53 protein-coding genes (2 of these 53 cut by a window edge) are annotated in these 57,671 nt (G+C 40.1%); 25 read left to right on the top strand and 28 right to left on the bottom strand.

Features of this window, described 5'->3' with window-relative positions; genetic code table 11:
- The 5 genes from ACSLUH_RS03495 to ACSLUH_RS03475 all read left to right on the top strand — a co-directional run.
- Positions 1 to 379, top strand: the 3' portion of a protein-coding gene (locus ACSLUH_RS03495) for a hypothetical protein (protein WP_448564629.1). It extends 8 nt beyond the left edge of the window; 379 of the gene's 387 nt are visible here — the last part of the coding sequence; its start codon lies beyond the left edge, outside the window; it ends in the stop codon at positions 377 to 379.
- Positions 380 to 637: 258 nt separating this feature from the next.
- A complete protein-coding gene (locus ACSLUH_RS03490) occupies positions 638 to 1,180 on the top strand; it encodes a hypothetical protein (protein WP_448564628.1) in 543 nt (180 codons plus the stop codon).
- Complete coding sequence (locus ACSLUH_RS03485) at positions 1,164 to 1,958, top strand: MipA/OmpV family protein (protein ID WP_448564626.1); 795 nt, start codon at positions 1,164 to 1,166, stop codon at positions 1,956 to 1,958. Before ACSLUH_RS03490 ends, ACSLUH_RS03485 begins: the two co-directional genes overlap by 17 nt.
- A gap of 140 nt (positions 1,959 to 2,098) precedes the next feature.
- Entirely contained in the window at positions 2,099 to 3,268 is a 1,170-nt protein-coding gene (gene dapE / locus ACSLUH_RS03480) for a succinyl-diaminopimelate desuccinylase (protein ID WP_448564624.1), read from the top strand.
- 110 nt (positions 3,269 to 3,378) lie between these two features.
- Positions 3,379 to 3,522, top strand: a complete 144-nt coding sequence (locus ACSLUH_RS03475; protein ID WP_448564622.1) for a hypothetical protein — start codon at positions 3,379 to 3,381, stop codon at positions 3,520 to 3,522.
- Positions 3,523 to 3,582: 60 nt separating this feature from the next.
- Here ACSLUH_RS03475 and ACSLUH_RS03470 read toward each other — a convergent pair whose 3' ends face one another.
- Complete coding sequence (locus ACSLUH_RS03470; RefSeq protein WP_448564620.1) at positions 3,583 to 5,136, bottom strand: AbgT family transporter; 1,554 nt, start codon at positions 5,134 to 5,136, stop codon at positions 3,583 to 3,585.
- A 146-nt stretch (positions 5,137 to 5,282) separates the two neighbouring features.
- Complete coding sequence (gene pepN / locus ACSLUH_RS03465; RefSeq protein ID WP_448564618.1) at positions 5,283 to 7,964, bottom strand: aminopeptidase N; 2,682 nt, start codon at positions 7,962 to 7,964, stop codon at positions 5,283 to 5,285.
- Between the two features lie 367 nt (positions 7,965 to 8,331).
- Here pepN and ACSLUH_RS03460 point away from each other — a divergent pair, with 367 nt between their 5' ends.
- Complete coding sequence (locus ACSLUH_RS03460; RefSeq protein WP_448564616.1) at positions 8,332 to 9,237, top strand: DMT family transporter; 906 nt, start codon at positions 8,332 to 8,334, stop codon at positions 9,235 to 9,237.
- A 133-nt stretch (positions 9,238 to 9,370) separates the two neighbouring features.
- Complete coding sequence (locus ACSLUH_RS03455; RefSeq protein ID WP_448564614.1) at positions 9,371 to 10,810, top strand: zinc-binding metallopeptidase family protein; 1,440 nt, start codon at positions 9,371 to 9,373, stop codon at positions 10,808 to 10,810.
- A 45-nt stretch (positions 10,811 to 10,855) separates the two neighbouring features.
- Here the strand turns inward: ACSLUH_RS03455 and ACSLUH_RS03450 are convergent, their stop codons facing one another.
- Together ACSLUH_RS03450 and ACSLUH_RS03445 are read right to left on the bottom strand one after the other, a co-directional pair.
- Complete coding sequence (locus ACSLUH_RS03450) at positions 10,856 to 11,962, bottom strand: 1-acyl-sn-glycerol-3-phosphate acyltransferase (RefSeq protein ID WP_448564612.1); 1,107 nt, start codon at positions 11,960 to 11,962, stop codon at positions 10,856 to 10,858.
- A 151-nt stretch (positions 11,963 to 12,113) separates the two neighbouring features.
- Entirely contained in the window at positions 12,114 to 12,443 is a 330-nt protein-coding gene (locus ACSLUH_RS03445) for a DUF3718 domain-containing protein (RefSeq protein ID WP_448564610.1), read from the bottom strand.
- 461 nt (positions 12,444 to 12,904) lie between these two features.
- Between ACSLUH_RS03445 and hpf the strand changes: the two genes are divergently transcribed.
- Both hpf and arfB read left to right on the top strand, forming a co-directional pair.
- Entirely contained in the window at positions 12,905 to 13,261 is a 357-nt protein-coding gene (gene hpf / locus ACSLUH_RS03440) for a ribosome hibernation-promoting factor, HPF/YfiA family (protein ID WP_448564608.1), read from the top strand.
- A 103-nt stretch (positions 13,262 to 13,364) separates the two neighbouring features.
- Positions 13,365 to 13,781, top strand: a complete 417-nt coding sequence (gene arfB / locus ACSLUH_RS03435) for an alternative ribosome rescue aminoacyl-tRNA hydrolase ArfB (RefSeq protein ID WP_448564606.1) — start codon at positions 13,365 to 13,367, stop codon at positions 13,779 to 13,781.
- Positions 13,782 to 13,833: 52 nt separating this feature from the next.
- On the opposite strand, the gene ACSLUH_RS03430 is transcribed toward arfB, so the two are convergent.
- The 3 genes from ACSLUH_RS03430 to ACSLUH_RS03420 all read right to left on the bottom strand — a co-directional run bounded on the left by ACSLUH_RS03430 (position 13,834) and on the right by ACSLUH_RS03420 (position 17,533).
- Positions 13,834 to 14,625, bottom strand: coding sequence for a LytR/AlgR family response regulator transcription factor (locus ACSLUH_RS03430; protein WP_448564604.1), 792 nt, complete (start codon positions 14,623 to 14,625; stop codon positions 13,834 to 13,836).
- Entirely contained in the window at positions 14,622 to 15,608 is a 987-nt protein-coding gene (locus ACSLUH_RS03425) for a sensor histidine kinase (protein WP_448564602.1), read from the bottom strand. The genes ACSLUH_RS03430 and ACSLUH_RS03425 overlap by 4 nt, the downstream gene beginning before the upstream one ends.
- A 71-nt stretch (positions 15,609 to 15,679) precedes the next feature.
- Positions 15,680 to 17,533: a CIA30 family protein gene (locus ACSLUH_RS03420; protein WP_448564600.1), complete on the bottom strand. Its 1,854-nt coding sequence runs from the start codon at positions 17,531 to 17,533 to the stop codon at positions 15,680 to 15,682.
- Positions 17,534 to 18,023: 490 nt separating this feature from the next.
- Here ACSLUH_RS03420 and ACSLUH_RS03415 point away from each other — a divergent pair, with 490 nt between their 5' ends.
- The gene (locus ACSLUH_RS03415) at positions 18,024 to 18,218 is read left to right on the top strand and encodes a hypothetical protein (RefSeq protein ID WP_448564598.1); all 195 of its coding nucleotides are present in this window, start codon (positions 18,024 to 18,026) and stop codon (positions 18,216 to 18,218) included.
- 189 nt (positions 18,219 to 18,407) lie between these two features.
- Here ACSLUH_RS03415 and ACSLUH_RS03410 read toward each other — a convergent pair whose 3' ends face one another.
- A complete protein-coding gene (locus tag ACSLUH_RS03410; protein ID WP_448564596.1) occupies positions 18,408 to 18,953 on the bottom strand; it encodes a hypothetical protein in 546 nt (181 codons plus the stop codon).
- A gap of 656 nt (positions 18,954 to 19,609) precedes the next feature.
- Between ACSLUH_RS03410 and ACSLUH_RS03405 the strand changes: the two genes are divergently transcribed.
- The 3 genes from ACSLUH_RS03405 (at position 19,610) to ACSLUH_RS03395 (ending at position 21,711) form a co-directional block, all read left to right on the top strand.
- A complete protein-coding gene (locus tag ACSLUH_RS03405) occupies positions 19,610 to 19,981 on the top strand; it encodes a winged helix-turn-helix transcriptional regulator (protein WP_448564594.1) in 372 nt (123 codons plus the stop codon).
- Positions 19,974 to 20,912: an NAD(+) diphosphatase gene (gene nudC, locus ACSLUH_RS03400; protein WP_448564592.1), complete on the top strand. Its 939-nt coding sequence runs from the start codon at positions 19,974 to 19,976 to the stop codon at positions 20,910 to 20,912. The genes ACSLUH_RS03405 and nudC overlap by 8 nt, the downstream gene beginning before the upstream one ends.
- 94 nt (positions 20,913 to 21,006) lie before the next feature.
- Entirely contained in the window at positions 21,007 to 21,711 is a 705-nt protein-coding gene (locus ACSLUH_RS03395) for a transporter substrate-binding domain-containing protein (protein WP_448564590.1), read from the top strand.
- 41 nt (positions 21,712 to 21,752) lie between these two features.
- Here ACSLUH_RS03395 and purL read toward each other — a convergent pair whose 3' ends face one another.
- A complete protein-coding gene (gene purL, locus ACSLUH_RS03390) occupies positions 21,753 to 25,676 on the bottom strand; it encodes a phosphoribosylformylglycinamidine synthase (RefSeq protein WP_527252153.1) in 3,924 nt (1,307 codons plus the stop codon).
- Positions 25,677 to 25,832: 156 nt separating this feature from the next.
- On the opposite strand from purL, the gene mltF reads away from it, so the two are divergent.
- Complete coding sequence (gene mltF / locus ACSLUH_RS03385; RefSeq protein WP_448564586.1) at positions 25,833 to 27,308, top strand: membrane-bound lytic murein transglycosylase MltF; 1,476 nt, start codon at positions 25,833 to 25,835, stop codon at positions 27,306 to 27,308.
- A 233-nt stretch (positions 27,309 to 27,541) separates the two neighbouring features.
- Here the strand turns inward: mltF and tadA are convergent, their stop codons facing one another.
- The 3 genes from tadA to ACSLUH_RS03370 are packed head-to-tail and all read right to left on the bottom strand — an operon-like array spanning position 27,542 to position 29,809.
- Entirely contained in the window at positions 27,542 to 28,054 is a 513-nt protein-coding gene (gene tadA, locus ACSLUH_RS03380; protein WP_448564584.1) for a tRNA adenosine(34) deaminase TadA, read from the bottom strand.
- Complete coding sequence (hemW, locus tag ACSLUH_RS03375) at positions 28,047 to 29,219, bottom strand: radical SAM family heme chaperone HemW (RefSeq protein WP_448564582.1); 1,173 nt, start codon at positions 29,217 to 29,219, stop codon at positions 28,047 to 28,049. Before hemW ends, tadA begins: the two co-directional genes overlap by 8 nt.
- A complete protein-coding gene (locus ACSLUH_RS03370; RefSeq protein ID WP_448564580.1) occupies positions 29,219 to 29,809 on the bottom strand; it encodes an XTP/dITP diphosphatase in 591 nt (196 codons plus the stop codon). Before ACSLUH_RS03370 ends, hemW begins: the two co-directional genes overlap by 1 nt.
- A 100-nt stretch (positions 29,810 to 29,909) precedes the next feature.
- Between ACSLUH_RS03370 and ACSLUH_RS03365 the strand changes: the two genes are divergently transcribed.
- Positions 29,910 to 30,827, top strand: coding sequence for an EamA family transporter (locus tag ACSLUH_RS03365; RefSeq protein ID WP_448564578.1), 918 nt, complete (start codon positions 29,910 to 29,912; stop codon positions 30,825 to 30,827).
- Positions 30,828 to 30,856: 29 nt separating this feature from the next.
- Here ACSLUH_RS03365 and ACSLUH_RS03360 read toward each other — a convergent pair whose 3' ends face one another.
- From ACSLUH_RS03360 to ACSLUH_RS03345, 4 genes are all read right to left on the bottom strand, one after another.
- Complete coding sequence (locus tag ACSLUH_RS03360; RefSeq protein WP_448564576.1) at positions 30,857 to 31,297, bottom strand: DUF4426 domain-containing protein; 441 nt, start codon at positions 31,295 to 31,297, stop codon at positions 30,857 to 30,859.
- A 26-nt stretch (positions 31,298 to 31,323) separates the two neighbouring features.
- Positions 31,324 to 31,872, bottom strand: a complete 549-nt coding sequence (locus ACSLUH_RS03355) for a YggT family protein (protein WP_448564574.1) — start codon at positions 31,870 to 31,872, stop codon at positions 31,324 to 31,326.
- A gap of 186 nt (positions 31,873 to 32,058) precedes the next feature.
- Positions 32,059 to 32,865, bottom strand: a complete 807-nt coding sequence (proC, locus tag ACSLUH_RS03350; RefSeq protein ID WP_448564572.1) for a pyrroline-5-carboxylate reductase — start codon at positions 32,863 to 32,865, stop codon at positions 32,059 to 32,061.
- A 343-nt stretch (positions 32,866 to 33,208) separates the two neighbouring features.
- Positions 33,209 to 33,883: a YggS family pyridoxal phosphate-dependent enzyme gene (locus ACSLUH_RS03345; protein ID WP_448564570.1), complete on the bottom strand. Its 675-nt coding sequence runs from the start codon at positions 33,881 to 33,883 to the stop codon at positions 33,209 to 33,211.
- A gap of 58 nt (positions 33,884 to 33,941) precedes the next feature.
- Here ACSLUH_RS03345 and ACSLUH_RS03340 point away from each other — a divergent pair, with 58 nt between their 5' ends.
- Both ACSLUH_RS03340 and ACSLUH_RS03335 read left to right on the top strand, forming a co-directional pair.
- Positions 33,942 to 34,985, top strand: a complete 1,044-nt coding sequence (locus ACSLUH_RS03340) for a type IV pilus twitching motility protein PilT (protein ID WP_448564568.1) — start codon at positions 33,942 to 33,944, stop codon at positions 34,983 to 34,985.
- Positions 34,986 to 35,009: 24 nt separating this feature from the next.
- On the top strand, positions 35,010 to 36,134 hold the full coding sequence (locus ACSLUH_RS03335) for a PilT/PilU family type 4a pilus ATPase (protein ID WP_448564566.1): 1,125 nt from the start codon (positions 35,010 to 35,012) through the stop codon (positions 36,132 to 36,134).
- 299 nt (positions 36,135 to 36,433) lie between these two features.
- Here the strand turns inward: ACSLUH_RS03335 and ACSLUH_RS03330 are convergent, their stop codons facing one another.
- The 6 genes from ACSLUH_RS03330 to rsmE are packed head-to-tail and all read right to left on the bottom strand — an operon-like array spanning position 36,434 to position 41,939.
- On the bottom strand, positions 36,434 to 38,146 hold the full coding sequence (locus tag ACSLUH_RS03330; RefSeq protein ID WP_448564684.1) for an RluA family pseudouridine synthase: 1,713 nt from the start codon (positions 38,144 to 38,146) through the stop codon (positions 36,434 to 36,436).
- A gap of 2 nt (positions 38,147 to 38,148) precedes the next feature.
- On the bottom strand, positions 38,149 to 39,093 hold the full coding sequence (locus ACSLUH_RS03325) for an AEC family transporter (protein WP_448564564.1): 945 nt from the start codon (positions 39,091 to 39,093) through the stop codon (positions 38,149 to 38,151).
- 25 nt (positions 39,094 to 39,118) lie between these two features.
- Positions 39,119 to 39,562, bottom strand: a complete 444-nt coding sequence (gene ruvX / locus ACSLUH_RS03320) for a Holliday junction resolvase RuvX (protein WP_448564562.1) — start codon at positions 39,560 to 39,562, stop codon at positions 39,119 to 39,121.
- A complete protein-coding gene (locus tag ACSLUH_RS03315) occupies positions 39,562 to 40,116 on the bottom strand; it encodes a YqgE/AlgH family protein (protein ID WP_448564560.1) in 555 nt (184 codons plus the stop codon). The genes ruvX and ACSLUH_RS03315 overlap by 1 nt, the downstream gene beginning before the upstream one ends.
- A 50-nt stretch (positions 40,117 to 40,166) precedes the next feature.
- On the bottom strand, positions 40,167 to 41,117 hold the full coding sequence (gene gshB / locus ACSLUH_RS03310; protein WP_448564558.1) for a glutathione synthase: 951 nt from the start codon (positions 41,115 to 41,117) through the stop codon (positions 40,167 to 40,169).
- Between the two features lie 45 nt (positions 41,118 to 41,162).
- Complete coding sequence (gene rsmE / locus ACSLUH_RS03305) at positions 41,163 to 41,939, bottom strand: 16S rRNA (uracil(1498)-N(3))-methyltransferase (protein WP_448564556.1); 777 nt, start codon at positions 41,937 to 41,939, stop codon at positions 41,163 to 41,165.
- A 214-nt stretch (positions 41,940 to 42,153) separates the two neighbouring features.
- Between rsmE and truA the strand changes: the two genes are divergently transcribed.
- The 6 genes from truA (at position 42,154) to purF (ending at position 48,167) form a co-directional block, all read left to right on the top strand.
- The gene (gene truA / locus ACSLUH_RS03300) at positions 42,154 to 42,936 is read left to right on the top strand and encodes a tRNA pseudouridine(38-40) synthase TruA (protein ID WP_448564554.1); all 783 of its coding nucleotides are present in this window, start codon (positions 42,154 to 42,156) and stop codon (positions 42,934 to 42,936) included.
- 293 nt (positions 42,937 to 43,229) lie between these two features.
- Positions 43,230 to 44,090, top strand: coding sequence for an acetyl-CoA carboxylase, carboxyltransferase subunit beta (gene accD / locus ACSLUH_RS03295; RefSeq protein ID WP_448564552.1), 861 nt, complete (start codon positions 43,230 to 43,232; stop codon positions 44,088 to 44,090).
- A gap of 11 nt (positions 44,091 to 44,101) precedes the next feature.
- Positions 44,102 to 45,364 (top strand): bifunctional tetrahydrofolate synthase/dihydrofolate synthase, encoded by a 1,263-nt coding sequence (gene folC / locus ACSLUH_RS03290; RefSeq protein WP_448564550.1) that lies wholly within the window; start codon positions 44,102 to 44,104, stop codon positions 45,362 to 45,364.
- A gap of 8 nt (positions 45,365 to 45,372) precedes the next feature.
- On the top strand, positions 45,373 to 46,050 hold the full coding sequence (locus ACSLUH_RS03285; protein WP_448564548.1) for an SPOR domain-containing protein: 678 nt from the start codon (positions 45,373 to 45,375) through the stop codon (positions 46,048 to 46,050).
- A gap of 94 nt (positions 46,051 to 46,144) precedes the next feature.
- Positions 46,145 to 46,633: a CvpA family protein gene (locus ACSLUH_RS03280; protein ID WP_448564546.1), complete on the top strand. Its 489-nt coding sequence runs from the start codon at positions 46,145 to 46,147 to the stop codon at positions 46,631 to 46,633.
- A 19-nt stretch (positions 46,634 to 46,652) separates the two neighbouring features.
- Positions 46,653 to 48,167 carry an amidophosphoribosyltransferase gene (gene purF, locus ACSLUH_RS03275; RefSeq protein ID WP_448564544.1) on the top strand — a complete coding sequence of 505 codons (1,515 nt, stop codon included), beginning with the start codon at positions 46,653 to 46,655 and terminating at the stop codon, positions 48,165 to 48,167.
- 80 nt (positions 48,168 to 48,247) lie between these two features.
- Here the strand turns inward: purF and ppc are convergent, their stop codons facing one another.
- Positions 48,248 to 50,809: a phosphoenolpyruvate carboxylase gene (gene ppc / locus ACSLUH_RS03270; protein WP_448564542.1), complete on the bottom strand. Its 2,562-nt coding sequence runs from the start codon at positions 50,807 to 50,809 to the stop codon at positions 48,248 to 48,250.
- A 112-nt stretch (positions 50,810 to 50,921) separates the two neighbouring features.
- On the opposite strand from ppc, the gene ACSLUH_RS03265 reads away from it, so the two are divergent.
- A complete protein-coding gene (locus ACSLUH_RS03265) occupies positions 50,922 to 51,842 on the top strand; it encodes a LysR family transcriptional regulator (protein WP_448564540.1) in 921 nt (306 codons plus the stop codon).
- Positions 51,843 to 52,176: 334 nt separating this feature from the next.
- Entirely contained in the window at positions 52,177 to 52,443 is a 267-nt protein-coding gene (locus tag ACSLUH_RS03260; RefSeq protein WP_448564538.1) for a DUF2999 family protein, read from the top strand.
- Between the two features lie 338 nt (positions 52,444 to 52,781).
- On the opposite strand, the gene ACSLUH_RS03255 is transcribed toward ACSLUH_RS03260, so the two are convergent.
- The 5 genes from ACSLUH_RS03255 to trpD all read right to left on the bottom strand — a co-directional run.
- Positions 52,782 to 53,402, bottom strand: coding sequence for a methyltransferase family protein (locus ACSLUH_RS03255; protein WP_448564536.1), 621 nt, complete (start codon positions 53,400 to 53,402; stop codon positions 52,782 to 52,784).
- 289 nt (positions 53,403 to 53,691) lie between these two features.
- Positions 53,692 to 54,525 carry a tryptophan synthase subunit alpha gene (trpA, locus tag ACSLUH_RS03250; RefSeq protein WP_448564534.1) on the bottom strand — a complete coding sequence of 278 codons (834 nt, stop codon included), beginning with the start codon at positions 54,523 to 54,525 and terminating at the stop codon, positions 53,692 to 53,694.
- Entirely contained in the window at positions 54,525 to 55,757 is a 1,233-nt protein-coding gene (gene trpB / locus ACSLUH_RS03245) for a tryptophan synthase subunit beta (protein ID WP_448564532.1), read from the bottom strand. The genes trpA and trpB overlap by 1 nt, the downstream gene beginning before the upstream one ends.
- 1 nt (position 55,758) lies before the next feature.
- Complete coding sequence (gene trpCF / locus ACSLUH_RS03240; protein WP_448564530.1) at positions 55,759 to 57,147, bottom strand: bifunctional indole-3-glycerol-phosphate synthase TrpC/phosphoribosylanthranilate isomerase TrpF; 1,389 nt, start codon at positions 57,145 to 57,147, stop codon at positions 55,759 to 55,761.
- A 1-nt stretch (position 57,148) separates the two neighbouring features.
- Positions 57,149 to 57,671 carry the 3' portion of an anthranilate phosphoribosyltransferase gene (trpD, locus tag ACSLUH_RS03235; protein WP_448564528.1) on the bottom strand. It continues 491 nt past the right edge of the window, so 523 of the gene's 1,014 nt are visible here — the last part of the coding sequence; the start codon falls outside the window, past its right edge; it ends in the stop codon at positions 57,149 to 57,151.

The raw sequence follows: 57,671 nt of genomic DNA, 5'->3' as shown, positions 1-57,671 counted from the left end.
CCATGGGCACATAGAAATACAATGGCATAATAATATTGTGAGTGTAACTACGCATGGCCCCTTTAATGTCGAAGGCATTTCGCTCGCCTATCAGCAACTGATCGAAAACATTGAAATGAAAAACTTAAGCCATTGGTATCGAATCGATTATTTGGATGCTGAGACACTAGGATCACCTAAAGTGATGCGAATAATTGCACGTTCATATAAGTGGTCTTTTACTGATCAGGCATGTCAAGCAATGGCGCTTTCTTGTGCAACCCCAATGCAACTTCAAATGATCAACCAGTATATCCAGCAAACGAATTACCCTATGGAAGCGTTTCAAGATAAAGAGGCCGCTACGGCATATATCGAAGCGTTAGCCAAGGGATGTTAATACTGATTTAAAACTCTGGCCTCACCCCTTACTTAAACCTCAACCCCAGTCTTAACGAAAAGAGCAATGGCTTATTTTGTTGCTTAAGGTAATAACATTCGCTCATTTATACTTAACGCCTTTGCAAATAAATCCAATTAATCAAATTAGGTAGTTTACCAATTTGATTTAATCGGTAACTCTACAGAAAATAAAATGACAAAGCGTTAATCTTTTTATCGATAATGTCCGTAGTAAACAACAAAAAAGGAGGTCGTTGTGGTTAGATTTTATACTGTCGCTGTTTTCGTCATTGTATTTTTTATTTCAGGTTGTTCGACAACCTACCCAAATCGCACGCCATTTGGTGAAGTTTTTCCTACCGTGTCAGGGCAAAACTTAGAAAAAGAGCGTGTTGAACTGCCAAGAGATATAAAAACAGATGCCACATTATTACTGATTGGTTATGTGCAAGATGCTCAATTTGATATTGATCGTTGGTTGATTGCACTTGATATGACCGAAACCAATGTACCTACTTATGAAATTCCAACAATAGGTGGCATGTTTCCTCGAATGTTTAAAACTTATATTGATAATGGAATGCGTAAAGGGATTCCAAAGCCTCTGTGGAAAGGTGTAATTACGGTTTATGAGGGTGCTGAAAAAATCCTCCAATTAACAGGTAATGAAAACCCCAATAATGCTCGCGTATTGCTGCTAGGAGAGCAGGGAAAGGTGATTTATTTTTATGATCAAGGCTTTGCGGTTGAAGCATTAAAAAAACTTAGAAAGGTGATTGCTGATGTTAAGTCGTCCTAAATTTTTCTTCTTAGATTTACTCGGAAAAACCTTACTATTGCTATCGAGCGTTATGCTATTTTCAGTTAATGCAGAGCAGCGTTCATCGTCTGCGTCAAATGCAAAAAATACTGGTTTTTTATATGGGATAGGTGTAAGTGTTGAACGCGAAATCTATTACGGTTATGGTAATCGCGTCATACCTATTCCAGTGCTTGGTTACCAGGGGGAAAACTTATCTGTTTTAGGACCATTTATAAATTATAAACTCTCTCAACGTGATAACCTGTCATTTTCAGTCAGCCTTTCACCCCGTTTTCAAGGGTTTGATGAAGATGATAGTTGGATTTTTGATGGTATGGCATCGCGCAAGTTTTCATTTGATGGTGGTGTCGCTGTCGATTTTGATAGCGAGAATTTCAAGGCTAGGTTGAGTGCGAAAACCGACATTTTAGGACGCCACAACGGTAACGAATTTGAATTACGATTAGCAAAAACGTTTAGCGTCGGCCCCATTTTTATTGAACCTTCCGCTTTGATAAATTATTTAGATGATAAGCTCATCGATTACTATTACGGTGTTCGTGATGCTGAAGAAACTAATAGCCGGTCAAGATATCAAGGAAGTGCAACGACTAATTATTCGCTGGGTTTATCTATTTCTACCCCCATTTTTTTCAATGGCTTTACACGATTTAATATTGAACATCAGTGGTACGGCACAGGAATATCAAACAGCCCCTTAGTTGAACGTGATCGCTCATGGGGTGTCAGGTTAATATATAGTCGCTACTTTTAAAGCCCATTGTTAAAAAGCCGACAAATAAAGTTAACCAAGCGGCAGGGCGTCACTGTCGCAATTTATTCTTAAAATTGCCATGTAATTGTCATACTGATTATTTTTAATAACAAGGTTTATAACAGAAATTGGAGCTAGCAATGCGCTATATTCCTAAAGCCTTGTTCAATCGCCAACCATTGTCGATTCACTACTCAGCCGATCTCATCGCCAAAGCGTCGGTGACGCCTAATGATAATGGCTGCCAAATCTATTTGATGAACAAACTCAGTCAGCTTGGCTTTGACTGTCAGCAGTTTTCGATTAATGGTGTTTCCAACACCATTGCAAGTATTGGTAAAGGCCCACGCACAATTGCTTTTGCTGGTCATACAGATGTTGTCACACCTGGCAATGAAGCGCTTTGGCAGACACCGCCTTTTAAGCCAACGATTATCAATGATGAGTTGATCGGCAGAGGCGCGGCTGATATGAAAACTGGGATAGCGGCAATGTTAGCGGCGATCGAGACTCACATTGCTGATGGCAAGGCAATTAATCAACGCTTCATGTGGTTGATTACCAGCGATGAAGAAGGTGAAGCTGAATTTGGTAGTAAATGGATTGCAAATTATTTACAAGAGCAAGGTATTGACTTGGATATGTGTATTGTTGGTGAACCAAGTTCAGTTTATACAACAGGTGATGCCATTAAAGTTGGAAGACGAGGCTCATTAACCTGTTATGTTGATGTCAAGGGGAAACAAGGTCATGTTGCTTATCCAGATTATGCGTTGAATGCAATTCATAAAACACAAGCGTTATTAACAGCTTTGTTGTCAATTAAATGGGATCAAGGTAGTCGAGATTTTCCAGGTACCTCATTGCAAGTCACTCATATTAATTCGGGCACGTTTACCGATAATTTAGTGCCTAGTGAATGTAAGCTCTGTTTTAATATTCGCTATAGTGCGAAGTGGACGCAAAAATCGTTAATTGCTCATTTAAAACGAGTGATCCAAGCGGTTGACCAACAATTTGAATTAACGTGGGATCGTCCGTGTGAGCCTTATTTAACCCAAAATATTGAGCATAGCCAATTAATAAAGGCTGCTGAGCAAGCGATTGTTAAAGAAATAGGTAAATTCCCCGTACTGTCTACTTCTGGCGGAACATCTGATGGCCGTTTTTTCTGCACTGAAACAACCGAGGTGGTAGAGTTGGGAGTGCCTAATACAACGATTCATCAAGTTAATGAGCGGGTTGCTTGCGAAGATATCGCGCGTTTAGAGCGCATTTATACCGATATGCTAACAGACCTTCTTAGTTAGCTGTAGGTTTCCAGTAAAATGCACGATAAAAAGCCCTAATACCTCCTCATGTTTAATCGCTTTTGATTTTTAAGCGAAGTCTGAAGGATAAAAAGCATAAGTAGCAATGAGTGATCACTGCCGGGGTTTTTGGCACAGAGGCTATTTTGCTGATTCGCTGGGGTATTAATGAAAGCGAGTTACTCTCTTCGGCATCAGGACAAACAATTAAAAATGAAATATCGGAGGCTGCTCAACTGGTTAGGCTAACCTAGCCCCCCTCTTGTTTATAAGGCTATTGTAAAGCCACCTTCGTCTGAAGGTGGCCTTTTTACTTATCCTGCTGGATAAATGTAATTTGCTTGTAAGCCTAATGGAATGCCAAGCATCCAGTAAATCAATAGAAATGCACTCCAGCCAATCAAGAATGCGATAGAGTAGGGAAGCATCATTGCGATCAGTGTTCCAATACCGGTCGATTTGACATACTTTTGGCAGTAAACCACAACCAGCGGGAAATAAGGCATCAATGGCGTAATAATATTTGAACCTGAATCACCTACACGATAAGCCGCTTGAGTAAGGTCTGGCGAGATCCCTAGCTGCATTAACATCGGCACAAAAATAGGTCCAAGCAATGCCCATTTCGCCGAACTTGAACCAACAAATAAGTTAACAAACGCGGTTAAAAAGATAATACCGACTATCGTAACTGAACTAGGCAACGCCATTGCTTTTAGTAGCTCAGCACCCTCTATAGCAAGTAAGGCTCCCAAATTCGAGTGGCTAAAAGCGCTGATAAACAATGCACAGAAAAACGCCATAACAATGTAGTAAGACATACTGTTCATTGCTTTGGTCATCGCATCAATCATATCTTTTGATGTTTTAAAGGTGCCGACAACAAAACCGTAGACAGCACCTGGTATCCAAAACAATAGAAAAATTAATGGTACTATCGATTGCATTAAAGGGGCGCTAAAATCAGTTAATTTGCCATCAGCGCTACGCAGGGCAGAATCTTCGCCACTAGAGGCATAAACTAGCAAAGCTATACCTGCTAGCATTACCATCGAAGCAATGACAAAACCTTTCTTTTCCTTTGAAGTTATCTCACCAAAGGAAGGCAAGTCATCAGTTTCGCCATCAACTTTAGTAGCTTGTAGGCGAGGCTCTATAATTTTATCAGTGATATACCAACCCAATAAAATGATAAAAACACTTGATGCTGACGTGAAAAACCAATTGTTTAACGGGTTTATTGCCATTTGAGGATCAATGATATGGGCAGCACTTTGGGTGAAACTTTGCAGTAGCGGGTCAATACCTGATGGGATGAAGTTGGCACTAAAACCACCACTAACACCGGCAAATGCGGCAGCAATACCAGCTAAAGGATGGCGGCCCATCGCATAAAATATAACGCCGGCTAAAGGTATCACTAGGACATATCCTGCGTCTGTTGCGGTATGACTAACGATTGCGATTAAAATAATTGATGGTGTTAATAACGCTTGTGGAGTGCGTTTTAGCATGATTTTTAAGCCGGTATTGATATAACCTGAATGTTCAGCAACACCGACACCTAACATCGCAACTAAAACAACACCCAGTGGTGCAAATCCGGTAAAGGTTTTCACCATGGTCGCCATAAATTGTGCTAACGCATTAGGATCAAGTAAATTATTTACTACCAGAGCCTCTCCGGTTCGAGGGTCTATAGCGTCGAAGGAGCTAGATGAGAAAACCCACGATAATAACCAAATGAGGATCATTGAAAATAAGAAAATAATCGCTGGGTCGGGTAGCTTATTACCGATGTTTTCAATGGTATTTAAAAAGCGGGTAATCGCCGTATTTGGTGCATTTGTTGTTTTTGTTTCTTGCATGCTTTTTATCTCAAACGTTAGATAAGTTTACCTTAACGTAAAATAGATAAATTGCGCAATAGTTATCATGAAAGGCCGTTAGTGTAATTGTTAGCTCACATTTACACTAACGGCGTTGAGAGGGCACACTCAAAAGGAAGTAAAAATTATTTAAGGAGTGCTAATGCTTTTACACACCTAGCAACGTCTTCATGTGTTTCTTTTAAATTTTTAACCACTTGAGGCTTCATATCACCAAACTGATCGACCAAGGCTGCAAGCTCAACTTCACTAATTTTAGTGCACTCTGCGGGCACCATTAGGCTGGTATAGGTTGAGAGTAAACCTAAATCACTGCCTTCGTTCAATGTTGGTATTCTATCAACAATTTTATGTTTATAGGGAGCCTCCAATGCTTTTTGCTCTGCAGGAAATAATCCCCACATGATATAGCGCAACGTTGATAGCTTTAGTTGCTCTGGGTTATTCATCACAACATTAAACCACTTCGCCTTTACTTCTGCTTCAGGCCTAATAACTTCAGCGTAGATGGCGCTTTTGACACCACTATCAGTATTGTCAGTGAATTTCTCGGCCTCTAGCAGTGCCTTATAGTTGCCATGCTGATAACGATTAAGTTTAGCGATAATTCCCCAGCGTTTATCTTGGTCGATTAATAAGCCATCAAATGCCTTTTCACCATTTAAAATATTAGTTAATTTTTCCAAATGCTCAGTTGACTTAGCAATAGATACATAACGCGAATACCACAGTTTTTGTTCGTCAGAGCCTGCAGCAGATTTCTCTAGTAAACGTAAATATAAATCCTCTATTTCTTGATACAAACTCGAGTAATCATTTACGTTATGTCGTGTTGCGGTTTCAAGGTAACCCGCAGCAGAAGATAAACTCATGGCAATTTTTCTAACAACGTTATAGTTTTGCTCCCCCTCAATATTAGCTAAAGCAAAATTAACGAACTGGTCGGCAGGCAACTTTGCATCATTAACACTATCTGCCAAGCTTTGCCACAACATCAACCGCATCGTTGCACTTTCAACTGAATTGATATGAGCTCTAACTGAATCTAATGATTTTTGATCTAGATCGACTTTAACATAACCCCAATCCCCTTCATTTGGATAGACTAAATCAGGGCATTTTTGACCTTTCATTTCATTCACATTGGTCGTTTCGCCACGATAAATAATTGGCGTCGCTTTTGTTAACTTCATGACATCGCCAACGAGGTTATAGCTTCCGATTTGAACGCGTTGCTCCCGTAATGTAGGGTAACCTTCAGGAGCAGACTGTTCGATAGCGAATGCTGAAATTAAGCCTTGGTCACATTGATAATTAACTTTTATCGTATTTAAACCCGCTTGATACAACCAATCTTGCGTCCATTGACTTAGATCTTTACCAGCGGCTTTGCCGAGTTCACCGATAAAGTCATCTAAATCGGTGTTCTGATAAGAAAACTTTTTCAGGTAATTGCTCACGCCTTGACGGAAATTTTCTTCACCCAAATAATAAGGAAGTTGCTTTAATACCGATGCGCCCTTACCGTAGGTGATACCATCAAAGTTAGTTAAAGCATCAGCTGTAGAAGGAACAGGCAATTCTATTGCATGCGTGTTAACTGAGTCGTCACTTCGATACGCCCATTGCTTGGTACCTGAGTAAAAAACATCCCAGGCATTGTCATAATCACTAGCTTTATCAATGGCTAAGTTTGCCATATAAGTGGCGAAACTCTCATTGAGCCATAAACCATTCCACCAGCGCATTGTCACTAAATCGCCAAACCACATGTGGGCGAGTTCGTGTGCAATGGTGTTAGCTAAACGCATTTTTGAACGTGTTGGTTTTTCACCTCGGCTAATATAATTTTCATTAAATGTAACTGCCGCAACATTTTCCATTGCACCTGCGTTATAGTCTGGAACAATCACTTGGTCGTATTTTATAAACGGATATTTAATGCCAAAATAGTCATTGAAAAAAGCAAAGGCTTGTTTTGTCGGCGGGAACCATTCTTCGGTTTTGACATATTTCGCCATGCTTTGTCGAGCAAATAGTCTTAAAGGGATGTCTTGGTAGCTATCTTCCCACACGGTGAAATTACCAGCATGCATAGCAAATACATAGGAAGAAAACTTAGCAGATTCTGGGAAATACCATGTGGCTAATTCGCCCTTGTCTTCTATTTTTTCTTCACGCGTAGATGAAATGATTTTCCATTGTTTTGGTGCATCAACCGTAAGGGTATAAGTAGCTTTCAAGTCAGGTTGATCAAAGTGTGGAAACAACTTGTTGGCATTATAAGGTTGAAAGTCGGTATAAAGATAAACTTCCCCACTTTCTGGATCGACAAAGCGATGTAAACCAGAGCCATCGGTAGAGTAGGGACGTTGATAATCAATTGAAATCGTATTCTTACCTGGTCTTAAAAAAGAGGCTTTTATCGTAATAAACCATTTCTCGTAACCGACATCAACGGATTTACCATTTACCGTCACGTTATTAACCTTACCAGAATCAAAATCAATGGTTAGGTCATTATTATTGTTTTCAGCAAGGTCAAAATTTAGGGTTGTGACGCCAGAAAACTCAGTGGATTCATTGTCCAAATTTAGCATTAACTCGTAAGTGACATTGCTTACCTGTTTTGCCCGCATTTCAGCATAGTCAGCATAAAGAGATTCGCTGGCGACTCTGACAATACTTGGCGTTTGAACTTGTTCGCTTTGAACTGTTTTGGGAGCATTATCACATGCGGTTAAACTCAAAACACTTGCCAAGGCAATTGGTAGTGCTTTTAACGAGAATGAAAAGTTTTTATTCATTATGTTTTCCTATCAAGGTAACGGCGAATTCGCTGGTGCAAAATACAATATTTATCATTGTTGTTAGTAACGTTACTCGTTTTATTATTTTGGCTTGTTACTGCGTAATTCGATTGTTTAACGTGCTAAATTCCTCGGTGGTATTGGCTAGTTTTCGTTAGTTTACTGATTTGATTCACGACGAATTGAACTGCCACTGCTGCGAGGAAAGATTTCAACGGCGTTTTATAGCATAAAAAACCACCAGTTTCTTAACATTTTGTCTTGAAAAAACGTTGTTCGTCGCGAATGAGTTAAAACGCTTGTTTAGTAACATGGTAAACTTTTGCGATTATTAGCGGTTTCTTATTGTTCGTAACGAGTTTTTATGGATTTTTCATCAGCATTAGGCATGTTGTCTGCGTTGTTGGCTGCATTTTTTTGGGCAATTGCTACGCGATGGTTTAAAGGGTTAACTGAGCAGTTTAGTTTTTTAGGGCTCAACTTCGCTAAAGGGGGGATAACGATTATCGCCTTGGTGGCCATTAGTTTTTTGGTAGAGATTAACTATGTTGAAATGACATCCCAACAACTTGGCATTATCCTCATCAGTGGCATTATCGGTATAGGTATCGGTGATACTTTGCTATTCGCCGCGTTAAAAAAGCTATCAGAAAAACATACCTTGGTTATTGCAGAGAGTATAGCGCCGATATTTGTTGTTATTGGGGGGATCTGGTTGCTTGATGAGTGGCTATCTTGGCAACAACTTATCGCGATTGTGATGATCATTATTTCGGTCGACTGGGTTTTGCAATTACGAAGAAGCACTAAGCAGGCTAAAGATTCACTGGTTAAAGGCGCCTTACTCGCTATCGGAGCCGCATTTTGCCAGGCCGTTGGCATACTTATGGTGAGGGATGTCTATGTAGATATTTCGGTGGATCCATTTGTCGCTACTTTTTTACGTATTCTCGGTGGTTTAGCCTTTATTATTTGCTGGAGTCGAGGAAACGTTAAATCATTGATGCCTCACTCGGCTTTGGGGCTTAATGGCGCAATTAAACTGGTTGTTGGCAGTTTAATCGGCACATTGGGGGCGTTAGTTTTGGTGCAAATTGCGCTAATCAATACACCGGCTGCCATTGTGCAAACCTTGATCGCGACCAGCGCTATATTTGCTAGTATCATCGCTTTGATAAAAGGTGAGCGAACCAATACTAAGGTTTGGGTGGGAATAGTCGTTGCGTGGATAGGGGTAATGTTAATGGTTACTTCGGCAGCTTCAGGGTAAGTTTTGGCTGAATTTATCACCTCATCATTGGTGTTTCATCGATACTAATTTGTAAACTATCGAATTGCACTTGTTATTCACGTACTAAGGACTTTATTATAGCGGCCGTGGTTTCCTCAATAAAAAGTATCTTATGAAAATAAAAACAATTTTGATGACACTAACGGCAGTTAGTGCCCTGAGTTTTCCTTTGCAAGCGTTAGCATTTGAAGAAGAGGTTAAAGCAAAAGATAAAGATCATGCATCTTCTTGGTTAAATTTGTCTGACAGCGAACTTCAAGCCGTAGAATCTTATGCCAGTGATTATAAAAAATTTATCTTTAATGGCCCTACAGAATTAACTTTTGTTAAAGAAGCCATTAAACGCGCTGAAAAAAATGGCTTCAAACCATTAACCGAAAAAAGCCCATTAACTCCTGGTGCTCGATATTATGATGTAAATCGGGATAGAACGATTTCGTTAATTGTTATCGGGAAGAAACCTCTCGAGCAAGGTACACATATTGTCGGTTCACATATCGATTCACCAAGACTAGAATTGAAAGGGCGTCCACTTTATGAAAAGCAAAAGTTTGCCTTATTCCAAACTTATGTTCACGGAGGTATCAAAACCTATCAATGGGTTAATATTCCATTAGCGTTGGTTGGGCGTATCGATAAAAAAGACGGTTCTGTTGTTAATGTATCGATGGGATTTAATGAAGACGAACCGATTTTAATGGTTCCAGATCTTGCTCCTCATGTCGACCATCCTAATCGCGAAAGAAAAAGTCGCGACGTAATCAAAAAAGAAGAGCTCGATGTTATTATTGCAGCAAGGCCTGACTTTGATAAATCGATAAAAGAGCAGGTAGAGGCATATTTAAAAGAAAACTACGATGTAACTCTTGATGATTTAGTGTCTGCTGAACTTGCGTTAGTACCAGCAACTAAACCTCGCGATGTTGGCTTTGATCGCAGCATGATAGCGGCTTATGGGCATGATGACAAAGCAGCAGCGATTGCTTCGGTAAAAGCGATTATCGAACAAAAGGTACCAGAGTATACGTCAATTGCATTTTTAGTTGATAACGAGGAAGTCGGCAATATCAACAACACTGGTGCAAGTTCTAGTTATCTAGTCGATTTACTCAGCGGCATGTTATACAACAAACTCGGTCGAGATTATAACGATTATATCTTACGTAAGTTGTTGCGAAATACTAAAGTGATCTCTACCGATGTTAATCCAGGTGTCAACCCAACTTGGCCTGGTGTCTGGGAATTGGGTAATGCACCAAGATTAGGGAATGGTGTAAACTTGAAACTTTATGGTGGTGGTTTTAATGCCAATTCTGAATATTTGGCTTGGACGCGTAATTACTTAGATGAGCATAACATTAAGTGGCAAACGTCTACATATAAGGGTAAAGCTTCTGGTGGGACGATTGGTACATCTTTATCTGATGATAATATGGAAGTGATTGATTTTGGCGTACCAATTTTGTCTATTCATTCGCCATACGCTATTGGTTCTAAGGTAGATTTATATTCGCTCTACAAGGCGATGTCAGCGTTTTTTGCGCACGAATAATGGCGAAGAGTCGTTTGTTAAGAAAGGGAGCATTTGCTCCCTTTTTTAATCGATGGTTAATGTCTTCTTTGCTAAGACAGGGTTTGCGTACATCATCAATAACCAGTGTTTTTGTTGTTCAGTTAATGAAGACATTCGAGACAATAAATCAGGGAGCAATTCTTGCTCTTTTTTACCTTCTTTCAATACCTGATAACATGAGGTATTACTGTCATAAATACGATAGTTAGTGATAATTTGTTGATCAATTGCAGCTGCAATTTCTTTAGCGTTAGTGTATTCACCTTTGATAGGTTCGCCAAAAGCGATGTGAACACGTCCTTTCTGACCCACGATACCTTGAGTGATACTTTTTAAATCTTCATCGTCAGACTTTTTATAATCACCATTTGCTTCTCGCTGCGCTAATTCAATTGCTTTGTCAGTGTCACAAGGGTCATATTCATAAGATATCGACACGGGGACGATATTTAATATCGTTAAGTATTCCTCAATACTGATTTCTTTCTCTTTATTCAGTAATAACATTGAAATTAATGCCGCATTGGTTTTATCAAGCCCATCTTTGGCACGGCCTTCTTTTTGAGCGATCCAAATATTTTGTTGGTTGTCGGTTAAACTATGATGGATGTACGCAGAAAGCTGTTTAGAGGCGTTTAACATATCTCTTTTGGTTTTTTCGTTACGTTTTACAATAAAGCTTTTGTTAATACGCATAAGATCGGCAACCCACTTTTTATGCAGTAGGTTGTCACCGACAGCAGCTTCGACGGTTTGGGCGTTGTTCTTAAAAAGCGCCCAATTAATTAATGCAACATCAAGTACTATATCTCGGTGGTTACTGATAAATAGTGTCGGTTTTGAAAGGTTGAGTTTCTCTATGCCACTAAAGGTAACTCCTTGAGTAGAGTTTTCAATAAGTTTATGCAAGTAATCCGCTACATGAAGCTGAATATCATCAACAGTTTGCCAATGCTTCACTCTTTTTCGTAACGAACGTTGTACGAAAAAATCTACAAGGTTTGGGGCAATTTTACGTAGCTTAGGGCTTAAAAACGTTGAGATCGCGCTGATTAATTCAGGCTCATTTAATAACTGTTGTAAGACGCCGACAACTTCATGGTCTCGGTAAGGGCGAATATCATCAAACATTTGAAAAAGTCTCTCGCGCGAAAAAACTAGGGAATTTAAAACGCCGCATTGTAACGTAAAACTTATAAAAATATAACGTTAACGTAAAAAAAGCACTCCGTAGGAGTGCTCAAAGGTCGAGAGAGATTAAAACTAATGAATTATTAATAGGTTACAGTTTGGCGATGTCGTTAATGCTAACACTGCCTTTGCGTTGTCCTTGCATTAATAATGCCGCGACTTTATCAGGCGTTGGATTATTATCTAAGGCAAAATCGGTAATATGCTGATTGTTACAATTGACGTTTTCATAAATATAACTTTTGCTAAAACCCGATTCTTTAATTGCTTTGTTCATTTCAATACGGGTTCCTTGTGCAGCTACCATACAAAGGTTGGTAATGTTACTTTCATTGCTGGCTTTGAAATTTGCAGCATTTGCGCTTGCAACGGTTGCAATAGAAATAACGGCAGTGGCTAAAACTTTTGTTAATGTTTTCATGGCAATTCTCCTGTTGGTGTCCGAATAAGAAATTGCAACCACAATGCCAAACTATTTAATTAACTGATATCAATAGGTTTTTGTTTTATTTTGATTGCTGCTGGTAATTTGCGAAATGGCCGATATCAGTAATTTATGGCGCAAATAGGGAAGTTTTAGTCAAATCACTAAATCGTTAAAAAATTTGTAATAGTTAAATTTTTAGTGGTTAAATTTCTTTCAAATGAACAACGCTAAATTTTATAAAGATATCATTGTATAAAAAGATTATTTAGCGCTGTAAAAATAACCTTGAAAGGTCAACACACCCAATTCGAAATAAACCTTTGTTGATTTTTAATGCTAAATGATTGTTATTTAATCAAGTGTGAAAATAATTGCATTATTTATCGTTTTTTACTTGCCTTTTTATGCTTTAACCCCAAGTCTTATATTGAGTGATAATTAAAAAAGGAACAGCTATGAAAATAAATCTTTCTGGTCACCATGTAGAAATCACCGATTCAATCAGAGAGCACGTAGAGGAAAAGTTCTCAAAAATTTCTTCACATTTTCCAACATTAATATCGATCGACATGATTATTGCGAAAAATCATGGTAAACATCATGTAGAAATTACCACTAAGTTTGAGGGGGCTCGCGTAGCAGCAGAAGGCGAAGATGAGATAATGTACCCTGCTATTGCTACTGCGATGAAAAAATTCGATACGGCATTGAAGCATCGTAAAGGACAGTTAAAAGCAAACAAGCACCAAAAACCATCATCTACCGCAGAAGAAGTTGCATTCGAGAAAGTACAATCTCTTGATTTAGCATAGTTCAATTTACGTTAGAGAAAACGGGGAACTTGGTTCCCCGTTTTTGTTCAAGTAGAATGTCAGTGATAAAAACTATTGATACTGTTAAATAAAGGCCGTGCACATGATAATTGTTTCTAATGCTGTTCAGCTTGATGAAAACGAAGTTGAGTTAACTGCAATAAGGGCGCAAGGGGCTGGTGGGCAGAATGTGAATAAAGTATCTTCAGCGATTCACTTACGTTTTGATGTTGAAAAGTCATCTTTGCCGGATTTTTATAAAGAGCGATTACTTGCGTTAAAAGATAAGCGGTTAACCAAAGATGGTGAAATCATTATTAAAGCGCAGCAATTTAGGACGCAAGAAAAGAATAGAGAAGATGCCATTGAACGTTTAGTTGAACTTATAAAAAGTGTTGCTGTGGTACAAAAAGTTCGCAGAGCAACTAAACCGACCAAATCGTCCAAGCTAAAGCGCTTAGATCAGAAAACCCAGCGAGCACAAATTAAGAAATCTCGTGCAAAAGTGTCTTTGACCTAATGATCCATGATTGAGATATCTTGTCTGGACTAATTCAGTTTATTAAATTGGTTTAATCTTTAATGATACCAAGTATCATTTTTAATTTGTTAGCGCCTGTGCGACTGGTAGTCAATTCTGTTTTTATCTGATCATTCATGATGATCATGAGCTTACCATTAAACCATCGTTGAATTTCTTTTATAAAGTCAATATTAATCAAGTAACTGCGGTGTATTCTGATAAAATTATGCGCCGATAGATTTTGTTCCAAATTTTCAAGGCTATTATCTAAAGGGAAGAACTTTTTACCATCCCAGGCACTAACACTGCTTTGTTCAGAGCTTATATAGATAATATTGTTAGGCGATATTATTCTCATGCGCTCGCCTTTTTTACTGATTAATTTATTCAGCGTTGCAATTGATTTATTATTTTTCAATTGTGGCTTTTTATTTAAATGGGCTGCAGCCTCTCGTTGCGTTATTCTAAGCTTCGCTTTTTCAAGTGCCTGTTTAAGCCTTACTAGAGGGTAGGGTTTTAATAGATAATCAAGGGATGACTTTTCAAAGGCATTTACCGCAAACTGATCATAAGCCGTTGTGTAAATAATAACAGGTTGATAATCAAGTAAATCAATGAGCTCTATACCATTAACTTCAGGCATCTGAATATCTAATAAAATAATATCTGGTTTTAGCGAATTTATGTCTGCTATGGCTTGTTTACCATTTACACCATAACCGATAACATCGATATCATTCATCAAACTCAGCTGATAAGTTAATTTATCTCGTGCTGGTTTCTCATCTTCTGCAAAATACAGTTTATAGGTGTTATCATTAATGCTATTCAGTTTATTCATAAGCTCATTTCTAATCGGGTTTTTGCACCGTTAGTATTACCAATTGTTAATTTTCCATGCAACATGTGCTCGACGCGCCTTTTAACATTTTCAAGTCCAATTCCTTGCCTGCCTTTTTTCATTAAAATATCTTGGCTATAGCCTTTACCGTTGTCCTCAACAATAATTTCGATGCCATTAGGGCTAGGTTTGATCGTTAATGAAATCTCTAAGCTTTTTTGCTTAGCATTGTGTTTAATTGAGTTTTCTATTATAGGTTGGATCAATAATGGCGGAATACGAATATTTTTAAGTTCTTCCTTGATATTAATGTTAATGGTTAACTCGTCGCCGAATCGGGCTTTTTCTATATTTAAATACTTATTAATTATCGATAATTCTTGGGCTAATGGTACATATTGATGTTTAACGTTATCGAGTGAGTATCGTAACACATCCGCCAATTCATGAAGCACTTCATCAGCTAGGTTAGGGTTAGAGTGTATATAGGCGGAAATAGTATTGAGACTATTGAACATGAAGTGGGGGTTTAATTGATAGCGCAAGCTTTCAAGTTGTGCTTGCTTTCTCGCTGCTTGCTCGATTAGTATTTTTTGTCGAGATTCTAAATAACGTGTTACAGCGTAAATCACGGTTCCCCAAAGTAAACCGTTTAAAATAACAAACCACCCGAATTTTGGGGATTGATAAAGAGCATGGATAAGGTTGTCAGTGACAGCATTGCCACTAATCATTAATATCACTGTAATTATCCATTCACCAATCGTATTTTGTTTTCCCTTCTCGCGACGCTTAAAAATAATAAACGCCGATAGCCAAACTGGAAACCAATAGAAAGTAACAAACCAGATCGCTGACGCTACCCACGTATCTAATGAAAAAGTGGCAGCATCAACCGATATCAAGGCTAAGGTATAGCCAATATCAACTAGTAATAGCACCAAAAAGCTATATTTAAAAAACGGATGTTGTATAGTTTTCATTAATATTTGTGAACTTATTTTTAACAACCAAACAAGGTGTTAACTTACAACTTGTTTGGCCAATAGAAAAATTAAAAGTAACGAATGGCGCTAACTTCTAACTCATTTTGATCACTGAGTTGCTCGGTACCTGGCATTTTCCGCCACATCAAACTAACCCCGTCTAGTTGTGAAGCTGACCAATTTACTGGACTACCGTAACCATATTGTTTTAATTGTTCAAAAGCAACTTTAACGGTCTTCCACTCAGAGCTTGAGGGGAGGGGGGTTGCAAAATGATCCCAGTCTTTAACCTGTTGATGGTAAACAGAAAAAACAAATGGTGTCTGTGAACCTCGATAGGTAATTTCGATACCATTATAATGAGATGCATCAATAGTGTGATTAAACTTTAATTCAGCGCCTGCCCAAGCACCAAAGTTCATTGCTTTTCCCAAAGAAGTCGATATTTTTAAAATGTTATCATGCAACGTTATTGTTGCTTGAGATTGCCCACCCATTATATTATCACTCAGCGTTTGCCAATTTAGTTCAGTGTTTAAGTCATCTATTACCTGCTTAGCCTGTTTGCTTGGGACTTTTTTGTGACAAGGTTTTCCTAGTGGCTCAATTTTTTGATTAGCTGTTGCAAGTGCTTCTCGATTCAATGGCTGACCATCTTTAATGACCATGCTAATGTTATGTAGTGCTGAAATATCTTCTAATGGATTTTCTGCGATAACTAAAAAGTTTGCTTTATAGCCAGGAGCTATTTTTCCATAATTTTTTTCCCTTCCCAATATTGTTGCAGCATTAATTGTTGAAGCATTTATTATTTCACCATTGCTTAATCCTGCAATGGCTAAGGCATCAAGTTCATTGTGTAAGCCTAAGCCATGAAGAGTGTATGGGTTTCCAGCATCAGAGCCTGTACCAATTACCACTCCGGCCTTTTGCAGTTGAATAAGGTTTTGATAAGCAAAATAACGAGATTGCCAAGTAGACTGCTGCCATTTACTAGGACTTGGTACATTTTTAAACAAACAGTTTTGTAGGTTTTGATGAACTATGGGCAGTAATTTTTTTTGGTGGCTGAGATATTTTTCATCTTTTTCGAGTCCATTGTTATAATAGACTGAAAGCGTTGGAATATATGCAACGTCATATTGTTTCATTAACTCGATAAATTCATCATCAATCGCTTCTGAGTTTACTCCATGAGCCAAAACAGTTGCACCTGCTTTAATGGCTCTTTTTCCATCTTCTAACGTTGATATATGAACAAAAAACGGTAACCCTGCTTGGTTTGATAGTTCACCCAGTCGAGACAATTGCTTGTCTGTTAGCGTTTTCCCCTGATTGCCAAACGATTCTATTACTGCTTTGGTTACGTGAGGATTTTTAGCAAGGTGATTTTTCCATAATGTTTCTATATCTGCGTCTTTTTCAATAATATTCACTTGCCCCCCAAATTGTGTACCATGCCCTCCTGGATTGGTAAATAATGCTCCAGCGTAGTAAAAATCTGGTGTTATTTGTTCAGTTGCCGCTTGCTTTGCTGAGTCAATTGTTTGTTTAAAGGTAAATAGGTCGACAACACTGGTCACGCCTAAATATAGATTGGCGTTGAAATGCGCTTCAACAGGTAGGTATTGATATTCGCTATAATTACTTCCAGAGGCGCCCAGATGAACATGTAAATCGGTTAATCCAAAGAGCGCATACTGATTTTGTGCATCAATTATTTTATTGGCATGTTGATATTGGGATTTGCTTGCCGTTACCGCTATAATTTTTCCGTTGTTAACATATACCGTGCTTGGTGGACTAAATTTCTGTGTTGTTGGTTGATAAACCTTAAGATTATCTATACGTAAATCAATTGCTTGTACACTAAAACAGTGAAGTAACGCGAGTGAGAGTAGAAGTTTTAGTTTTGGGACCATAATGTATTTCTCATTTTAATAAATAATGTTTGAACAATACGCCTTCTAGTCATAACTTGCGTTTTGTTTTGTTTGAATGGACATGAAACCTTGGTTAATCGACATAAAGGTGAGCTGAATCGACAGGCGTTTGGAGGTTAATGAAGCTCTGAAGGAAAGACTAAAATTTTGAGGAGTTTTAATTCTAAGTTGGTTGCCAATTGTTGAGCACTCACTGTGGGAGAAATAAAGCAATTAAATTAAATAAATAAAAATAATGAGATGACAAACGTTTAATACTTGCGCTACCTAAAGTTTTGAAATATGACGTTCAGAACATTGCGTCAGCCTAAATAGCTAAATATCTAGTGCATCATTTAACCGACTTGCGAATTGGATGGCTAATAGCAACAATGTCTGGTTTCAACTTTGGGTTGGCATTGTTCACTGCTTTGAAGGCATTCAATATTGCTCCGGTTAATTAAACTAGTTAAATGTAGAAAAATCATCTTTGCCAGTTTTTTATAAAGAGCGATTACTTGCTTTAAAAGATAAGCGGTTAACCAAAGATGGTGAAATCATTATTAAAGCGCAGCAATTTAGGACGCAAGAAAAGAATAGAGAAGATGCCATTGAACGTTTAGTTGAACTTATTCAAAGTGTTGCTGTGGTGCAAAAAGTTCGCAGAGCAACTAAACCGACCTGATCGTCCAAGCTAAAGCGCTTAGATCAGAAAACCCAACGAGCACAAATTAAGAAATCTCGTGCAAAAGTGTCTTTGAATTAATGATCCATGATTGAGAGATTTTGTCTGAGCTAATTCACCTATTACTGTTCACCTAGTACCTTGATAAAGTCGTGCTTGGCATAAATTTTAGTAGCTCGCAAAAAGCCGCTAGGTCTCCAATCTCGATATCCCCCAAAATGTGTTACTTTTACATTTTAATGACCAGCCTCGGCGCACTAAAGCTCTGCGGATATGAAAATTTAAGTACCCATGACCAAACAGCACGACTTTACCGTTTTCTTGAGCTAACTGAATGAGCTGATTAGCGGCATTTTCAGAGCGAGCCTTTAAAGCGGCATAGGACTCGAATGAGCGATTTAATCCGAGCATCCAAAGAACGAGACAAAAATATAGCCATGTCATCGCTTTAAATTTAAACGGTAGCTTAAAGCGTGGCATATCTACCTCTTTGAATAAAGAGGAAATATAATCGGGTTTACGACCAGTATAAATTTCAGCAGAATGAATCGCTCGATTAAAATCGCTCGACAAAACAAAATAGGATCTTAGTTTGGGGTTGATTGATGCTGGGCGGCTATGCTCTGATACGCTAGACAAGTTATATCGACGAATCCACTTGGTATAATCAGTAGCATTTAAGACGGGATTATCCGCTGAAGCTGGCTTTCCGTGGCGAATTAAAATTATTTCCATATCAAACCTAATATAATAATAATGCATTTAAAAAAGATTGCTGTTACACGAGATTTGGCTACACCTTTGTAATTATTTAGCTAATTTATTTGTCATTTTCTTTTATATTAATAACTTACCTTTCTTTTTACTTGCATTTCATCAAGCGTTAGCAGGTTGAAGTGTTTGCTTTTGCAAGCATCATTCGCTCTATCTAGTAGCGTTAAAAATTTGCTCGATGAATGACTAAAATTGTCGAAGTTGAGAAGTTGTCTAGGTATTAAATAATTATTAGAGGCTTTACCGTTATCATGACCCGATGTTGATAAGATGAAAGCGTTAATTTTAGAAGTAGTATTGTTATCAGTAGTAAAAGTGATAAGTTTTATTAAACAATATAAGGGATCTAAGACGGTAAAAGCCAAAAAGATAAAACATTGCACGTTGAGACCTCCTTGTTGCAACACTTAAGCTTCGTCACTTAGTTTTAATAGTAGCCTAAAATATGCGTTGTGACTAACGCTGAGCTTTACTTCGGGAGTAAAACAGTTTTTTTCTCAAACTGGCTAGAGTCGTTTTGGCTTAAACGCCGCAATAGGTAATTATAATCGTTTTACTTGTGGTAATTTTGATACAAATTTTATAGTATGCTACAAAATTTGTATCAAAGGTGACTGATGAATATTCCATTACCAGGGCTGCCGGTTAGGGGCTCAAAAACAGGCAAGCCTATTATGGCTTTACTTGATTTATTAGGGCGAACATGGGCTTTGGGAGTGGTTTGGCAATTACAATATAAACCTTTGCCATTTAGAGAGCTACAACGAAAGTGTGATGGCATTTCACCTTCTTTGCTAACGACAAGATTAAAAGAACTCAGTGCTGCAGGATTAGTTGAACGTACTATTGATGGGTATAAGCTGAGCGAATTGGGCGATAGTCTCTTTTGTTTAATCGCACCGTTAAGCCAGTGGTCACAAGATTGGGCAAATAGTTTAACGAAAGTTGAAAAAAATTCTCAGGGAAGTAGAGGTAAAAAAGATGATTAATGAGATAAAATTTACTCAAATGCCCCTTCAACGGGCAAGCGCTGAGCGAAAATCACCTCAATGGTTTCAAAGGCAGCTTGCTCAACCGAAAGCATCTTTTTTACCTATCCATAAAGGAAATTATCTTTTTGACGGAGAAACGCAAGTGATCGTTTCAAAAGAGGATTACTTGCGCTTAGAAGAGCAGTATCAACTTGAAGCAATATTTTTAGGTTTAAATGATGCTCAGCCATTGTTTGTAGTTGATTGCACTCATATTAGCTTAGAAGATTTACTTTCATTTCTAGCGTCAGATGCGCAAGCTGTCGAGTTTAGAGCTAGCGCTATGTGGCTTGAACAAGAAAAAGCAGCATACCTTGCTTATGGGCGAGCTTTGGTACATTGGCATAGGGCATATGCTTTTTGTGGGTTTTGTGGAGAGAAAACTCAAAGCCATGAATCTGGGCATATGCGAAAATGCACCAATATTGCTTGTGGCAAAGAGCTGTTTCCACGCACCGACCCCGTTGTGATTATGTTAGTAGAGCATGTGTCAAAAAGTGGAGAAAAGCGCTGCTTGCTAGCAAATCATTTACGCTCGCCTGACAATTTAGTCTCAACCTTAGCTGGCTTTGTTGATCCTGGAGAATCATTAGAAGAGGCCGTGGTTAGAGAAGTAAAAGAGGAGGTAGGGTTAACGGTTGCTCATGTTCATTATATCGCGTCACAACCTTGGCCATTTCCTCACTCTATTATGCTTGGTTTTCATGCCGTGGTTAGTGATGATGTCATCACTATCGATAAGGAAGAACTATCGAGCGCTAAATGGTATAACGAGGAGCAAGTCAGAGCGTTAAATGATTGGGGGAGCGAGCTCTCTGGTACGCAAATTCCACGTAAAGAGTCTATCGCACGCTATTTAATCGAGGCTTGGTTAAAAGAGCAATCTTGAAGACGCCCTAGTTAACTTTCTTATCGACAAATTTTACAAATTTTGAATTTACCTCTATAGCTTAATTAAGTTGGGTCGATTAAGCGTTGGTGATATGAAATTACTCTCTGTATTGTTGCTATTGCTAGTAGGCTGCAATATGAGTGCTATCGCCTTTGCCAAAAATGTGAGTTCCGTCGATGTTTGTTACGAAGAGTGGCGTCCCTATGCCTTTAAAGACGAAAAAGGTGACTTTCATGGCGTTACTATTAATAAACTTAGAAATCGAGCAGAACAGCTTGGGATTACTTTAACGTTTTTCGAGTTACCCTTTTCTCGTTGTGCAATAGGCACAAAGGGCGGCATTTACGATGTTGCTTTGTTTGTGGATGATACTGATGAGCTCACTTTAATACCAAAGCCTATCGCCTATTGGGACATTGCTGTTGTCACCCATAAAGATAAACCATTATTGAGTAAAAATGCGTTTGAAAACCCAAACATTAAAAGGGTGCTATTAGGGCGAGATTACATTTACCCTGCAGCTATGCTTGAACAACTGGACTCTTTAGAAAAAGTATTAGTGACAGCGTCTTATTATATTCGCGGCGATAGGGATATACCGCGTGTCTTTAGCTATTTAATGGCAGGTCAAGTCGACGCAATGCTTATCGATAAAGCGTGGGCAGAGCAGGTGATGCCATATTACAAGCTGCCGTTAGTGAGCAGTTCTTGGTTGCTATATCAACAACCTCAATATGCGGGCTATGGCTCTCTAGGTAAGTCCAAATTAGCCGTGATAATTAAGCTATTCGAATAAAAAACGCCCTGGTATTCAGAGCGTTTTTTGTTAATTAATGACTAGCCAATGAACTTGCGCGCGTTTCTAAACATGCGCACCCAAGGTGAGTCTTCTTGCCATTTATCAGGGTGCCAAGAGTTCGCGACGGTTCTAAAAACACGTTCTGGATGTGGCATCATAATTGTCACACGGCCATCTGTTGTTGTTAGTGAGGTAATGCCATCGGGTGAACCATTCGGGTTTGCTGGGTAGGTTTCTGTGATCTCTCCATAGTTATCAACATAGCGCATCGATACCGTATTAGAATCATTCGCTACGCTAACAGCTTCTGGTGAGGTAAATTCAGCTCTACCTTCACCGTGAGAAACTGCAATTGGCATTCGAGAGCCTTCCATGCCTTTAAAGAAAATAGATGGACTTTCTTGGATCTCAACCATTGAAAAACGTGCTTCAAATCGCTCTGATCGGTTTTGAACAAAGTGCGGCCATGTGTCAGTACCTGGAATGATTTCTTTCAGGTTAGACAGCATCTGACAACCATTACATACCCCTAAAGTAAAGGTATCTTCACGGTGGAAAAATGCTTTAAACATCGATTTGGCTTTGTCATTAAACAAAATAGATTTTGCCCAACCTTCACCAGCACCCAATACGTCACCGTATGAGAAACCACCACAGGCAACGAGGCCATTAAAGTCAGCTAAATCAGTACGGCCAGAAAGGATATCAGACATGTGAACATCGACAGCGACAAAACCTGCTCTATCGAATGCTGCTGCCATTTCGACATGAGAGTTAACGCCTTGCTCACGGAGGATAGCAACTCTTGGATGCTGGCCTGTTTGCGCATCTTTCGCGATTAAATCTGCGACAATATCTTCATTCAAATCGAAGGTCAGAGCTGCATTTAACCCCGGATCTTCAGTATCGAATTTAACGTCATACTCTTGCTGTGCACATGCAGGGTTATCACGTAAAGATTGCATTCTTAACGTAGTTTCTGCCCACATTGTACGGAAATAGGTTCGAGAGTTTGTCAGTACTTCTTGGCCATTTCGAGTGAAGCGGATCATATCTTCGTTATTTAACGTTCCAATTTCTGTACAGAAAGGCGCTAGGTTGTGGTCATGAAATACCTGATTTACCGCCGTAAAGTCTTCTTCTCGAACTTGAATAACCGCACCGAGTTCCTCATTAAATAATACTTCAACATCAGAACCTGAAAGCGCACTTAGATCAATATCAACCCCAGTGTGGCCCGCAAATGCCATTTCAGCAACGGTCGTAAATAAGCCTCCATCACTACGATCGTGATAGGCTAATAGTTTTTGCTCGGCAACTAAGGTTTGCAAAGCGTTAAAGAAATTCTTTAATGCTAGTGCATCATCTACGTCAGGTGTTGTTGTACCTAGATGTTTATAAACTTGTGCTAAACATGAACCACCTAAACGGTTCTTGCCAGCAGAGAGGTCAATAGCGATTAAACGACTATCACCTTTGTCGGTGCGTAATTGAGGAGTAACGGTTTTGCGAATATCTTCAACTCGACCAAAAGCAGTGATAACCAATGATAACGGCGAAGTAACTGCTTTATCTTCACCATTTTCTTGCCATTGGGTTTTCATTGACATTGAATCTTTACCAACGGGTATCGTCAAACCAAGCGCTGGACATAATTCTTCACCAATGGCTTTTACTGCTTCATAAAGACCTGCGTCTTCTCCTGGGTGGCCAGCTGGTGACATCCAGTTAGCTGAGAGTTTGATGCGATTAAGATCGCCAATATCTGTACCAGCAATATTGGTGATGGCTTCAGCAACAGCTAATCGAGCGGATGCGCCATAGTTTAACAAGGCAACCGGCGTGCGTTCACCCATAGACATGGCTTCACCATGATAAGAATCCAAAGAGGCAGCGGTAACACCGCAGTCAGCAACTGGTATCTGCCAAGGGCCAACCATTTGATCACGAGAAACCATACCGGTTACGGTGCGATCGCCGATGGTAACCAAGAACGTTTTTTCTGCAATCGTTGGTAAACGCAATAAACGTTCTGCAGCGTCGCTCACTGTAATCTGTTCTAAGGCAATCTCATCGCCGGCAGCAGTGGCAGATTTAACGTCTTTTTTAATCTTAGGTGTTTTACCTAGCAAGACGTCAAGTGGTAAATCAATCGGGGTATTTAGGACATCATCGTCTTTGAAATGCTGGTCAGTTACCGTTAAATGTTCTTCTTCTGTTGCTTTACCAACAACGGCAAATGGCGCACGCTCACGCTGACAGATTTCAGTAAATAAAGGCAGTTGCTCGTCAGATACGGCTAATACATAACGTTCTTGAGATTCATTACACCAAATTTCATGAGGTGTCATACTACGTTCATCGTTGGGTACGTTGCGAAGCTCAAATACACCACCACGTCCGCCGTCTGATACAAGCTCAGGGAAAGCATTTGATAAACCACCAGCACCGACATCATGAATAAACAAAATAGGGTTTTTGTCGCCAAGTTGCCAACATCTGTCGATTACTTCCTGACAGCGACGCTCCATTTCAGGGTTTTCTCGTTGTACTGAAGCAAAGTCTAAATCTTCTGCTGATTGTCCTGATGCCATACTTGATGCAGCACCACCACCTAGACCGATATTCATCGCTGGCCCACCCAATACAATTAGGTTAGCGCCAACGCAAATTTCACCTTTTTGGACATGTTCATCACGAATATTACCTAAACCACCAGCGATCATAATTGGTTTATGATAACCACGAACTTCAACACCATTAAATGAATTAACTTGTTCTTCATAGGTACGGAAATAACCGGTAATAGCTGGGCGTCCAAATTCGTTATTAAACGCTGCACCACCAAGTGGACCTTCAATCATGATGTCCAATGCACTTACGATACGGTCTGGTTTTCCATGATCCGTTTCCCATGGTTGTTCAAACCCTGGAATTCTTAGATTTGATACCGAAAAACCGACTAAACCCGCTTTAGGTTTAGAGCCAACACCGGTTGCGCCTTCATCTCTAATTTCACCTCCAGAGCCCGTTGCTGCACCTGGGTATGGTGATATTGCAGTAGGGTGGTTGTGGGTTTCAACTTTCATCAAAATTTGAATGTCTTCGTGCGAATATCCATAAACTTTGGTTTCTGGATCTGGGAAGAAGCGACCACCTTCAGAGCCGACCATCACTGCAGCGTTATCTTTATAAGCGGACAATACAAAGTCGCTGTTAACTTCATGAGTGTTACGGATCATTTTAAACAGCGATTTTTCTTGAACAACGCCATCGATAGTCCAATCGGCATTAAATATTTTATGGCGACAATGCTCTGAGTTTGCTTGTGCAAACATGTAAAGTTCAATGTCGTGTGGATTACGTCCTAATTTCTTGAAATTTTCCGCAAGGTAAGTAATTTCATCATCGGCTAAAGCTAAGCCAAGCTCTATATTGGCTTTTTCTAATGCTTCGCGGCCTCCCGTCATAACATCTATCGAGCTAAACTTACCTGGCTCAGCAGTAGCAAATAATGCATGCGCTTGTTCAAATTCAGCAAAAACACTTTCCATCATGCGATCATGTAATAATGAAAGTAATTGTTTTTCTTGCTGTTCACTTAACGATTCAGCGGCAATGTAATAAGCAATACCTCGCTCTAAGCGAACAATTTTGTCTAAACCACAATTATGAGCAATATCTGTTGATTTTGATGACCACGGAGAAATGGTGCCTGGGCGCGGTGTCACTAGGACAAGCTTACCGACAGGCTCATGCTCTTCTATTTTAGGGCCATAGGTGAGCAGCTTTGCGAGAACATCTGACTCTTGCTCAGACAATTCATCGTTAAGATGTGCAAAGTGAGTAAACTCCGCATAAATATCATTAACAGGGATACTTAATTCTTCACATTGTGAAAGTAACTTATTAACTCGAAAATCAGATAGTGCCGGAGCGCCTCGGAGGGTTTGGATCAACATCGCCATTAGTTTACTCGCTGGTAAAAATAATTAGGGGTAAAAATCGCGCGTATTATAGAGGAATTAACCGCTTTTGATAAGGAAAACTTTGCCAAGATACAACTATAGTTAAAAAGTACTTTATCATCGGCAAAAATCACGCGACAATGAATCATTATGAAGGAAAAGATCATCGAAGCATTTAAAAAATATCATTTTTTGCTGGTAAGCTGTTTGTTGGCACTAAGCTTGATTCAAGGCTGCAATACACAAACGGAGCATGCGAGTTTGTCTCGCATAATAGAACGCGGCTACATCGTGGTGGGGACATCCTATGGACCAACTAGTTACTTCTTAGATGCTGAAGGCCCGACCGGTTTTGAATATGAATTGGTAAAACGCTACGCTGACTACTTGGGAGTGGAACTAAAAATCGTCCCTAGCTACAGTCTCGATGAACTTTTTATCAAATTGGATAATGGTGAAGTAGATTTATTGGCGGCTGGCTTAACGGTAACCCCTAATCGGCAAGCCCTTTATCATTTTTCACCCAGCTATAATGAAATCAGCCAAAAACTGGTATTCAAGCAAGGTAAAGAGCGCCCTAGAGAAATCAGTGATTTAACTGGAAAGCTATTGGTTACCAAACATTCCAGTCATGTTGAAAACTTAGAAAAATTGCAACAGACCCATCAGTCATTGTCTTGGCAAGAAAGCGCTGATTTAGATAGTGAAGAATTGCTTTTACAAGTACTTGATGAAAGTATCGATTATACCGTTGTCGATAGCCATCGATTGGCTGTTAACCGTCGTTATTACCCTGAAATTAGCATTGGCTTTACGATAAAAGATGAACAACCTTTAGCGTGGGCACTCAGTAAAAAAGGTGATGATAGCATTTTTGCTAGTGTTATTGAGTTTTTTGGTAAAGTTCATCATGACGGAACACTACTGGCGTTGAATGATAAATATTATGGGCATGTCGAGCAGTTTAACTATGTTGATACACGTATGTTCATTCAAGCAGTTGAAGAAACCTTACCTAAATACCAACCAATTTTTGAGAAATACGCACAAGATATGGATTGGCGCTTACTCGCAGCAATCAGTTATCAAGAGTCTCACTGGAACCCAAGAGCGCGTTCATACACTGGGGTGCGAGGCATGATGATGCTTACACTACCGACAGCCAAGCAAATGGGGATTAAAAGTCGTTTAGATGCAGAGCAAAGTATCCGTGGTGGTGCAAAGTATTTTAAGCAGCTATTTGATCGCATGCCGGCACGAATTCCTCATCCCGATAGATTGTGGTTTGCGCTAGCGTCATACAATGTGGGCTTTGGTCACTTGAATGATGCGCGCATTATTACCCAACAACAAGGTGGTGATCCTGATCGTTGGGTAGAAGTAAAAGAGCGTTTACCACTGTTAAAGCAGAAGAAATACTATAAAAATACCAAGTACGGTTACGCACGCGGCGATGAACCGGTAAATTATGTTGAAAATATTCGTCGATACTACGATACCTTGACCTGGATAGATGATAAGCAAAAAGTCGAGCAGGAACAGGCTAAGATTGAGCGGGAATCTGATGTAGAACAACAGCTAGAACAACAAAATGTTACAATTAAAGCGGAGGAAATAGTTGAATAGTTGCCTTGAAATGTCATAAAAAAGTCACAATACTAAGTGATAATGGTGACAACATTACAAAAGGTAACTTATAGAGAGAAGTTGTAAAACAGGAGTTTTAAGATGTTAAATAGAAATCGAAAATTATCACAAGCAATCCAACGTAAACGTTTATTACAAAGACAAAAGCAAAAATTAAATTGCCGACGTCACTCACAATTTTTATTAGAAAATCAATCGCAGCAAATTCACATCTAGCTATCGTGTTGAGAAAGCTTTTTTAAGGCTTTTTTTTCTGCACGTCTACGTTTAAAAAAACTGGAAAGCATTTCGCTGCACTCTGCTGCTAAGACGCCACTTTCTGCAAATACTTGGTGGTTAAGCTTTTCATGCGTCGTTAAATTGAAAATGCTATCGATACTGCCTGTTTTTTCATCTTTAGCACCGTATACCACCCGTTTAATTCTGCTATGAACGAGCAGGCCAGCGCACATAGGGCAGGGCTCCAATGTGACATACAGGGTGCAGTCGATCAAACGATAATTATTAACATGAGCACCGGCTTGGCGAATAGCAAGCATTTCAGCATGGGCCGAGGGATCGTTTAATGTGATAGATTGATTAAACCCTTCACCAATAATGATATTGTCTTTTACCACGACAGCCCCTACAGGAATTTCTCCTTGTTGCTCAGCAAGTTTGGCAAGCGCTATCGCTCTTGCCATATAGTGCTGATCTAACTGTTCTTGTCTAACGTGATCATTCATCTAGAAACATACCCAATAAATCATTTAAATAACGATGACCTAATGTTGTCACAGACCAGCGCTCTTGGTCGTTGGCAAGCAAACCTTTTTGTTTGGCTTGTGCTAACGTCGCAGCGATAACCTCCTGCTCTAAACCGGTAAACTGTTCAAACTGAATTAATGTAAACGTTTGTCTTAAGCGCAAGACGTTCATCATATATTCAAAAGCAAGTTCTTGTTGCTCTACTTCTAGCAGTTGATCGAGTGCTGGGCGCAAAGGTTCTAAATATCCTTTTGGATGCTTTACTTTAACGGTGCGATAAATTTTATTTTCACCTGGGATGGTTATCTTTCCGTGAGCACCACATCCTATTCCCAAGTAATCACCAAATTGCCAGTAATTGAGATTATGTTGGCATTGTTTACCGGGTTTACTGTAGGCCGATATCTCATATTGTTGGTAACCAGCTTGTGCCAGTAACTGTGCCCCTTGCTCTTGAATGTCCCATAAGGTTTCATCTTCAGGGAGTTTAGGTGGTTTACTGTAAAACGCAGTATTGGGTTCAATCGTCAATTGATACCAAGAAATATGATCAGGTGCTAAGGCAATAGCGGTGCGAATATCGTCCAATGCATGATCAAGTGTTTGATTAGGCAGCCCATGCATTAGATCGAGGTTAAAGCTTTTTATACCCGCTTGTTTAGCATAATCTGCCGCCGTTTTGGCTTGCTCGCTATCGTGAATTCGGCCAAGTTTGATCAGTTTATCAGATGAAAAACTCTGCACACCGATGGATAAGCGAGTAACTCCCGCTTGCGCAAAACCTTTGAACTTTTCGGCTTCTACAGTACCTGGATTGGCTTCCAAGGTTACTTCGAGATCATCGTTGTAGGTAAAACGAGTAAAAACTTGCGCCAATATTGACTTTATCGCGTTGGCTGAAAATAAACTGGGTGTTCCACCGCCGATAAAAATGCTATGAAGAGGACGGTTTTTTAGCTGAAACCGCTCGATATCGTCATCAAGGTCTTTGATCAATTCGCGAATATAGTCTTGCTCGGGTAATACCCCATTGTTGAGATCTTTTGAAAAGTTATGAGAATTAAAATCACAATAGGGGCACTTTTGCACGCACCAAGGTATATGGATATATAGTGATAAGGGCGGAGCGACAAGTTGTTTCATTATAAAGACTTACTGATATGTTCAACTAATAAAGCAAGCGCTTTTCCGCGATGACTGAGTTTATTCTTAATGGCTCTAGGTAGTTGGGCTGACGTCATTTGCTCAGCTTCGACCCAAAAAAGCGGATCATAACCAAAACCTTGCTCACCTTTTAACTCAGTTAGCAGTTCTCCTTCCCAGACACCATGACAGATAACGGGAATAGGATCTTGATAGTGGCGCATATAAACTAAAACACAATGAAACCGAGCTGAACGATTGTCGATGCCGCGCATTGCTTCAAGTAGTTTTTGGTTATTTTTGTTGTCATCAGCATTTTGGCCTGCATATCGCGCTGAATATATACCAGGAGCACCATTAAGTGCGTCTACTTCAAGCCCTGAATCGTCGGCAATCGCTGGTAATCCACTAATTTTTGATGCGTGTCTTGCTTTAATAATGGCATTTTCGACAAAAGTGGTGCCGGTTTCTGCAACATCGCTCACATTAAAGTCACTTTGTGGTTTGATGGCTATTTGGTGCTTAGCAAGCAACTCACTTAACTCTTTTACTTTACCTTGATTACCAGTAGCGAGTACTATTGTCGTCATAAATTATTTTCCAAAATTACCAGCCGAATTAGGCGCGCATCATACCCTAATATCAGTCAAAGAGGGAGCCTCTAACTGATTTTTTACGTTAAGGAACACCATGTCGTTAAAGGATAGCCTGTTAGGCGTTTTAATCATTTTTATTTGGGGATTTAATTTCACGGTTATCGCATGGGGCGTAACGGATATTCCTCCGTTGCTTTTGGGAGCATTGCGTTTTTTAACCATCGCCCTAGTTGGGTCGTTGTTTATTCGTAAACCCTTGATCCCATGGCGTTGGATGGCATTGTATGCATTAACCCTCTGTTTTGGGCAGTTTGCTTTTTTATTTAGTGCAATGGCTTTTGGTATGCCAGCAGGCCTAGCGTCTTTAGTTTTGCAATCTCAAGCTATTTTCACCATTTTATTTTCAGCTTTGATGCTAAAAGAGGTCATTAAAGCGCCACAATTGATAGCGATGATGGTTGCCGGAGCCGGGTTAGCGGTAATAGGTTATTCTCAAACTAACTCGTCAATGACATTAATAGGATTTGTCTTTACCATTTGTGCCGCTATTAGTTGGGCGACAGGAAACGTCATAAATCGAAAAATCAATCAGCAAGGGTATCAAGCGAATATCGGCTTAGTGGTTTGGTCGTCTTGGGTGGCATTTATACCATTTTTATTGGCTAGCGTTATTATAGAAACGCCAGCAGGCATATTAAGTGCATTAAGCAATATCACCACAAGTGCAATTGCTGTGGTGATGTATTTGGCATTTGCTGCATCTATTCTAGCTTACAGTTTGTGGAGTTATTTATTACAACATTATCCGGCCGGACAAGTTGCACCATTAACGTTAGGGGTTCCCGTTGTTGGGTTAATGTCTGCGGCATTTTTCCTTAATGAAAGTCTTAATGGAATGCAGGTGTATGGTGGGCTGTTAGTCATGTTTGGCTTGCTAATAAACAGTATGTCTGGTCGCTATACTCGTATATTTAACTGGTTCCGAAAACATAAAGCCGCTAGTGAATTATAGCGGCTTACTCTTATGCGTCGTTGGTATTTCTATTCAGTATAAAACTTTTGCGAGAACTTTAATTGTTGAGTTTCATTACCATCGTTAATGGTTAAATCGAAGACTATCGTCTCCTGATCTCGATAATTTACTTGGGCGAGATAGTAAATGGCATCACCTTCTTTTACTTCTGTAAAAGATAAGTTTTTACGCTGACCTGCTAAGTTTTTTGCTGAACCTGTAATAGAGACAGTTTTCGCCGGTAAGCCCGCTTTTGTATTGTCCAAAACTGAGATGTTAACCAAGCCATTGTACTTACTTCTTTCGATATTATAGGCTTTAGCAATTTCAGGGGTTAAAAATGTTGCACCAATGGCCATATAGTGAACATTCATACCACCAAGCTTTTGCATATTCTCTGCATGTGAACTTGATATTGATAATAACAGCAAGCTAAAGCTCAATAATAGTTTCGCGAATAAACGTACCATGATTTTCTCCTTATTTGCTTGCTAACTTATAGCACTCGCCAATATGGGATAGCGCCAGAAAGCAAGATGTTGATAACATTTAGCAATAGAAATGCAATCAGTACTGATAAATCTAACCCACCGATACTTGGCACTATACGGCGAATTGGTGCTAAAAATGGTTCGGTAAGTTGATGTAAAATAATTTGTGTCGGGTTATAGCCTTGTACGACCCAACTCATAATTGCCATCACAAGCATTAAGATGAATAGCAAAAAGCCAACCTGCTTAATAGCAAATAGCACTCCAAAATATAAAGCACCTAACGGATCGAATGGTCCACCATTTATCATCGGAATAACAATAAACTTGGCCATAGATACTAAAATAACCAGTAATATTGTTGCCATATCAAGGCCAGCAAAGCCAGGTACAACTCTTCTTACTGGCACAACCATTGGATTGGTGACTTTAACGATAAACTGGCTCAAAGGGTTATAGAAATCTGCTTTGACTAACTGTAACCATACACGTAGGATTAAAATCCATACGATGGTATCAAATATAAATCTGAATAAATAATTAATGGCTTCCATTAACAGCTCCAATTAGGACATACCTTGTTTAATTATGGTAAGCGTAACAGAAATTGTTTGAAGAGTTGAGGTACTTATCGTTTTTTTGAAACCTTTTTTGTCAGAAATTTTTACAGATTATTTTCACTGACTTATCGTAACGTCACAAAAAGCGACACAACCTTTTGTGACGTTGATAAGCTAGCGCTAAGAAGCCATTTCTTTTGCTCTTAGTATGGCCGCATCCATCGCATCATAAACTAATTGTTCTAGCCCTCCATCGATAAAGGTATTGAGTGCTGCTTGCGTGGTGCCGCCTTTAGAGGTGACATTTTCTCTTAGTTGGCTAATCGATAGATCATTTTGAATCACCATCTGCGCCGCGCCTAAAGCGGTTTGTTGAACCATTTCTCGGCTTTCCTGCTCACTGTAACCAAGCATTTTGGCTTTGTTTTGCATTGCTTCCATAAAGAGAAAGAAGTAGGCGGGTGCAGAGCCAGCAATAGCGATAATATGTTCAATTTCTTGCTCGGTTTTAAGCCACTTTACAATCCCTACCGTTTGCATAAGTTGCTCAGTGGTCTCTTTTTGCTTCTCAGTCACTTGCGCTGAAGCATATAAACCACTAACTCCTAGCCCCAATTGTGAAGGAGTGTTTGGCATCGTCCTGATAACTGGACATTGACACGCAAGGGCTGTTTGCATAGCGTTTATTGAACAACCGACGGCTACCGAAATAAAACACTTATTTTTTACGTCAACTTCAGTGGCTATTTCACGACATACATCTTCGATAAAATGTGGTTTAACTCCAAGCACTACATAATCTGCAAATTTCGCTGCTTCGACATTAGACGACGTATGAGCAATACCAAGCTTTGCCGATAACGCTTCTCTTTTCGGCGCTGAAGGGTTCGATACAATAACGTCACTTGCTTGAAAGCCTTTGGCGATCAAACCTGAAATAATTGCGCTGTTCATATTGCCAGCACCAATAAATGCTATTTTGGGCATAGATCCTCTTGTTGTGTTAAATCAGATAAACATTCAGTTTAGAGCGTGTTGACCTTTCGAGGTTATTTTTTCAGCTATTGATGAGGCTTTAATACCAAGCAGCGCTGACGTAATGTCGTTTTGCCACATGAGCCAGCGATAACGAAGCAGAAATATCGTGAAAGCTGTCTTTTGGATTCGCTTAACTGCATTTTACTCGTTGTTACTTGCTCTGCGTGCCGAATAACAATGCGTATCACAAGTGCCGTGATAAAAATGCATAAAACCCAAACAAAATTTAACTGCGAAATGTCAACACGCTTTAGGTTAACATATTTGAGTTGATAATGCTGCCCCACACCGTTTAACTTCTCGTACCAAATATCGCTGTACCAATACGTACCATGGTTGAACCAAATAGAATGGCTTCATTCATGTCTCCCGACATTCCCATGGATAGGGTGTCAACACTCGGATATTTTTGCTTGAGTTGATTAAACTCACGTTCTAGTTTTTTGAAGCTTTCTTTTGGATTGCCTATTTCGGGAATGGCCATTAAACCACGCAAGATTAAGTGCTCAGCGGAATTCACTTGTTCAGCTAACTCAGCTATTTCAGCTAAAGCGCAACCTGATTTTGATGTTTCTGCGCTAATATTCACTTGTAAACAAACGTTTAGCGGGGTAAGGTGAGAAGACCTTTGTTCATCTAAACGAGTGATAACTTTGGCTCTATCAACACTTTGTACCCAATCAAAATGCTCAGCAATAAGCTTGGTTTTGTTTGATTGAATGGGACCAATGTAATGCCAAACTGCATCGCGCAAATGTGTCAACTTCGAAATTTTTTCAATCGCTTCTTGAATATAGTTTTCACCAAAGTGGCGTTGACCTATATGATAAGCTTGTTCAATCATTTCAATAGGTTTGGTTTTACTTACCGCCAGCAAAGTAACTTGCTCCGGCGCTCGTTTAGCTTGTTGACAAGCATGTTCTATTTGCAGATTAACCGCTGCAATATTATCTTTAATACACATCATAAAATAATTATAGGCTTCCTGCGCCTCGCTGGGACTCTATTTAATCAAAGAGGTTTTTATGGATATTACCGAATTACTCGCCTTTAGCGTAGACAATAATGCATCAGATTTACATTTATCTACTGGCACACCACCGTCTATTCGTGTTGATGGTGATGTTAGAAAATTAAACATTCCAGCGTTTGATGCAAAAGATGTCAATGCGTTGGTCTATGATATTATGAATGATAGGCAACGAAAAGAGTATGAAGAGAATATGGAAGTCGATTTCTCTTTTGAAGTGCCTAATTTAGCTCGATTCAGGGTAAACGCCTTTAACCAAAATCGAGGGCCTTCAGCGGTATTTCGTACAATCCCTAGTAAAGTACTTTCTCTTGAAGACTTAGGCTGTCCGGAGATTTTCCGTGAAATATCCGATAACCCTAGAGGATTAGTGTTGGTTACCGGGCCAACGGGTTCTGGTAAATCAACGACATTGGCAGCGATGGTTGATTACATTAATAAAAACAAGTATCACCATATTTTGACCATCGAAGATCCGATCGAGTTCGTCCATGAGAATTACTCATGCCTAATTAACCAACGTGAAGTTCACCGAGATACATTAAGCTTTAACAATGCCTTGCGTTCAGCATTGCGTGAAGACCCTGATGTAATCCTTGTTGGTGAGATGCGTGACTTGGAAACGATACGTTTAGCAATGACCGCGGCAGAAACGGGTCATTTGGTCTTTGGTACTTTACATACCACTTCAGCCCCTAAAACCATTGACCGTATTATTGACGTATTCCCAGCCGAAGAAAAATCGATGGTTCGGTCGATGTTGTCTGAATCTTTGCGAGCCGTTATCTCACAAACGCTGGTTAAAAAAGTCGGCGGTGGTCGTGTCGCTGCCCATGAAATCATGATCGGTGTACCCGCTATTCGTAACTTAATTCGTGAAGATAAGATTGCGCAAATGTATTCTGCTATCCAAACAGGGATGCAACATGGTATGCAAACAATGGATCAATGTTTACAAAACTTGGTGAATCGTGGCTTGATTTCTCGTCAAGATGCGATGGAAAAAGCTGCTGATAAAAATCAGTTTAAAAGTTTTTAGTCATTGATCTAAGAGAGGTTTACGATGAAATTTCATACCTTACTAGAGCGGATGGTCAAAGACGAAGCATCCGATATGTTCGTGACGGCTAAATTGCCAGTTAGCGCCAAAATCAATGGCGAATTGCAAGCTATCGACGATGAAGTGTTAACACCAGAAGCTGCTTTAGGCCTAGTTCATGATGCCATGAATGATAAACAGAAAAAGCAGTTTGACGAAGAAAAAGAATGTAACTTTGCAATATCAATCGATGGTATCGGCCGTTTCCGTGTCTCTGCGTTTTGGCAACGCGATATGGCCGGTATGGTTATTCGTCGAATTGTCACTGACATTCCTGACGCAGATGTGCTTGGGCTGCCTAGTGTGCTGAAAGATGTTGTTATGTCCAAGCGTGGCTTAGTGCTGTTTGTGGGTGGTACAGGTACAGGTAAATCAACGTCAATGGCAGCATTGATCGGTTATCGTAATAAAAATTCTCGAGGTCATATCTTGACGATAGAAGATCCAGTGGAATTTGTTCATGAGCATGGCAAGTCAATGATCACGCAACGTGAAGTTGGTTTAGATACTGAATCTTTTGACGCTGCGCTGAAAAGTTCGCTTCGCCAAGCACCTGACGTTATCTTGATTGGTGAGATCCGCTCTCAAGAAATCATGGAGCATGCATTAAGTTTTGCTGAAACCGGACATTTATGTATTGCAACCTTACATGCTAACAATGCTAACCAAGCGATTGATCGCATTATGCATCTAGTACCGGCAGAGCAACACGGTAAATTACTGTTTGATTTAGCATTGAATTTGCGCGGTATTATTGCTCAACAACTGGTACCAACCACAGATGGCAATGGTCGTGTTGCTGCCATTGAAATATTACTTAACTCACCTTACATTTCTGAGCTGATTAAGAAAGGTGATGTCGGCAGTATTAAAGAAGTGATGGAAAAATCAACCGATCAAGGTATGCAGACTTTTGATCAGGCGTTATTTAACCTTTATCAACGTGGCTTAATTAATTACGCGGATGCATTACATCATGCTGATTCGCCTAATGACTTACGTCTAATGATTAAACTTCGTAGCAATGAACAAGGTGGCTCCGGTTCACTCGCGGGTGTAACTATTGATGGTCTAGAGCCAAACGAATAACCGCTTATTGTTTAACGGGTAGTTATGATTAAAACGTGTAGAGTACGATGTTGCTTTACACGTTTTTTAATGACTAATCCAAAGTAAGGGGGGGATTAGGGCGAGTTGATCTTTAGCGGTTATTGTTGTAGCAGAAAAGCATTAGAAATTCAGTCTTTTGGATTCGTTTAACTGCATTTACACTGTGTTAATTGCTCTGTGGGCAGAATCACTATGCGTATCACGAGTGCCGCAATTAAAACGCAGTTCATTCGAACAAAATCTCACCGTACAAGATTAACATACCCGAGTAAAACCATTTAAAAGTCAGGAGCGCAATTGAAGGTGATCGGCTTTTGAGTTCTTGGGTGAATAATGGTCAGTTGCTCTGCATGTAAGTGCAGTCGTCGCTCTGCCTTCCCATAAAGATCATCACCAACAATTGGTGCGTTTAATCCTTGAGGATGGGCGCAATGAACTCTTAATTGGTGTGTCCTACCTGTTTTAGGGTAAAGGTAAAGCCTGCTTTGACTTTCTGTACTACTGATCAACTGCCAGTCGGTGCTTGCCGGTTTACCTTGTTCAAAACAGACCAATTGACGAGGTCGATCATAAAGATCGCCGCGTAATGGTAATTCAATCGTGCCACTTTGCTGGTCAATACACTGAGTTATCACCGCAACGTAGCGTTTTTTTACTTCTCGACGAATAAATTGTTGGTGTATTCGTTTGTGCGCTGTTGGATTTAGGGTAAAAAGCAATAAACCTGATGTTGACATATCGAGGCGATGAACCACCATAGGTCCGCTTGCATGAGGGTAGAGCGCCTTTACACGTTGAAATGCGCTATCTTTAATATATTTACCCGGCACTGACAGTAACTCGCTAGGTTTGTTGATGACGACGATGTCTTGATCAGAATAAATGACCTCTAACGACAGGTTAGCTGTGTTAATTTGCTGCAGTGGATTTTCTTCGACCTCAAGTCCATTGAGCATATGCATTAGAATTGGCTGGCATTTTCCCATACATGCTGGATAGAAATTACCATGCTGTCTTATTGCCGATTTAGGTGATTTCCCCCACCAGAATTCAGCAAAGGCCAAAGGTTTAAGCTGATATTGAAAAGCATATTGCAATAGTTTTGGTGCTGCGCACTCGCCTGTTCCCGCGGGGGGAGGGTGAGCAGCCGCACTAAAAAGTTGGTTGATGCTTTTTGTTTCCAACTGCGTATTAAGAAATTGATACTGTTCAAAAATGCGTGTTTGAAGTTCACTCGATAAGAAGAGACGTTGTTGTTTAAGTGATTCAATCGTTGATAATTTTTGTGATAAATCCTGTGCTAAGTTATCAATCTCCATCTGCCAGTAATTTTTAAGGTGTTTTAGTTTTACTTTATAAGCAACACTTTCCTTAGCTAAAAGCCCTAGTTGCTCTTGGTAATTTGCCGGCTTTGATTGCTCTAGCTGTGAGCGTTTGCTTTGGCGAGCTAACTTTGCTTTTTTCGCTATGTCATTAAATTGCTGAAGAGCCTTGTCTGCATTTGATTTTAACCGCGAGAGTTTGCCTTCAGCTATTGAGATATCTTTAGATTGCTTAAGTGCTGTAATTTGCTGGTTAAGCTCATTAATTCGTTGATTTTGTTGTTGATAAACACTTTCTTTAGCCAGTAAGTCATAAATTGGTGGGACAAACCTGCCGATGTGATTGCTGTCAGCTAACTTACCAGAAAATGCGCTAAGGTAACCGATTTCACCTGTGCTATTTTGCACTAATAAAACACCAAACATTTTACCAATGGCTTCTGGGCTATCATTATCGGTTAGACCAAAATCATGACGCCACTCTTGCTGAGTGGTCAAATAATCTTGGAGCTCTTTAGCAGCTAACGCAGTAAGTGGATGCGGTTGATAGTAATGGGGATAATTGAACTTTTTAGGCAGTTCAAAGCCAGTAATATCCTGTTTAAACGAGATGAAACACTTGGGGCCATTAGTTGTAACCGCGGTATCTTGGTTAAATGAGCTTGACATCATCAGGTTAGCTTCTCTAGTAATAACAGCCAAAGCGGTAAGGTGATCAGACTGGCTAGCGTTGATGCGACAATGGTGCCAGCAACGACGGCTTGTTGGCATTGTTGCATCTTCGCTATCAGATAAGCGTTTACCCCTGTTGGACAGGCGCTGATGATGACTAACGTCGTGGTGACCTCAACTGGTAACTCCAGAAAGTGATGACTTACCATTAAAATTAATAAAGGTAGCAATACCAGTTTTAGTATAGTTGCCAAACTGATATGCAAAGTTTGCTCTTTTATGCGATAAAAAGTTAACGAACTACCTAATAAAAATAACGCAAGCCCAATGGCTGGCGTACCAAGGTAACCAATGGCCGTGTCTACTGTTTTCGGCAGGTGTAAATCAAGTAGGTTGGCTATTAAACCAAGCGTAATACTGGCGACTAAAGGGTTTAATAAGGTTTGTTTTGCCAAGTTTTGGACTACACTGGTGTTCGTGCTTTGTGTAGGTGCTTTTATTGCGAGCAGACTCGTTAAGGTGAAAAGCAGCGCACTGTGAAAGGTAATAATTAAGAATACTAACCCCAGTGCTTGTTCATTGACGATTGCGATAACAATTGGAATACCAATAATTACCGTATTTGAGTAACTACTCCCTAACGCGAATACGCTTGCTTGCGCTAAATTAGTTTTACGAGGTTTGCTGATAACGTAATGTAGAGTTAAGGCGATAAAAAAACTTATCAATAATGGTAGATAAAATGCTAAAAAATAATCAATATCTACATTCCCTTGTAAATCAGCCTTAGACATCTTAGTAAATAGAAATAACGGGATCAATAAGGTGAAAGTTAATTTGCTGATGGCATCAATGTCGATTTTTGTGAGCCACTGTATTTTCGTTAGGAAATAGCCAAGAGCAGCAACTAAAGCTAATGGTAAAACAATGTCAATTAGATACATGGAAAGTGATCACTTAACTTGCGAGCTACTGGTATTGAGATTCGAAAAAGCTTTCAATAATGAGCGCAGCACTCATCGCATCAATATGATCTTTTTGCAGGTTTCTGTATCCACCTGAAGAAAACAGCTGAGCTTTGGCATCTGTTGTGGTCAGACGTTCATCTTGAAATATCACTTGCTTGGCAAATTTATTGGCTAAACGATTACCGAACTTTTTTGCATCTAAAGTTAGTTGTTGTTCGCTGCCATCCATATTAAGGGGCAAACCAACAACAAATAAATCAGGAAGCCATTCATTCACGTATTTTTCGATATCAGGCCATTGCGGAATACCATCTTTTGCTTTTACTGAACCAAGTGGACTGGCACTGCCAGTGAGCTCTTGTCCAATCGCTATACCGATATACTTTTTACCAAAATCAAATCCTAAAATGGTTCTTTGGCCGATATTGTGTGAAGATTTAGCCATTAAGCGTGGCCAACATCTGATGAGAGATGAGCAATATCAACACCTAACTGCTCAGCGGCTTTTTGCCAGCGTTTTTCAATTGGTGTATTAAAAATGATTTCGCTATCAGCAGGTGTGGTTAACCATGAGTTATCTTTAATCTCTTGCTCAAGCTGTCCAGGCCCCCATCCAGCATATCCTAATGCAACAATGTAATTGTCTGGTGCTTGATGTGTACCCAAGGCTAATAAGATATCTTTTGAGGTTGTGATCATGACATCTTTACTCAATGCAAGAGAGCTTCGCCAACCGTCTTGTGGGCTGTGTAAAACAAATCCTCGGTCTTGAGATACCGGTCCACCGGTTAAGACCAGTTGCTCGAGCTCAGGTTTTTTGATGCTAGCTTCATCTATCTGCGATAATAATTCGTTGAGTGTGACGTTAACGGGCAAATTAATAATAAGCCCCATCGCACCCTCATCATTGTGTTCACAAATGTACGTTACGGTGCGATCAAAAAAGGTATCACCCATACTCGGCATCGCAATAAGTAAATGATTTTCTAAACTTTCCACAATTACACCTTTACCTATCGATTTCAAAAACTTGTCACCCACATAGGCATTTATTTGCCTAAATATTCTTCGATGGCGTCCATAAGTTTACCACTGATATTTATTGGATATGCGGCCTCAATTTCACGAATACAAGTCGGACTGGTGACATTAATCTCCGTCACTTTATCGCCAATGATATCAAGACCAACAAAAATTAGACCGCGCTTTTTTAACTCAGGAGCAATGGTTTCAGCAATCATTTTATCCGTAGCAGATATTGGTCTTGCTTCACCACGGCCGCCAGCCGCTAGGTTACCACGTGTCTCACCTTTGGCAGGGATCCGAGCAAGGCAATAAGGCATTGCTTCTCCGTTGACAATCAGGACGCGTTTATCACCATTACTAATATCTGGAATAAACTCTTGAGCCATAGCGTAATGTTGTCCGTGATTTGTCAGTGTTTCTATTATAACACCAACGTTAGCGTCATTTTCTTTCAATCTAAAAATAGATGAGCCACCCATACCGTCCAACGGTTTTAAAATAATGTCTTTATTTTGTTGATAAAACTGACGAATCCGGCCAGCATCACGCGTGACTAATGTTTTTGGCGTTAGGTCAGCAAACCATGCGGTAAATAACTTTTCATTACAGTCGCGCAAACTTTGCGGCTTATTAACAATCAAAGTACCGGCTTGCTCAGCTCTTTCAAGCATATAAGTGGCATATATATATTCGGTATCAAAAGGTGGATCTTTACGCATTAACACCGCATCAAGGCTAGAGAGCTCTATATCTTCGGCTTCACCTAAATCATACCAATGATCTTGATCGTCATAGACTTTTACAGGGCGAACCTGAGCTCGACAGACACCTTGCTCTAAATAAAGATCACTCATCTCGATATAAAATATCTCGTAGCCTCGACTTTGTGCCTCAAGCATCATCGCCATCGAAGAATCTTTGGCAACTTTGACGGTTGAAATAGGGTCCATTACTACGCCGAGCTTGATTGTCATGTTATTTACTTCCTAATTTTTTTTAGCTAAGAGCTGAAAGCTCTATTATTTTATATCGCCAAAGCGACATTGTAATGCAGTTATTGCGGTTAATGCTGCTGTCTCTGTTCGTAAAATACGAGGCCCCAATAAAACGGGTTGATAATGTGCTTGTTCCGCCTGTGCTATTTCTTCATCGGTTAATCCACCTTCAGGGCCGATTAACAACCTTACACGATCATTTTCACTCGGAATCGACATTATCGAGTGTTCAGCTTTCGGATGTAGGTTTAATTTTAATGCTGACGTCGATTGACTAAGCCATTCTTCAAGCGATATTGGCTCTTTAACCTCTGGAACAAAGCATCGTCCACTTTGTTCACAAGCGCTGATGACAATTTTTTGCCATTGATCACGTTTCTTATTGAGCCGTTCTTGGTTTAACTTTACACCACAGCGATGCGTAAATAGTGGGGTTATGGAATTGACCCCTAATTCAACCGACTTTTGCAAGGTAAAGTCCATGCGGTCACCGCGAGAAATGCCTTGGCCCAAATGAATGTGAAGTGGTGATTCACTATTTTTAACGTCAAAACCGGTAATTAATGCTTGTGCATTTTTCTTTTGGACATTGACAAGGGTGGCTTGAAATTCACCCAGCTGACGCTGATGATTGTCGCCACTTGTTTCTAAACCATGATATGGCTGGCCATTGAACAAGGTAATGGCATCACCTTCTTGCAATCGTAATACTCTTATAATATGACCAAAGGCGTCATCGTCTAAAGTAATGGTTTGATTAACGGCAAGCGATTGATCTTGATAAATTCTTGGGTTGCGCATAACTCGCACTAAAACTGTTATATTGTCTATTGGCAAAGATAGGGGTGAGCGTCGTCTTTATCAAGCTTAACTTGTAATAAAGTGTGATAAATCGATAGCTAGCAGGTTAATAGTCGAAATAATTTAGGAAATGTTAGATAATGCGCGCCGCTGTTTCTTTACTGGGTAGTAAGGTTACAAAGAATAAGGCAGTCAATAAAGTTAGAGGTAGTAGATGCGATATGCATTAGGCGTTGAATATGATGGTAGCCAGTATTATGGTTGGCAACGACAAAAAAATGTCATTAGCGTGCAAGAAACGTTAGAAAAGGCATTATCCAAAATTGCCAATGAGCCTATTGAAGTCGTTTGCGCTGGCCGCACCGATACGGGGGTTAATGCGACTAATCAAATCATTCACTTTGATACCAATCAAAAACGTAAAGATGTTGCATGGACATTAGGGGTAAATACCAATTTGCCAGCAGATGTTGCTGTAACATGGGTAAAAGAGGTGAATGAAGATTTTCATGCCCGCTTTAGTGCGACAGCTAGGCGTTATCGCTATATCATTTACAATAATAACTTACGCTCAGCAATACTAAGTAAAGGCTTAAGTTTTTGTCATTACCCACTTGATGAAAAGTTGATGAATCAAGCCGCTCAATACCTTGTTGGCAAGCATGACTTTACCTCATTTCGCACCGTCCATTGCCAGTCGCACTCTCCAGTGCGAACGCTTTATCATTGCAATGTCACCCGCTATCGTGATTATTTGGTCTTAGATGTAAAAGGCAATGCTTTTTTACATCATATGGTTAGAAATATTGCGGGAAGTTTAATGCGAATTGGTCAAGGACTAGAGCCTGTAGAATGGATTCAAGAAGTTTTACACGCTAAAAACCGCTGTTTAGCAGGTATTACCGCACCAGCAGGCGGTTTATATTTTGTTGATGTTGATTATCCTGAGGAGTTTCAGTTACCGCAACGTCATTTAGGACCACTATTTTTAGATTAAACGTGGTTTTAGCTTTGTATGGTTGCGGATAACATAAACAGACCTTCGGGCCGTTAGGTTGTTAAAATGGTGCTCGTGGCTTGGCGATAGAATGCTGAGCTGTTAGGCTATTGTTATTTTTCAGTAATCGCATTAGAAAAATTGAGAAAACAGACCAGTTTTTTGTATTCAAAGTGCAATAAACTGTGGTCTAATTAGTGGTTATTCCTGATATTATTAATAATTTGTAGGTTGATAATGACGATTTGATGTTTTTATCAACGTTTTTTCGCGCAATAGGCAATAGATAGATTATGAGCTGGATAGAAAAGATTCTCCCAAAAGCAAAGACAACTCAACGTAGTAACATTCCTGAAGGGGTGTGGAGTAAGTGTAGTGCCTGTAATGCCGTTTTGTATAAGGCTGAATTAGAAAGACAAATGTCGGTGTGTCCTAAGTGTGACCATCATATGCGTATTAGTGCTCGTAAACGAGTTGAAGGCTTTCTTGATAATGGCGAACGTTTAGAGTTAGGGGCTGATTTAGAGCCGCAAGATATCCTTAAATTTAAAGACTCTAAACGCTATAAAGATAGAATCGCAGCTGCACAAAAAGCTACCGGTGAGAAAGACGCTCTCGTGGTAATGAAAGGCGAATTACATGGTATGCCTGTTGTTGTCGCAGCATTTGAGTTTGCTTTCTTAGGCGGTTCAATGGCCTCAGTAGTAGGTGAGCGTTTCGTTAAAGGCGCTGAATATTGTTTAGAGCATAATATACCGCTTATTTGCTTTTCAGCAAGCGGTGGAGCTCGCATGCAAGAAGCCTTATTTTCATTGATGCAAATGGCAAAAACCAGTGCGGCGCTCGCTAAAATGAGTGAAAAAGGCCTGCCTTATATCTCAGTATTAACTGACCCAACAATGGGCGGCGTTTCTGCTAGTTTGGCAATGCTGGGTGATGTCAATGTCGCAGAGCCTAAAGCGTTGATTGGCTTTGCGGGGCCTCGAGTCATTGAACAAACAGTGCGTGAGAAGTTACCGGAAGGCTTCCAACGCAGTGAGTTTTTATTAGAAAAAGGGGCGATTGATATGATTGTTGATCGTCGTCAAATGCGGGATACTTTAGCTCGACTTTTAGCCAAATTTACAGGGCAAGAGTTATCAGCATTTAATTAATCTTGTTAAAAATGAAAACACCATTTGATAGCCACTTAGGCGAGCATACGCTCGATGAGTGGCTTTATTATTTAGAGTCATTACATACCCAAGAAATTGATTTAGGTTTAGCCCGTATTGGCGAAGTAGCCAAGCGATTATCTATTGATTTGAGTTTTGCCAAAGTCGTCACCGTTGCTGGTACCAATGGCAAAGGGACAACTTGTGCCTTTATCGAACAAACTTTATTGACCTTGGGTGAGTCTGTAGCAGTCTATTCTTCGCCACATATAAACAAATTTAATGAACGACTTCGTATCAACGCGAGAGATATTGATGATCAGCCGATTATCGACGCCTTTAAAAAAATAGAGCGTGCCCGCGAGGAGATTAGCTTAAGTTATTATGAATACACGACTTTGGCAGCGTTTCTGGTTTTGATGGATATCAGACCCAACTTCATTATCTTAGAAGTCGGGTTAGGCGGACGTTTAGATGCCACCAATATTATTGATGCCGATATTGCCGTGATCACTACAGTAGATTTAGATCACCAAGCCTTTTTAGGCGATACCCGAGAGGCAATTGGCTTTGAAAAAGCCGGGATAATGCGAGCAAATCAGTTAGCCGTTATCGGCGAGGTTGTGGCTGCAAACAGTGTTATCGCTCATGCTGATTCTATTGGCGCGCAGATTAAGCAGCGCGAGCGAGACTTTAGTGTCACCCTTAGTGACGATGGTCGTTGGTGTTGGCAGTCGTCTCATCAATGTTTTAATCACTTGCCAAAACCATTTGTACCACTAGACAACGTTGCTACGGCAATCGAAGTACTATCCTTACTTTCATTAACGTTAACTGAGCAACTCATTAGTGACGTAATTAACAAAACCAAAGTACCTGGTCGTACAGAGTCTTTTAAGCAAGGCTGTGATATTGTGCTTGATGTTGGTCATAACCCATTAGCAGCAAGATATCTAAGAGATTATATCAGTGCATATCAGCATCGGCGTATTCTAGCGGTTGTTGGGATGTTAGCGGATAAAGATATTAAAAGTACATTAAATGAATTAGTCGATTGTGTTGATCATTGGTATATCGGCAGCTTAGATACTGCAAGAGGTGCAACGTCTGAGTACATAAGCCAGCAAATGCCACAATTAGCACCTTGCTCTAATTATTTTGACAATGTTGAAGATGCCTTTAAAATGGCACAAAAACAGGCGAAAGAAACGGATATTATCCTCGTTTTTGGGTCCTTTTATACTGTCGCTAAAATAAGAAAATTATTAGTTTAGGAGTTGGTTTGTCTACACCGTTTCAAAATCGATTAGTCGGAACCGTTATCGTGGCTGCTTTAGCGATTATTTTTTTGCCGGATATTCTGGATGGCGAAAAACAAACCTATCAGGAAGAGTTTGATAAAATTCCTTCTCCACCCAGTGCTAAGTTTTCTTCGTCAACACCAACATTCGATGAATCAAAACTGGTGAAGTTGGCAGATGAAGACGTCGTTGATGAGGCGGCGCTTGATGACGATGAAAATTATCGCAATGATGCTGATGCCGAGCAAGACGTTGGCTCGCTCAACGATAGTAATACCGAGCACGTTAGTGAGACACTGAAAGTTTCAGCGTTAGCCAAGGAGCAATTCATTGAGTCAAGCCCAGCCGATGACGATGTCATTGTTGAATCAGAAAAACAAACTTCACCGTCATTGCCTGAGAAAGCGGTAGTTGAAGAAGCGTGGGTGATTCAACTTGGTAGTTTTCGCCATCAGAAAAACGTTGATGACTTGTTAGCTAAATTAAAGGCAAATGGATATACCGCCTATAGTCGGCCTATTAAAACTCGCAAAGGAACCTTAACCAAGGTGTTTGTTGGACCAGAACTGATTAAATCGAGTTTGGAGAAAAAGATCCAACCTTTGAAAAAGTTAACCAACGTTGAAGGTAAAATTGCACGTTTTAGACCAACGAGTTAACAGCTAACAAACGAACTAAATGATAAAAAAGTTGGCTAATTAGGTTGCTGTTCTGGTAGAATGCGCGCCTCTAATCAATGAGAACGCTCGATTTATGATTTGGATAGACTATGCCATTTTGGCAGTCATCGCTATATCAACGCTGGTAAGTTTGGTGAGAGGCTTCGTTAAAGAGGCTGTTTCACTGGTGATCTGGATCAGTGCCTTTTTTATCGCGAGTACGTTCTACTTAGATCTTGCCCCTTTACTGACGAATATTTCCGAATCTTTGCTCAGAAATGCAGCAGCGGTTGCTATTTTATTTGTCGTCACCCTGATCTTAGGTGCATTAGTAAACTATATTATTAGTCAACTTGTGGCTAAAACTGGTTTGTCTGGCACGGATAGGGTTTTAGGTATTGTTTTTGGCGCCTTGCGTGGCGTGCTCATCACCAGTGCTATTTTATTTTTCCTTGATGCATTTACTCCTGCGTCTCAAAGTGCATGGTGGCAAGGTTCACAATTGATCCCAGAATTTACATTAATTATTGAGTGGTTTTTTGAGTATCTCAAACAATCATCAAGTTTTTTAAATAAAGCTTAGTTCGGCGGAGAATAACTTTATGTGTGGTATAGTTGGTATTGTTGGTAGAACACCAGTAGCTCAGGCGCTATATGATGGTTTAACGGTGCTTCAGCACCGAGGGCAGGATGCTGCAGGTATTGTCACCATTAACGAAAATACCTTCAGGTTGCGTAAAGCAAATGGCTTAGTAAAAGACGTATTTCATACGCGTCACATGCTAAGACTGCAAGGAAATATTGGTATAGGTCACATTCGTTACCCAACCGCTGGCACCTCGAGTTCTTCTGAAGCTCAACCCTTTTACGCGAATTCTCCTTTTGGTATTTCTTTGGCACATAATGGTAATTTAACCAATGCTGAAGAACTTAAGACTTGGCTGTTTAAAGAAGCGCGCCGTCATGTTAATACGACATCTGATTCAGAGTTATTGTTAAATATCCTCGGTCATGAATTACAACAAGTTGGTAGCATCGATTTAACGCCAGAAGATATTTTTGGTGCTATTGCAAAAACGCATCAACGTGTCCGTGGCGCCTATGCTGCTACCGCGTTAATTATCGGTCATGGTATGGTGGCATTTCGTGATCCTCATGGTATACGCCCATTGGTATTTGGTAAGCGTGAAACCGAAAAAGGCGTTGAATACATGATTGCGTCAGAGTCGGTTGCGCTTGATGCTAACGACTTTACCTTTGTTAGAGATGTCGCACCAGGTGAAGCGATTTTCTTTACAGAAGATGGTCAATTATACAGTAAGCAATGTGCCGAAAACCCTAAGTTTAATCCATGTATTTTTGAGTATGTTTATTTTGCTCGTCCAGATTCAACCATTGATAATATTTCAGTGTACGGTTCACGTATCGAAATGGGTAAAAAACTGGGTGAAAAAATTGCTAAAGAATGGGCAGATGAAGATATTGACGTGGTGATTCCGATCCCGGAAACGTCGTGTGATAGTGCACTTCAAATTGCGCAAACGCTAAACATCCCTTACCGCCAAGGGTTTGTTAAAAATCGCTACATCGGCCGTACCTTTATTATGCCAGGTCAAGAAGAGCGTAAAAAGTCAGTACGTAGAAAACTTAACGCGATTAATGCTGAATTTGCCGGTAAAAATGTTTTGTTGGTCGATGATTCTATTGTGCGTGGTACAACATCAGAGCAAATCATTGAAATGGCACGCAATGCTGGCGCTAAGAAAGTGTATTTTGCTTCGGCAGCACCAGAAATAAGATTCCCTAACGTTTACGGCATTGACATGCCAAGCGCCAATGAGTTGATAGCCCATGGCCGAGAGCTTGATGATATTTGCCAGTTAATTGGTGCAGATAAGTTAATTTATCAGTCAATTGAAGATTTAAAAGCTGCGGTCTCGGTTGCTAACCCAAGTATTACAGACTTTGAAATATCGGTATTTAATGGTCAATATATCACTAAAGACATTGACCAAGGTTATTTAGAGAAGCTTGATGCAGCTCGTAATAACGAAAGTAAAGAAAATACGGATAAAAATGCTGACTCTATTATTGATATGCATAACGAAGGTGCATAGCAAGCACCGATGATTGAAATAAAAAAACCGAGTTTATAGACTCGGTTTTTTGTTTTTAGTTTTCCAAACCATCAGTTTAACTATCCGGTATTGCGCATTCCTGTTGCAATGCCAGTCATACTCACCATCAGTAACTGTTCACAAATGGGGTGCTCTGGTTGTTTTCTTAAGCGCTTTAAGGCTTCTATTTGTAGTAAATGCAAAGGTAATAAATAAGGCTGTCTTAGTTGGAATGACGCTAAATTCCATTGATCACCTTGCAAGCTTTCGGTTTGTTTGAGTAAATGTAAAACCGTTTGCTTATCCTTTGCCAATTGAGCTCTTAACTCATTACCTAATGGTTGCAATTGCGGCTCAACTAAGCTTTCATCATATAGTTTGGCGATGTTGCTGTTGGACTTTAAATATACCATTTCTGTTAACGATACTCGGGCTTTAAAATAAGGCCAATTGTTAAGCATGTCTTCGATGACACTTTCATATTCATCAATGACTTCATTTATTGCCTGACCAAAGCCTAACCAACTTGGCACAACGAGGCGGTTTTGACTCCAAGCAAAAATCCACGGGATTGCACGCAGCGATTCAATGCCGCCATCAGATTTGCGCTTGCTTGGTCTTGAACCAAGCGGAAGAGAAGAGAGTTCTTGCTCTGGTGTTGCTTGGCGAAAATAACGAACAAAATCTTCTTTGTCACAAACATAGCCTCGATATATTTCACAGCTGCGCTTGGCCATTTTATCCATCAGCTGTCGCCAATCTTCTTTAGGTGCTGGTTGTGGCTTGATCAAACTCGCTAAAATCGCACTGGCGTATAAATGAAGACTTCTGACCGCTAAACTTGGTAAACCAAATTTAAAACGAATGGTTTCCCCTTGCTCAGTAACGCGCAGGCCGCCTTCTAAAGTGCCAGGTGGTTGTGATGCTATTGCTGCATGCGCTGGACCACCGCCACGGCCAATAGTGCCGCCACGGCCATGAAATAACTTTAAGGTAATACCATGTTTTTTAGCGGTTGCGACCAAGGCTTCTTGTGCTTGATATTGTGCCCATGCGGCTGCTAGCACTCCAGCATCTTTAGCTGAATCGCTATAGCCAATCATGACATGTTGAGCGCCAAGGCTGCGCTGCGCATATTCCTGATCAGCTAGTAACGTATCAATAACACTGGCTGCATTATTTAAATCATCTAACGTTTCAAATAGCGGTGCTATTGGCATTTCCCAGCTAACACCCGTTGCCTTCATTAATAAGTTTACTGCGAGTACATCACTTTGATGGCTGGCCATAGAAATAACATAGATACCGAGAACTTCTTTCGGTTGGTCGGCAATAAAGCGGAAGGTGTCTAACACTTCTTGCGTTTGCGCTGACCACTCAACGTTGGGTAGTAGCGGGCGCTTGTTCTTCAACTCTTGTTGTAAAAATTGGACGCGTTTGGCTTCTGACCATGAAAGGTAATCACCCAATTCTAATGCGTTAACAATTTCTGCAATAGCTTGGTCATGAAATTCACTGTGTTGACGAACATCAAGTTTCACTAATGAAATGCCAAAGCAATGCACTTTACGGATCACATCCATTAATAGCGAATTTGCTGATTTGCTCAGACCAACCGAAAGTAAGCTTTCACGGCATTGGTAAAGCGGGGTAAGTAATTCATCTGGATGAGCAATGATCCCAGAAGTTTGACCGTCTTTGAGCTCGCTGATCGTATGCTCGAGCTTGTCAGTTGTTTGCTTAATGAGATTACGATACGGGCCGATATTTTCAACGTCTTGTTGTAATAGGTTATCGGTTGCTTGGTGCATTGATAACTCTAAATATAATTGTTTAAAGTCATCTAGGTACAATTCTGCTGCCAGCAATCGCGCTTGAATAATCGCTTGACGACTAAGGTTTGCAGTGACAAACGGGTTACCATCTCTATCGCCAGCCATCCAACTGGCCATCGTAATTGGCCGAGCATCCAAGGGTAGCGGTTTATCTGCTAGCTCTTGGCATAACTCATCTAGTTCTCGAACGAATTTGGGGACCGCTTGCCACAAGCTATTACTAATGGCATTTAATCCCCATCGAGATTCATCAAGGGGGGTTGGGCGTTGTTGCCTTATTTCGTTGGTATTCCAAGCTTGTTCAATAAGTTCTTCAATTCTGCTATTTAGCGCTGGCCCGGTTTGCTCCAGTTGCTCTGCAATTTCATGATATTTGTGAATAAAAGTACGACGATTAACTTCGGTAGGGTGAGCCGTTAATACTAATTCGATATGAAGCTTACTAATCGCGTCGAGAAATTTGTCGCTGCTGACATCGGTTATTTTTTCTTTAAGGCTTTGCAGTGGATGTGGTAAATCCAACTCAGCTAGTCCTTGCTCACTGGTGGTGTGCTGTTGCTCAGCAACATTAGCTAAGTTTAAAAATTGACTGAAAGCGCGCGCATAGATCAGTAGTTCTATTTCATCACACTGCTGGAACATACTTTTTAATTCGTCTACTGCATGAGGTTCATTGGCAACGCCATCTTTAGCCAGAAGTCGCACATGCTCAACTTTGTCTAACCAACGTTGATCTGATTGATTAGCAATGGTTTTACCGAGTACTGTACCTAATGCGCGAATATTTTGAGAAATAGTCTCAAGCATGAATCACCTTTTTTTATTTAATCATGGCTTGATCTTAGAATGCTCATAAAATAGAGTCCAATATATAATATTTATTTTCTTTATAGGTTTTTATCTATACTTAAGGGGCTTGATGAAGCAACCAACGATTCGCCAATTGCAATTGATACAAGCGTTGGCTCGCTACAAAAGCTTATCTGTGGTGGCTGAAAAGTTATTTATTTCACAACCATCAGTGTCGATTCAGCTGAAAAATTTGGCTGATATTGTCGGGCTACCTTTGTATCGAACCCAAGGAGGGAAAATCCAATTAACCGATGCTGGGTTTGTGGTTTTAAAAACCGCTAATCAAGTCTTTCAAGCGTTGGATAACTTGCATACTGATATTGATAATTTGCAAGGCGTGGTGACTGGAACTTTATCTATTTCTGTTGTAACAACTGCTCAATACTTCTTACCCCTATTGTTAGCGGCTTTTCATAAGCATTATCCTCATGTTGAAGTAAAATTGGAAATCGGCAATAGGGAGACGATTTATGCACGCTTAAGAAGTAATCTCGATGATTTCTACTTATTTAGCCAAATTCCTAGCGATGTTAATGTTACTGAAACGCCGTTTTTAACGAATGAATTGGTGGTGGTTGTTCCAGAGCGACATGAGTTAATCATGCAACCTTCGGTTAGTTTGGCGAGGCTATCTCATTATCCGTTTATCTTAAGAGAGCCGGGTTCTGGTACTCGAGAAACGACTTTGTCATTATTTGCCAAGCATGGTTTAACGTTAAAAGAGCATATGACGATTGCTAGCAGTGAGGCGATTAAGCAAGCGGTCGCTGCAGGATTAGGTATCTCCGTGTTGAGTCGCCATAGCTTAGATTTTGGGCAGCTCTCTGGACTAAAAATCATAAACGTGGAAAACTTTCCGATCACTAATCAGTGGCGCCTGGTACAAAATAACACTCGACAGCCAAGTTTATTGGCGAAAGCTTTTTTGGCTTTTATGCGTGATAATGGTCAGGATGTCTTACGAAAAGCAACGCGTCAAAGCTATTGACATTGTTTTGCTTTTACTCGGGTCTGTTGAGCTATAGAGGTTGTTTTTGCAGCAATTGATGATGTTTTTATACAAGGCAGCGTTGATGTCGTGTGGTTATTCCACATGAATTAACGATAACGCAGTAGAAAAACATCAGAAATGTTGTCCTTTGGATTCGTTTAACTGCATTTTACGCTTTGTTACTTGCTCTGTGCGTAGAATAACTATGCGTATCACAAGTGCCGCGATTAAAATGCAGTTAATTCGAACAAAACTCAACCACAAAAGTTCAACACGCCCTAGGTTAATGGTAGAATTCATGCTTTCTTCTCATCACAGGTAAGGTAATTAGATGAACCCAATCATTGCATTATTAAAAGAACAAAATATCAGTGACCAACAAATTAATGACGTATTTAAAGCACTAACAGAGAACCCATTAATGGCAATGAATACGATTCAAACTTTAGGTATTCCTGCAGATAAGTTACAAAGCCTAATGATGATGGTGATGCAAAACCCATCACTTATAAAGGAAGCGGTCGAAGAGCTAGGGCTTGATTTTAGCCAAGTGGAAGCAGCTAAAGCTAAGATAGATGCTCAGCAATCGCAGTCGTAAAGCGTTATTATGCTAGAGCGTGTTGATCTTTGCGGTACAAATTTTGTTCGAATTAAACGTGATTTAATCGAGGCGTAGCGAATACAGTATAGTTATTCTATACAAATGAGTTACAACAGAGCGTAAATCACGTTTAAACGAATCCGAAGGACAGCGCCCATTTGAAATTTCTACTTCGTTATTGCCTACTTATGGGGAATAACCACATGACATAGGCTCTGTCTTGTATAAACTTCAAATGAACTGCTGCAAAAATGTACATCAAAGATCAACACGCTCTAGGCACTATCAACATTGGTAGTTATCTCGCTAATTACGCTGCATCTATTATTATACTGTTACCACCATCGAGGTACGTTCCGACAGTACTGCAGATAAGTCGTTTGAAACTTAGCCGCTAGAGCATGTTCTTCAGACAAGGTTTGCCGGTAAATTGCAGTGATACCTATAAGTAAACAAATAAATGTGAACACGCTTGGCAGCGCTAAGAAAAAACCTAGTTGAGCCGTAATAACGCCAATATACATTGGATTACGGCTTTTTGCGTATACACCATCGGTCAGGAGCTGATGTGGTGAGTTAGGATCGATACCAGATCGCCATAGGTTCTTCATTTTTAGATGAATATACAAGGTGAAACCAAAGCCAAAGGTAAGTAATATTAACCCACTCATTATAATCCCTGCATGATTAAATGAAGTAAACATACCGAGATAACCATCTAGTTGTGGGTAAAAAACTCTCGTTAAGCAAACAATCCAAATACCAGCGCGAAAAATTCTAAATAAGAGATGATTCCACCACGTCGCACAAAACGTTTTACCAGGATGGATCATTTGCTTATTTAATTTTAGTTGTAGCCAAATAATGCGAACAGTATAAAACGTGGCGACAAACGTGAAGAATACCGCCAAGTAATAACGTGTAAAGATAAATAGTGTCAGATCAAGTCCTTGCATTGTGATGCTTTAGGGTCCTTTATTACTATTCTATTAATCAGATATTAAAGCACAATTTTTACGGTGGTATAACAAGTATTTGTATATTCAGAATAATTGCGCCAATAGGCGCAGAAAATGACTAACAGTATATTGCAAAGCGTAGTTTTCTTAGGTGGTACTGAGATCGTCATTACCGATCAAAGAATTACATAACAATAGAGCTGATTAGCCACGTAAAGTGGGCAAAAAAAAGCCCATCGATAACGTTAAGATGGGCTAAGAAAGACTTTTCTGTCAATAACAACGGTTAGCGCACAGTTGCGGCCTTCATCTTTTGAACGAATGCACGAAGTGCGGCTAACATTTCTTGAGGTTGGTCTAGATGTTGTTCGATAATATTGACCACAGCTGAGCCGCTGATGGCACCTTCGGCTCCAGCATCAAGGGCGGCTTTAACTTGCTCTGGTGCTGAAATACCAAAACCGATCACTGCAGGTGCGGCGTGGTTATCTCTTAGGGTCGTAACTAAATGCTCAGCTGGGGTGCTTGCTTTAGTTTCTGTACCCGTAACACCAGCGCGACTGAGGACGTAAGTATATCCTTTACTATACTCGGCGACTTTTGCTAAGGTTTCAGCGCTGGCATTTGGCGGCGCGATGAAAATTGGCGCTATACCAGCTTTTTGAGCAGCTAATCTAAACGGCTGACTTTCTCTTATCGGTAAATCTGCAATTAACACAGAGTCTACGCCAGCCTCTGCCATATCTCGATAAAACTTATCTATCCCTCTAGCAAAGACTAAATTACCGTATAACAATAAGCCAATAGGGATATTTGGGGCATATGCTCTCACTTGCTTTAAAATATCAATACAAGTGTCTGTGTTAACATTTTCGCTTAATGCTCGTAATCCCGCTTTTTGGATTGTAACGCCATCGGCACTAGGATCTGAAAATGGAATACCAAGCTCTAATGCATCAGCTCCTGAATCAATTAAAGTTTTGATGATCTCAAAAGATAATTCCGGATTTGGATCGCCAATGGTGACAAAAGGAATAAACGCCCCTTGATTGCTCTCTTTTAATGAAGCAAAACAGTGCTGATAACGGTGGCCAATTTGAGGTTCATTAGTAACAGTCATTAGTTTTGCTCCGTTTGTTGATTTTGCTCGGGGTGAAGAACGCTATGAACATGGGCGAGATCTTTATCACCACGACCTGATAGATTGACTAAGAATATGGTTTCTTCATCTACGTTATCTGCCATCTTTATTGCTTGTGCTAATGCATGGGAAGATTCTAAAGCTGGGATAATACCTTCGCTACTCGCTAAAGTTTGAAAAGCATCGAGAGCTTCATCATCATTAATTGGCACATATTGCGCGCGGCCAGTTTCTTTTAAGTGGGCATGTTGTGGGCCAACCGCAGGATAATCAAGCCCTGCTGAAACAGAATAAGACTCTTCTATTTGACCAAATTTATCCTGCATAATGTAGGTATAATTACCATGTAGCATTCCTTTCGTCCCGGCTGATAAGGTTGCGCCATGCTGGTCGGTATCAATACCTTTACCACCAGCTTCAACACCAATGAGCTTAACGTGTTCATCTCCAATAAAATCATTGAACATACCTATCGCATTGGAGCCACCTCCGACACAGGCAATGACATAGTCAGGTAAACGTCCTTCTTCTGCCAAGAGTTGCGCTTTCGCTTCTTCACCGATCATTTTTTGAAAATCACGAACAATCGTTGGGAAAGGGTGAGGTCCTGCAGCAGTACCTAATAAGTAGTGTGCGCTATCATAATTTGCTGACCAATCACGCAATGCCTCATTGACGGCATCTTTTAAGGTACCGCCACCAGCAGTGACAGGAATAACAGTCGCACCCATTAATTTCATCCGAAAAACATTCGGTTGTTGACGAGCACAGTCATGTGCACCCATGTAAACTCTACATTTTAAGCCGAGTAAAGCACAAGCAATAGCTGTTGCAACACCATGTTGACCAGCGCCCGTTTCAGCGATAATTTCTTTCTTTCCCATTTTTTTGGCTAGCAATGCTTGGCCTAACACTTGATTGGTTTTGTGGGCGCCACCATGCAATAAGTCTTCTCTTTTTAGATAGATCTTTGCTAATGGGTTTTTTGTCAGGTTTCTTGTTAATGTCAGCGGTGTTGGTCTGCCCGCATAGCTCTCTAGCAGTTTGTTAAACTCTTCTTGAAAAGCGATATCGTTTTTCGAGTCGAGATAAGCTTGTTCAAGTTGCTCAAGTGCCGGCACTAATAATTCACCGACAAACATTCCACCAAACTCACCGAAATAGGCAGGTAGCTTATTCTCTTTCATGTTTTCATTCGTTGATTGTGACATGTTAGTAATTCCGTATCTGAGTAAACACTTGGTTTAGTTTTTCTTGGCTTTTTTGTCCGGGACTTGATTCGACGCCGGAATTGATATCAAGACCAAATAGTTCTTGTGAGACAAGTACATTGATTGCCTCGCTAATATTTTCGGGGGCCAAGCCACCAGCAAGAAAACAGCTGGAAAAATCTTGGTCACTTTTATCGAGTAACAGCCAATTAAACGCTTGCCCGCTTCCTGCTGTTTTTCCGTCTAGTACGACATGACTGGCCAAAGTGGCAAACTGGTTAATATCATTTTCAACTGCTATTGCTTGCCAAATCTGACAGCGTCCTGGCAGCAGGGAAGCGAGTTGATCAAAATATTCTGTATTTTCACCGCCGTGCAGTTGAACAGCCTTTAGATTTAATGATGTTGCCATTTCAACGACGAAATCAATAGAATGGTTAACGAAGACGCCAACGTAATCGAGCCCTGAAACTTGGTTAACGATGGCACGGGCGGTGTGTTCATTGATACATCGAGGTGATTTTTTCGCGAAAATCAACCCACCATAGACCGCGCCGCTGTTCATGGCTTTTTCGGCATCCTCTACTGAAGTTAAACCGCAAACTTTGTTTTCACCAAAGATCAGACGACGGCAGGCTAAATCAATATCCTTTTGCGCCATTATCGAGCTACCCACCAAAAAGCCATCGACAGCCGGTGCTAGCTCTCTAACTTGCGCATTGGTATAAATGCCTGATTCTGAGATAACGATCCTGTCGTCAGGCAAGGTAGGGGCAAAGTCAAAGGTACGGGCGATATCGGTCGATAAATCGCGTAAATTGCGATTATTGATGCCGATAAGTTTAGCACCTAATGTAATTGCTCGATCACGTTCTTCTTCTGTGGATATTTCGGTAAGAATAGCGAGGTTATATTGCTCTGCAACGTTAGCCAGTTGACGATATTCATCATCGGTTAAAACACTCAGCATCAGTAATATCGCATCTGCACCATAATAGCGAGCTAAATACACTTGATATGGGTCGATAAAGAAATCTTTATTGAGCACAGGACAATTGACGGTTTCAGTGACCTTTTTTAAATAATCAAATTGGCCTTGAAAGTATTTTTCATCGGTCAGCACTGAGATCGCTGCTGCATATTTATCATAGACTTTAGCAATTGCTTCAACGTCAAAATCAGGGCGAATAAGCCCTTTAGAAGGAGAAGCTTTTTTGCATTCTAGGATAAAACCCGCATGACCACTTCCATGGCGACGGTCAAGAGCCTGATACATGTCTTTGTTTGAAGGAACTAATTGGTCAACAAAGCTCGATAACGGAAATTCTTGTTTCCTCGCTTCAACCTCTAAGCGCTTATCAGCAACGATTTTTTCTAAAACGTTCGCCATGTTAACGATCTCCTTGCGATAAGTGAACCATAGTTTCTAAGGTTTTTAGCGCGCGTCCCGAAGCTAGTACTTCTTGAGCGAGTAGTGCTGCCGATTGTAAATTATCAGCCATGTCGTGCAAATAGAGTAGCACGGCACAGTTAACAACCACGGCACTATTATGCGCTGGCAAGCCATCACCTGATAATATTGTTTTGATAATATCGGCATTTTCTTTTGGACTGCCTCCTTTAATATCATCTAAGGTATAACGTTTTAAGCCAAAATCTTCAGGAGTGATGGTACGAAAAGTTAACTTGCCATGATTAATTTCAATCACTTTTGTCTCGCCATGGAGTGCAATTTCATCCAAACCACTACCGTGAACAACCCAGCCACGTTCTACGCCTGTTAATAGTAAACTTTCGGCCATCGTTTCAAGCAACGCTGGGGTATAAACACCTAATAGCATTGTCTTTGGTTTGGCGGGGTTAACCAAAGGTCCGAGAATATTAAATATGGTACGAATGCCCATTGCTGCGCGC

The organism is Thalassotalea ganghwensis, assembly GCF_053485795.1.
Note: the sequence above shows the minus strand (reverse complement) of the source record. Positions and strands in the feature narration are given on the sequence as shown.

What these genes read in the sequence shown, in the direction of transcription:
- ACSLUH_RS03485 (WP_448564626.1), top strand. Translation starts at nt 1,164, where the DNA reads ATGTTAAGTCGTCCTAAATTTTTCTTCTTAGATTTACTCGGAAAAACC.
- dapE (WP_448564624.1), top strand. Translation starts at nt 2,099, where the DNA reads ATGCGCTATATTCCTAAAGCCTTGTTCAATCGCCAACCATTGTCGATT.
- ACSLUH_RS03470 (WP_448564620.1), bottom strand. Translation starts at nt 5,136, where the DNA reads ATGCAAGAAACAAAAACAACAAATGCACCAAATACGGCGATTACCCGC.
- pepN (WP_448564618.1), bottom strand. Translation starts at nt 7,964, where the DNA reads ATGAATAAAAACTTTTCATTCTCGTTAAAAGCACTACCAATTGCCTTG.
- ACSLUH_RS03460 (WP_448564616.1), top strand. Translation starts at nt 8,332, where the DNA reads ATGGATTTTTCATCAGCATTAGGCATGTTGTCTGCGTTGTTGGCTGCA.
- ACSLUH_RS03455 (WP_448564614.1), top strand. Translation starts at nt 9,371, where the DNA reads ATGAAAATAAAAACAATTTTGATGACACTAACGGCAGTTAGTGCCCTG.
- ACSLUH_RS03450 (WP_448564612.1), bottom strand. Translation starts at nt 11,962, where the DNA reads ATGTTTGATGATATTCGCCCTTACCGAGACCATGAAGTTGTCGGCGTC.
- ACSLUH_RS03445 (WP_448564610.1), bottom strand. Translation starts at nt 12,443, where the DNA reads ATGAAAACATTAACAAAAGTTTTAGCCACTGCCGTTATTTCTATTGCA.
- hpf (WP_448564608.1), top strand. Translation starts at nt 12,905, where the DNA reads ATGAAAATAAATCTTTCTGGTCACCATGTAGAAATCACCGATTCAATC.
- arfB (WP_448564606.1), top strand. Translation starts at nt 13,365, where the DNA reads ATGATAATTGTTTCTAATGCTGTTCAGCTTGATGAAAACGAAGTTGAG.
- ACSLUH_RS03430 (WP_448564604.1), bottom strand. Translation starts at nt 14,625, where the DNA reads ATGAATAAACTGAATAGCATTAATGATAACACCTATAAACTGTATTTT.
- ACSLUH_RS03425 (WP_448564602.1), bottom strand. Translation starts at nt 15,608, where the DNA reads ATGAAAACTATACAACATCCGTTTTTTAAATATAGCTTTTTGGTGCTA.
- ACSLUH_RS03420 (WP_448564600.1), bottom strand. Translation starts at nt 17,533, where the DNA reads ATGGTCCCAAAACTAAAACTTCTACTCTCACTCGCGTTACTTCACTGT.
- ACSLUH_RS03410 (WP_448564596.1), bottom strand. Translation starts at nt 18,953, where the DNA reads ATGGAAATAATTTTAATTCGCCACGGAAAGCCAGCTTCAGCGGATAAT.
- ACSLUH_RS03405 (WP_448564594.1), top strand. Translation starts at nt 19,610, where the DNA reads ATGAATATTCCATTACCAGGGCTGCCGGTTAGGGGCTCAAAAACAGGC.
- nudC (WP_448564592.1), top strand. Translation starts at nt 19,974, where the DNA reads ATGATTAATGAGATAAAATTTACTCAAATGCCCCTTCAACGGGCAAGC.
- ACSLUH_RS03395 (WP_448564590.1), top strand. Translation starts at nt 21,007, where the DNA reads ATGAAATTACTCTCTGTATTGTTGCTATTGCTAGTAGGCTGCAATATG.
- purL (WP_527252153.1), bottom strand. Translation starts at nt 25,676, where the DNA reads ATGTTGATCCAAACCCTCCGAGGCGCTCCGGCACTATCTGATTTTCGA.
- mltF (WP_448564586.1), top strand. Translation starts at nt 25,833, where the DNA reads ATGAAGGAAAAGATCATCGAAGCATTTAAAAAATATCATTTTTTGCTG.
- tadA (WP_448564584.1), bottom strand. Translation starts at nt 28,054, where the DNA reads ATGAATGATCACGTTAGACAAGAACAGTTAGATCAGCACTATATGGCA.
- hemW (WP_448564582.1), bottom strand. Translation starts at nt 29,219, where the DNA reads ATGAAACAACTTGTCGCTCCGCCCTTATCACTATATATCCATATACCT.
- ACSLUH_RS03370 (WP_448564580.1), bottom strand. Translation starts at nt 29,809, where the DNA reads ATGACGACAATAGTACTCGCTACTGGTAATCAAGGTAAAGTAAAAGAG.
- ACSLUH_RS03365 (WP_448564578.1), top strand. Translation starts at nt 29,910, where the DNA reads ATGTCGTTAAAGGATAGCCTGTTAGGCGTTTTAATCATTTTTATTTGG.
- ACSLUH_RS03360 (WP_448564576.1), bottom strand. Translation starts at nt 31,297, where the DNA reads ATGGTACGTTTATTCGCGAAACTATTATTGAGCTTTAGCTTGCTGTTA.
- ACSLUH_RS03355 (WP_448564574.1), bottom strand. Translation starts at nt 31,872, where the DNA reads ATGGAAGCCATTAATTATTTATTCAGATTTATATTTGATACCATCGTA.
- proC (WP_448564572.1), bottom strand. Translation starts at nt 32,865, where the DNA reads ATGCCCAAAATAGCATTTATTGGTGCTGGCAATATGAACAGCGCAATT.
- ACSLUH_RS03345 (WP_448564570.1), bottom strand. Translation starts at nt 33,883, where the DNA reads ATGATGTGTATTAAAGATAATATTGCAGCGGTTAATCTGCAAATAGAA.
- ACSLUH_RS03340 (WP_448564568.1), top strand. Translation starts at nt 33,942, where the DNA reads ATGGATATTACCGAATTACTCGCCTTTAGCGTAGACAATAATGCATCA.
- ACSLUH_RS03335 (WP_448564566.1), top strand. Translation starts at nt 35,010, where the DNA reads ATGAAATTTCATACCTTACTAGAGCGGATGGTCAAAGACGAAGCATCC.
- ACSLUH_RS03330 (WP_448564684.1), bottom strand. Translation starts at nt 38,146, where the DNA reads ATGTCAAGCTCATTTAACCAAGATACCGCGGTTACAACTAATGGCCCC.
- ACSLUH_RS03325 (WP_448564564.1), bottom strand. Translation starts at nt 39,093, where the DNA reads ATGTATCTAATTGACATTGTTTTACCATTAGCTTTAGTTGCTGCTCTT.
- ruvX (WP_448564562.1), bottom strand. Translation starts at nt 39,562, where the DNA reads ATGGCTAAATCTTCACACAATATCGGCCAAAGAACCATTTTAGGATTT.
- gshB (WP_448564558.1), bottom strand. Translation starts at nt 41,117, where the DNA reads ATGACAATCAAGCTCGGCGTAGTAATGGACCCTATTTCAACCGTCAAA.
- rsmE (WP_448564556.1), bottom strand. Translation starts at nt 41,939, where the DNA reads ATGCGCAACCCAAGAATTTATCAAGATCAATCGCTTGCCGTTAATCAA.
- truA (WP_448564554.1), top strand. Translation starts at nt 42,154, where the DNA reads ATGCGATATGCATTAGGCGTTGAATATGATGGTAGCCAGTATTATGGT.
- accD (WP_448564552.1), top strand. Translation starts at nt 43,230, where the DNA reads ATGAGCTGGATAGAAAAGATTCTCCCAAAAGCAAAGACAACTCAACGT.
- folC (WP_448564550.1), top strand. Translation starts at nt 44,102, where the DNA reads ATGAAAACACCATTTGATAGCCACTTAGGCGAGCATACGCTCGATGAG.
- ACSLUH_RS03280 (WP_448564546.1), top strand. Translation starts at nt 46,145, where the DNA reads ATGATTTGGATAGACTATGCCATTTTGGCAGTCATCGCTATATCAACG.
- purF (WP_448564544.1), top strand. Translation starts at nt 46,653, where the DNA reads ATGTGTGGTATAGTTGGTATTGTTGGTAGAACACCAGTAGCTCAGGCG.
- ppc (WP_448564542.1), bottom strand. Translation starts at nt 50,809, where the DNA reads ATGCTTGAGACTATTTCTCAAAATATTCGCGCATTAGGTACAGTACTC.
- ACSLUH_RS03265 (WP_448564540.1), top strand. Translation starts at nt 50,922, where the DNA reads ATGAAGCAACCAACGATTCGCCAATTGCAATTGATACAAGCGTTGGCT.
- ACSLUH_RS03260 (WP_448564538.1), top strand. Translation starts at nt 52,177, where the DNA reads ATGAACCCAATCATTGCATTATTAAAAGAACAAAATATCAGTGACCAA.
- ACSLUH_RS03255 (WP_448564536.1), bottom strand. Translation starts at nt 53,402, where the DNA reads ATGCAAGGACTTGATCTGACACTATTTATCTTTACACGTTATTACTTG.
- trpA (WP_448564534.1), bottom strand. Translation starts at nt 54,525, where the DNA reads ATGACTGTTACTAATGAACCTCAAATTGGCCACCGTTATCAGCACTGT.
- trpB (WP_448564532.1), bottom strand. Translation starts at nt 55,757, where the DNA reads ATGTCACAATCAACGAATGAAAACATGAAAGAGAATAAGCTACCTGCC.
- trpCF (WP_448564530.1), bottom strand. Translation starts at nt 57,147, where the DNA reads ATGGCGAACGTTTTAGAAAAAATCGTTGCTGATAAGCGCTTAGAGGTT.